This window comes from Acinetobacter sp. TY2 (assembly GCF_046269225.1).
Lineage (GTDB): Bacteria > Pseudomonadota > Gammaproteobacteria > Pseudomonadales > Moraxellaceae > Acinetobacter.
Genome location: NZ_JBJZOR010000006.1, coordinates 1 through 57671 on the forward strand (window position 1 = coordinate 1; position 57671 = coordinate 57671).

Here is a 57671-nt window from a genome sequence, read left to right on the forward strand (position 1 = left end):
CGCTCATAGCTCAGCTGGATAGAGCACTTGGCTACGAACTAAGGGGTCGGGAGTTCGAATCTCTCTGAGCGCACCAATTTAAGTATTCTAAAAGTAACGATGTCGTTTACGACACATAAGTATTGCGCTCATAGCTCAGCTGGATAGAGCACTTGGCTACGAACTAAGGGGTCGGGAGTTCGAATCTCTCTGAGCGCACCAACTTAAACATCTTCGGATGGTAATTAAACCACACTTGTTGTGGTTTTTTTGTGTTTGTAGCTTTATGAAAGATAAGAAAATAGAACTAAAAATAATGAAGTAACAACTCCATCAATCAAGCTTTATTGGAATGGATCATCTTTTATATCGGTATTTTTTTTGTGAGAAGCTTATAAAGTGAAAAAAAGGTAGTGATTGTATTTTCATATAAATTAAGTAGTTATTTTTAGATTTTTGAGGATCATAGTTTTATAACGATGATTTTAATTGTTCGATTTAGAAAATTAATTTTTTGATTCATTCTTTGTGCGTCAGTTATTGTCGTAAAGTCTGAAATCTATCAATTATTTATAAGTTAAAACTATTAAAATAAATACAATAACAGACGTATTGAAAAGAATATGAAAATCTATACAGACGGTTACTATACCTATTTCCATGCAAATTTTGTTTGTCATTTTAATTTGCAACATTGCGATGGCTGTAACCGCACAATGACGGGTTTTGTTTATGAATTAAAAATTCAAAGTTTAGAAAATGAAATCGTAATTTTTTGTGCAAACTGTATGGAACAATTAGAGATTTTGTTGATTGATGAGTTGTAACTTAAATTATTATGATTTGAAATAAGGTGATAAAAATAATAGGAGTATATTTTTTAGCATGGTACTACGTGAATTGTCCAATAACTATGCAGTTGAACTTTGATAAATACAAAAAGGCTTTTCAAGAAAATTAAAAGGCGTATAATGCACCCTATCAAGACGTCGCGCTCATAGCTCAGCTGGATAGAGCACTTGGCTACGAACTAAGGGGTCGGGAGTTCGAATCTCTCTGAGCGCACCAACTTGATGATGTAATGAAAAAAACCGCTTAGTTGCGGTTTTTTTGTGCCTAAAATTTGATGAAAAATAAACATAATGTTTTTAGTTGCTTTAAAGATAAAAATGAAAATATTCAATTAAAAAATCAGTTGTCATGTCTACAGTATTAAGATTCTGAATTTCTAATTTTTTGTACAAACACCGCATTTCCGCCAATAGCAGGAAGCATTTCGTGGTAGGGCAGACTACGTGCGGCTCGAAGTAAAAAAGGCGCTTTTTCATCAACTTTCATCGCTGTGGTCATTTTTAGTAAAGTACCATTTCCATTGGGATTAAATTGCGTCATGCCTTTTAAATAGCGTAAATCTCCACCATTGGCTGAGAAATTGTTTTCAGTGGATTTGGGATACGTGAAGTGCATTTTGAAATTAAAAGGAATACTGATTACACCCAAACCCACACTGACTTTAAATTCCGCATCTTGTCCTTGAGGGCTTACAGTAGCTGCTTTGATGTCTTTAATTTGTCGAGGAAATAAAGCTTTATAAGCACTCGGCACAGTCCATTTTTGTAGTTGCTGAGGTGTTTGGTTGTAATACTGATAGGTTGTAGTAAATCGCATATCTTCACGGCCATGTTGATAGGGCACAGTCGTTTGTGAATGAACAATACTCACAGGCTGTCTAGATACTTGACTGAGTTGGCTAATTTTTTGCAGTTGTGCTGCTGAAAAAGGTAGAGTGGGAAATTGACCAGGGATTAATGCGGTAACTTTTTTCGCATTAAAACGATTTTTTAGTGACTCCATAATAAAGGCATTGGTTCCACTTGGAATACCAAGTTTAGCTTCAGGTAAAGCATTTAAAATGCTTTTAAATAGAAAACCTTGAGGTTGATTCAGGTCACCCCATTGTGTCAGGGTAATTAAGGTTTTGTTATTGCCCAAATTAAACCATTCAAATTTGCCGACCGCATAGGGAATAGGAGCATCAATCACAAGGGTAGAAATACTGTTTTGTCCAATTTGGTGTTGCATGGTGACATCTTCATTGAAATTCAGTACAGGAATAGGCGTGGGAATAGAAACCTTATATTTAACCTGCTGAATTGTTCCCGAACTCTCAATGATTTTGGCAGATTTGAGCGTAGGAAATAATCCAACATATTGATTAAAATTGGATAATGTTTTCGCCACATCTTGTGGATTGGCAGAAACGATAATCGCTGAAGTCGTGAAGTTTGCATTCGGTTGAGGGTTATTTTTAAGTGTTGGAACAGTCGTTTTTGTTGTTGGGTGAGCAAATATGAAAATATTGTCTTGAGTATAGGCTGCAAGGTTCTGCGGATTATTTTGAAACGGCTGAACCGCACTTGGAATCTGATCGTTCCATTTAACGAGCTGAGCAAAACAATTCGTATTGATCAGTATTAAGCTTAATGTGGTAAAAATGGGTATACGCATTGTGGTGTCATCCGTGTCATTATCTTTGTGTCTGTATTTTTGATCGTTATGTGCGCCTTAATTGTGTGCTGATTTTTTAATTTTTCAAATTAAAAATCTATAATGAATATGTAAAGTACGATTAAATACAGCCATGTGATTGATTCGTGCCTGTATGACTGAAAGTGAAGCGAAAAGACACAAATGTGGTGTACTATTCGGACATTCAAAATATTTATTGTGTTGAAAAAAGCTATGTCAGACGTTCAGCCGACAATCTCTCTACGTTATTACTTGAATCTCGAAGAATCTCAGGATGGTTTTAAACTTGCGACTTTTGGGAAAAAACAACTCAGTCGTTTTTTGACACCCTTGGTGAGTGTAGGAATTATCGCTTGGGGGCTTTATCTTGGTTTTTCAGGGATTGGTAAATACTATGTGATGCTCGGCGGGTTTTTCCTATTGTTACAAGTTTTTATGCGTTATTGGTTTTTACCAATGATGTTTAAGCGTCAATTTATTAAGTACCAATTTGGAAAGAGTGAACAGGGTATTGAATTATTTCAAGATTACTTTGAATTGTTTACGAGTGGTCGTCCGAAGCAAAAGTTTAATTATGCCGAAGTTCAGTCTTTCTTAGTGGGTAAAATGACCTATATGATTGAGCTAAAAAATCGTACTGTGGTGATTGTACCGAAACGAGCATTTGCACAAGCGGCAGATCAAACTGCTTTTGAAAATACCTTTAAAAAATAGATTTATATCATCGCTTTGTTTGAATTATCGCAGTCTATAGAAGGGAATAAGATGAATACACGTCCATCAAAAATTGTCTGTGTTGGTCGAAGTTACGCCGAGCATGCTCAGGAATTAGGCAATGCGATTCCAGACAGCCCTGTGTTATTTATTAAACCACCAAGTAGCCTCATTTCACTTGAAGACGGGATTACTTGGAATAAAAACTTAGGTAATTTACATCATGAATGTGAATTGACTCTACGCCTTGATCAGCCTTTAAAAAATGAAACGGATCCACAAAAAGCTTTAGAAGCGATTGGTGCTGTGACACTTGGACTAGACCTTACTTTACGAGATTTACAAGATAGCTTGAAGAAAAAAGGTCATCCATGGGAACGTTCCAAAGCATTTGATGGTGCGTGTGTATTGGCAGATTGGGTCGAAGTCAGTGAAGTCAAGGCGTGGAATGCAGTGACATTTGATTTTCAGGTCAATGATCAGGTGCGTCAAAAGGGCGATACTGCATTGCTCCTTTTTAGTATTGCATATTTGCTCTGTGACATTAGCCAAGCGTTCAGCCTTGAAGTGGGTGATGTGGTGATGACGGGTACGCCTGCGGGTGTTGCAGCACTTGCATCAGGTGATCAATTGACCATGACTTTACATGGTCAAACGCAAGATTTTGTATGGAAAACCTTTGTAAAATAAAGCCTTTAAATTTTTTAAATAAATGGTAAGTTATTAGAATTAATGGATTGGAATGTAAATTTCAATCCATTTTTTATAAGTGTTTTCTTGAACTTATATGTGAATCATCATCAGCTTTGACACTGTTTACGAAACTGATCAGGCGTGATATTCATCCAACGCTTAAACATATTAATGAATGCAGAAGCATTGGCATAACCCAAATCATAGGCAATATGCTCGACACTTTGTCCTCGATTGAGCATCGACATAGCTTGAGTCACTTTTAAACGCTGTCGCCATTCATGTAAAGACATGTTTAATTCTTTTTGGCACAAGCGTGCCAACGTGCGTTCAGTCATATTCATTTTCTGAGATAAGACAGCCAAATTACTTTGATCGGCAGGATGCTGATGCAAATAATCTAAAATTTTTTTAAGCCCTACATGTTCTGTATGTGGTAAATAATTTCCAATCAGTTCCGCATGTTGAAGTTGATCATGTAGAACGTGTAAAAGTCGGATGTGTTCAGGATGAGTATCGGGCAGGCGATGTTGCTTTAAATGCAGAAAAATCGCTGACACCAATGCTGAGGACAACATAATACCGGCTTGGCTTGGAAGTGCATGACACAGGCTTTCATGGATATATAACGTTCCATGTGACACAGAAGTCCGATTGAGCCCGCTATGTTGTATGTGTGGCGGTAACCATAGTCCATGAGGTGGTGGAGTAATATAGTTAATTTGATCAATAGTGACCTGCATAACACCATTAAATGCATAGATAAATTCCCCCCAAGCATGACCATGAACTGGGTAAACAGACTGTGCAGGATCATCCCTAAAATCAATCCATAAGGGTGCAACTATTTCATCATTGGTTTCGAGTTTTAACAGTTGCTCAGTCGAATGTTTTGAAAATGACTTTTTGACCATAAGTGTGAAATTGCCTGAAAGAGATGATCTTTTGTCTGAAATGAAATATATATTTCAAAATTGACAGTTTTATAGTAATGCATTGTTTATCTTTTGAGAATGCCTTGTGGATCAACGTCAGGATCTCGATTCGAAAGCCTCTATACTCATGCTCATACTGTGCATTATTTTGGGTTTACAGCAAGTGGTCTTAAAATTGGCTGCGACAGATATTTCACCGATGATGCAATTGGCATTACGTTCGGGTCTGGCAGCAATTTTGGTCTTTCCATTGATTCGTTTACCCGAAGGGGCTGGTTTATTATCAAAAGAATATTTACGTCCTGGAATTTTGGTTGCACTTTTATTTACTGCTGAGTTTGTTTTAGTCGCTGAAGCGCTACGTTATACCTCTGCTTCACATACGGTTATGTTCTTGTATACCTCACCAATTTTTACTGCATTAGGGCTGCATTTTAAATTTCCATCTGAACGATTATCCAAATTTCAGTGGGGCGGAATTTTACTTGCTTTTATCGGCATCATTGTGACTTTTGTGGGGAGAGATGCGACACAGTCACAAAACTTGATGCAAGTGCTTTATGGTGACTTTTTAGCATTGATGGCAGGGCTATTTTGGGCATTGACGACCATTTCACTGCGTATGAGTAAATTGGGCGAAGCACATCCGACTCATACTATGTTCTATCAATTGATTGGAGCATTTGTGGTCATGTTTCCATTGGCATATTTTACAGGGCAATCGGAGATCCATTGGACATGGCTCACCTTGTCGACTTTGGCTTTCCAAACTTTGATTGTATCGTTTTTCTGTTTATTACTATGGTTTTGGTTACTTAGACATTATCTTGCTTCAAGAATCGGTGTATTTTCATTTTTAACTCCAATTTTTGGCATGTTATTTGGAGTATGGTTCTTGGATGAAAAAATTGAATTGAATTTTATTGTCGGAACAATATTGGTGATGTGTGGAATTATGGTCGTTAGTATTCGAGGTTGGTTCAGTAATTCAAGAGTATAAGTTAATCAAATCATTCGGCAGATTTTATGTATAAAAGCAAAAAGACCTCATTTGAGGTCTTTTTGCTTAAAATTTTTGATCATTATTTTTCATCTAAAATGGTCGAAAGCGGAATAGAAAGTTTAGCCGCTAGATATTCATCAGATTCGATGAGTGCAGGGGCAATACGTTGCATCCAATGATGATCTGCTGGAATGCCACCAATCTCACTACGCCGTGGTAATGGGTAGGGTAATGCTTTATAAAATGTCCAAAAATCAATCGTATCTAAATTACGTGCCAAGACATATTCATTATTATCTGTACGTCTAATTAAGTTTTGTTTTTCAAGCATAGATACATAAGTAGGCCAATGCCCAATTTCGCTACGTCCAATAATGTCTAAGGCTTCGGCATCTGTAACCACTTGACCATGCTTTTGTTTGTTATAAAACAGTTGTAATAACTCGAGCAGCATGAGAATAGGATGGCGATTTTGAGTTTGATGGGCGTGAAATGCAGTCAGAGCATAACTGATTTCTACACCAAGCAGTACGATATTCCATGATAAAAAAATCCATAATAAGAAAATAGGAATAGCCGCAAATGCGCCATACACAATGGTATAGCTTGTAAAATTGGTCATGACGAAACCAAATAGGTGTTTCAGTAACTCAAACACAACAGCACCAAATAATCCCGCAATCATCGCTGCCCGAATGGGTACAGTACGATTGGGAATAGTCCAATACAGAATGAAAAAGCCAAGAATGGTCAGACCGAAAGACAGCATTTTCAATAAAAATGCGCCATCGAGTTGATAACCGCCAAAGCTGTTGCTTAAAATGCTCATAGAGGCAAGCGTTGATGAAATTGCAAAAGCACTACCGAGTAGAATTGGACCGAGAGAAATAATCGTCCAATAGCGCATGAAACCTACTATTCCACTACGGGTATCAGTGACGCGCCAAATACGATTAAACACGGTTTCAATACTTGTGAGCATCATCACTGTAGTAATAAATAAAAATAGCACACCAATTACAGTCAAATTGCTCGAATTTTCTGTGAAGACATTAAATGCCTTATCGAATGCAATACTCGTTTTAGGTAGAAAGTTGCTATAAATCATTTGTTGTAATTGTTGACGGGCGGGTTCGAGTGCTTTAATGGATGAAATAATCACTAAAAAAACCGTCAACATCGGTACAACGGCAAATAGGGTTGTATAGGTAAGTGAGCCTGCTTGCTCTCGGCAACGGTCAGCTTCAAAACGTTTTAAAACAAAAAAAATAAATTGAAACCAAGTCTTGTCGTAAAAGGGTAGTTTCTTTAACAAATTCATCATAAAGCTTGGGTCTCTGTTTTTATTCATCATTCTTACAAGTTACATTACTAGCTTAACCAAAAAATGGTGAAAATATCGTATAGTTTTCTTTTTCTATAAATTTGAGTCAAAGATGCAAGCGTACGTATTGGTTTTATATTACAGCAAATATGGCTCAACCAGAGAAATGGCACACCTGATTGCCAATGGTATTGAGTCTGCAGGCGTGGCAGTAAAAATACGTACAGTACCCAATTTATCGACTGTGGTTCAGCAAGCTGAAGCAAGTATTCCTGAAGAAGGTGATATTTATTGCACTTTAGATGATTTACAAAACTGTTCGGGCTTGGCACTTGGTTCGCCAACACGCTTTGGTAATATGGCATCGGAAATGAAATATTTTTGGGATCAAACAACGAGCCTATGGCTGAATGGTGCGTTGCACAATAAGCCTGCTTGCGTATTTACATCATCAGGTTCAATGCATGGTGGGCAGGAAAGTACATTACTCACCATGCTTCCGCCCTTGTTTCATCATGGCATGATGATTATGGGGTTAAGCAATGCAACCCCCGCACTATCTAATACCAAAACGGGTGGAACACCTTATGGTGCAACGCATGTCAGTGGTCCACGCCATGATCAAAGCCTCAGCCAAGATGAGAAAATTTTGTGTGAAGTGCAAGGCAAACGCTTAGGTGAAGTGGTTAAAAAATTACAATCATCTTGATTGATTTTTGAATAAAAAGTCAGCTTAAATATGCTGACTTTTTAATGCTCACAATAAAACTTTACAACAAAGCAAAATTATTGATCTTTGTGATTGATTTGAGTTATTTGTTCAGAATCGGGCGCTTTAAAACGATGCTTGCATTTTAAACATTGATAATCAAGGTAAATATTTTGATCAACAATTTCACCTGCTTTTTTACCAAAACGATGTCCTAAAAAACCACCAGTAATGCCAATGCCGACTGCGCCAACAAGTGTACCAATGGTTCCACCCATGATGACACCGAGTGGTCCTGCAGCAACAGCACCAATAGCAGCACCTATGGTTGCGCCAGATGCTGCGCCACCGACTGTTCCTGCGGTTGTGCCTGCAGCAGATAATAAAACACCGCCAGTTTTTTGCAGTAATTGTTCATGATTACGTTTGGCAATTTCAGTTGAGCCACATTTTGGGCAACTTAAAGCTTGTTCATCAGTCATTGATTTTTACTCGCTCGGCAAAGTCCATTTGTCTTTATCGAGTTATGGTGAATCGATACGTTTCTGTCTGTTACGAATATCTATTTTACATGTATTGTCGGTAAGCGATGTAAAGCAGATATACCTGTTTAGTATAGCTTTGAATTGTAAATCAACAATGACTGAAATTTTGATATTTTATGTCAATAGATTGGTGTGATAAGTATCCATTATTGTGGTACTCGCATCAGGCTTTCTTGCGTGACGCTACAGACAAGCTGCCCATTTTGCCATAGACGTCCGAAATTAATTCCACGTGATTGACTCGTGCGTGTAGCGTCCATGTCATAAAGTAACCATTCATCGGCTTTGAATTTGTGATGAAAATGCAGACTATGATCAAGACTTGCGCTGCGGACACTGCCATTGGCATAGCTTACGCTATGTGGTCGTAAAGATGTCGTCAGTAAGTTGTAATCTGAATAATACGCAATAATCGCTTGATGGATCATGACTTGATCATGTTCGGGTGGAATAGGATCAAAGGTTTGCATATATTCGGCATACTTTGCTTCGGCTTTTTTTGGGCGAAATGGATTGAGCGGATTGATTGGATGCATGCGTAGGTTAAACTGTCGCATAATTGTTTTACGCATATATTCAGGAATATCATCAAAAATCATTTGTTTATATTCTTGCTCTGACATGAGTGTTTCTGGTGCAGGGTACTCAGGCTCAGGTAGTTGATAATTCAATCCTTCTTCAGGTTTAGCAAATGAAATCATTGCAGAAAAAATAACTTCACCATCTTGTATCGCATGTACTTGTCGTGTGGCAAGGCTTCGTCCATCTCTGAGATTTTTAACTTTAAATAAAATTGGCGCATCAGTTCGACCACTACGAATAAAATAAGCATGTAGTGAATGTGCAGGGCGATCTGTGGTTTTAGAGGCTGCAATCAGCGATTGCCCGAGAATTTGTCCACCAAATAAATGCGAGCCAAACAGTTGAGTACATTGTCCTTGAAAGAGATATTGATCGATTTGTTTTACATTGAGTAGATCAATTAAATTTTGCGTCAGTGATTGCATTGTACATCCGTGTCTAATTTTTATATGTAAACCAATATAGTAGAACAATGCACTGAAATGAATGATGAAAATGATCTTTTTATTTGAGATAAAGGTCAGGCATAAAAAAGCGCCACGAGGGATTCCTTGTAGCGCTTTTCGACAATAATTTGTTTAGCTTTTATTCTTGAACAAAAGTTACTGTACCATTTGCCAAAGACTCTACACGAGCCAAAGACTCTACACGGTAACCTTTATCGAGTAGAAGTTCACGACCTGGTTGGAATGATTTTTCAATCACGATACCAATACCTACGACTTCAGCATTGGCTTGATGAATAAGATCAGCAAGACCTAATGCAGCTTGACCATTGGCAAGAAAGTCATCAATTACAAGAGCTTTGTCATTTTCATTGATGTGTTTCTTTGAAATCGCAATGGTGCTTTCAATTTGTTTGGTAAAAGAAAATACTTTTGAACGATACAAATCATCTTTAAGGGTTAAAGATTGATATTTACGTGCAAAAATAACAGGAACACCAAGTTCAAGACCTGCCATGACTGCAGGAGCAATACCTGAAGCCTCAATGGTAATAATTTTAGTAATACCTGAATCTTTAAATAGACGAGCAAATTCCTGTCCAATTTGCTGCATCATCACAGGATCAATTTGGTGATTTAAGAATGAGTCGACTTTTAGTACTTCGTCAGATAAGACAATACCTTCAGCCAGGATTTTCTGTTCCAGAGCGTGCACGGGAGATTCCTCTAAGAGCAAGGTGCTATTTATAGCAAACGCATATTTTAGAAAGCACTAAAAAAAAAGCAAGCTGAAAATGATTAAATATTGAAAAGTTACTTATTTTTTGTAACCAGTCAACAGCAAGCTAAATGATGTTTTCTCATCTTGATGCGCCATTTTAACGGGTAAATAGTCCAAATTGGGTGCAAGCCAGAAGGTTGAACTTTTTGAGCCATTATCATGTGTTAAGACAACTTTAAGAGTGTTATATGTCCCATAAGGCGTTTTAACTGTTTCATTGCCTTGTTTCACAAAGCGACGTGCTTCAAGACTTTTTGCACCTGCAATCAGATAAGTTGCTTTTAATCCATTGTTTTTTAAATCTTCACGTAATTGGAGTTCAGCATTTAGTTCATCCAATGCACCTACTTTCCAAGCAAATGAGCGTGCTTTATTGCTTTTATTGGTGTTAATGACTTTAGCAGCAGGGTTAAATTTGATGCTCATCGTATCATTGTGGACTAAAACTTTACTTGTTCGAGTGAAGTTATTTGAAATGATTTGACCATTGTTGAACGTAAAATTGCTCGTTTCTGTTGCTGATGCAAGTCCTGCTGCTTTGGCTGCAAAGACATAATTCCAGTTGTTACCACTTTGGCTTAATGTACGGGTTGCTGTTCCGACATTTTTACCGTTGTAGGCAAATTGATAAGTTGCCTGAAATGGACTCATTGCATAGGCTTGTCCTGAAAAAGCTGACAGTAGCAGGACAGCAGTTGTTCCTGTAGCAAGACCTAATTTTTTAAAGACGGGTGTTTTAAATAGATATTGTGTCATTTGAAATAATCCTGTGCAAATTCAATTGCGATGGTTCATTCTCGCTATTATGCGACTCAATTAAGGAGAAGAAATCTGTTTTTAGCGCAAAAATGTAGAGTTGTGTATCTTTTGAATTTAACTTGTGTTCCGTATGCATAGGTTAAGTATTTTCTTTCTGTCGGATCGGCGTGACTGTTTCTTCAGGTAGATCCTCATCATCTTCAAAAGTAGAAGACATACGACTGACCGCAAGTTTGCTAAAGACCGCTGCTAAATTGACATTGCCCACAACAACAAGTTCGGTTTCTCTAAGTTCAGCATGGTTCACATGAACCTTGTTTAGTGTTTGCATGATTGAACGATTTTTTCCGAGCCAACGATTTAAGTCCAAATGCAGTAAATCATCTTTGACTTCAATGACATTAAATTTTTGTAAAATTGGACCTAAAGGGTCGCTATGTAAAAAATTATGATAGAAAAATACTGCGCATTTTACCGCCATTTTCATCCAAATACTTGGATAGCGTGCTTCAATAATTTCAGTATTGCTGATTTGTTCAAAGACGATTAGCTGCATATCTTTGTTAAATTCCATCTGAACCAATTTGAGGTTTACACCTAAAACCAAATGCATACCTTTGACGTTGATTGTCGCATATAGGCGTAACCAATCATCATGTAAATCGGCGTGTAAATCTTCAAGAATTTTGACATTATCGGTGACAAAACGCTTAAATGTCGCGTTCAGAAAAACTTGAGAAACAGGAAACTCTCGTTCTTCTTCTATGAATCCTTCCGCCTTTTGATATACTTGACGAATGCGATTCGCAATGTTGGTAAGCAACGTCGGCATAGATGTTTTCCTAAGTGAACGACATTTTATAGGGCTGTTATCTTGTCGATTTTTTAAAAATTTTCAAGTCTAGTGATTGCAGTTTAGCAAAATTCCATGCACCATTTTTCTTGATTTAAAATAACAGGTCGGAAATTTTTATCATCATCACGCTTTAGCATAATTGTGATAACTGTTTAAAACCACTGTAGGTTCGTACTGTTTTATACTCTTTTTGTTTTCAAGATCAGGTGTTTGATCGGTTTAAAATCATGATAAAAACGATAGTTCATTTCCCAAAGCCTGTTTCAACGTGGTGGCACGATCGCTTATTTTTAGGCGCTGTTTTAACAGCTATTCTTGTGCACGGTGGAGTTTTAGCAATACAGTTTGGTATGCCTACAGAATCAGACACACAGAGTAAAGATATTGCTGTGACATTGCGACCAAGTAGTGAAAAAATAAAAAATGCAGATTTTTTGGCACAAGAAGATCAGCAAGGTTCAGGAACATTTCGCGAAGCGCATAGAATGACCAGCGAAATGCCAGCACAGTCTGAAGATATCAGTGCAGGCGATCAGCAATTACAAGCGCTTGAACAAATTCAACAAAAACGTGAACTCAAATTTGAAGAAAAAGTGCTGATGACAGTGTTGAGTTGGCAGAAGCAAACCGAAGAGAGTGAACGTAAAAAAGCCTTAGATGAAATGCAAAGTCAGTTTCAGGCAAAAGCTGCTATGGTGGCGAGTCTAGAAGCCCAATATATGCAGAAACAGCAAAATTTTAGTCGCTTGCAACAAATTAAAACGCTTGATGGTATTCAAGCAAAACAGGATGCTTCGGCAGGCTATCTCGATAAATTTCGTGAAAAAGTAGAAGCGTACGGCAATCAATATTATCCTGATTTGGCTAAACAACAACGCTTATCGGGCGAAGTGCGTTTAATGGTAATTTTGAATCGGGAAGGTGGGATTCGTGCCATCCGTTTGATTGATAGTTCAGGACATAGTGTTTTGGATGAAGCTGCAAAAAACTCTGTTCGAAAGGGTGCGCCTTTTGGTCGTTTTGATGCCAAAATGAAAGATATTTCAGAACTACGTATTGTTCGAACTTGGCGATTTGACCCTGCAGATGCAGAATTTGAAGTCCATTAATTATTATTTTTAGATTAAAAAAACAACATTAACTCCATAATTTTACTTATAATTTATGGAGTTTTTTGATGTTTTTATTGAGTGATTTTTACCATAAAATCTATTTATTTATCTATTTTATTTGACCTTTTTCATAAAGGTTTGTGTAATATCTCTTTTCTGTTCTACACAATTATACTCTCCCATGTTAAAAAAAGTTGTTTTGCTTGACCTTGAAAATAATATGCCGACAGCAAAAATGTTAAGCGATATTGTTGAGCACTATCCTGTCATTTACTTTTTTAATTGTACAGGTCAGTTTGAGTTTGCACTTGAAGATATGACTGAGCTTTCAACATGGATCAGCAGTGGGCAGATTGTCATTTTAGAGACACCACCTGCACGTGAAAAAGAATTTGAATATGCCATGATTGTTGGACAGTTAATGGCGTTGCTTGAGCCTGAAACCCATACAGAAGTTATATCAGCCATGCCTGAAAGCACTTTGTTGGTCAAGATGATGGCTTCTTCCAATTTAGATTGTAGTTTGATTCAAATTGAACGTGAACCAGTCAAATTATCTAGTAAGAAAAAAGTATCTTTACCCGATATTGAAACGATTAGACAAAAGCCACAATTGAGCTTGGTTAAAAAATATTGTGATGCTTTGGGGCAAATGACAGGTCAGCCTAATACAGTAGAAAGTTTACGTAATTCAGTGAGTAATATTTTAAAAATTGTCCCAGAAAAAGCCCAAAATTTAGTGGGAATACTTATTAACCTAAATATTATTCGCCGTGAAGAACAGAAAGTATCTGTGCGGAAAAAGGTTTTGAAACAATGGGTCGATCTTGATCTCAATAAAGAAATTGAGCAGTCAAAATTGGAAAAAATTGATACGATTCTGGAGAATTTACAATCTGATACGCATCAATTGGTTCGCATGGATGATGCTTTAAGTGAAGATGTTCATGGTGTGCAACGCCCTTTATTTAAAAATTTTACACAAATTGATCCCATGCAAATGGAAGTGATTCGTAAGTTGCATGATCTAAAAACAGATAAACCTAAAGATATTTATGCTTTACGTGACATGCTTGAAGAGATGTTCCCACAATCTGACATTCGACTTTTACTGAAAGAGCTGATTGAAAAAGGGTATATTTATTGGAATGGTTATGAGGTGGTTTATAGCCATGAGATGTACTTGAATTAAGACCATGACTTAGTGTTTAAAGTCATTATTTTTTGATGAATATGGGTAATCCTTTTTATTGACCGAAAGTAACGGGTAATATTCAGAATTTATTACCTAATTTCAAAAATCATAATTATATGAATGTCCTATAAATAATTATTGTTGTATTTTTATCTACCAATGAGATTGTGAAACATTTAAAACTTGCCTTTGACCTATTGCTTATGCAAATCTAATAGGAGAATGAAAAGGTGAGTTATGGAACACACAGGTCTTTGGGTTGCGATTTTTATTGGTGTTTTTTTATTGGGATCAATTTTTGGACTACGTGTCAGCCCAAGAGAAAAAGCATTGGGAATGATGCGGGAAAAAGCCCGTAAAATGGGTTTAAATCCTCGGTTAATTGTTGCACCTGATTGGACGGGTGTACCAATGGCAACAGAAAACCGTGCGAGCATGGTCGCATATTATAGTGTAATAATGCCTGATACTCGCTTACCTTTAATGCGTGCCAAAGTCGAAGATCAAAAACTGAAACTGATTCAGGGTGATGAGAAATTTAATGATTTTCCCATTGCATTAAAAGGGATTTATGCTATTGATATGCAGGCTAACTATGTGGGCATTTATTGGGATGAAGAATCAGACCTAAAAGCATCCCAGCTAGAAGATATGAAAGCATATCTACTGCATTTGGCTGAAATTTAACTTTAAAAATAGGATTAACAGTTCACATGGCGAAAGCTCCTCGCTCTACAACAAGCAAAAGCACTACAGCAGACTCTCCTGATGCTGGAAAAAAACGTGCCCTAGTGATTGTGGAGTCGCCTGCAAAAGCGAAAACCATTAATAAATATCTTGGCTCAAATTACATTGTGAAATCATCGGTTGGTCATGTTCGTGATTTACCTACTGGTGGTTCAAGTAAGTCGACTGAAAAAAAACCAGTAACACGCACCAAATTGACGGATGAACAGAAAGCTGAAAAAGCTCAAAATGCCCTCGTTAATCGTATGGGCGTTGATCCAGAACATGATTGGAAAGCCAAATACGAAGTATTGCCAGGTAAAGAACATGTCGTTGCGGAACTGAAAAAGCTTGCTTCACAAGTTGACGAAGTTTATCTCGCAACGGATATGGATAGGGAAGGGGAAGCGATTGCTTGGCATTTAAAAGAAGTGATTGGTGGTGATGAGTCACGTTATCAACGTGTAGTCTTCAACGAAATCACTAAAAATGCGATTCAAGAAGCCTTCAAACAACCTTCTCGCCTTGATATTGATAAAGTTAATGCACAACAAGCACGTCGTTTCTTAGACCGTGTTGTGGGCTTTATGATTTCACCATTACTTTGGGAAAAAATTGCCCGTGGTTTATCGGCAGGTCGTGTTCAATCTGTTGCAACTAAACTTGTTGTTGAGCGTGAACGTGAAATTCGTGCTTTTATTCCTGAAGAATATTGGCAAGTTTTTGCAGATACGAAATCTAAAAAAGATCACATTCGTTTAGAAGCCGTCAAACAAGGTGGTAAAACTTTAAAATTGCAAAATAAAGCGCAAACAGATGCTTTATTAAAAATTTTAAATGATGCGGAATATAAAGTCGCTGTACGTGAAGATAAACCAACCAAGGTTAATCCAAGTTCGCCGTATATCACATCGACTTTGCAACAGGCAGCCAGTACCCGTCTGGGCTTCTCAGTGAAGAAAACTATGATGTTGGCACAACGCTTGTACGAAGCTGGTTTTATTACCTATATGCGTACTGACTCAACGTTCTTAAGTGATGATGCAGTCAATATGGTACGTACACATATTGAAACTGAATTTGGTCAAAAGTATGTTCCTGCAAAGCCAAATCGTTATGGTAATAAAGCAGGTGCGCAAGAAGCCCATGAAGCGATTCGTCCATCTGATGTGACTTTAAAAGGTGACAGCTTAGTAGGTGTGGAACGTGATGCACAGCGTTTATATGATCTGATTTGGCGTCAGTTTGTGGCATGTCAGATGACACCTGCGGAGTATTTGTCATCGACTATTCTGGTAGATGCTAATGGCGTTGAACTCAAAGCCAAAGGTCGTACTTTAGTTTTTGATGGTTTTACCCGTGTTCGTGGTCAAAACAAATCTGATGATGATGTATTATTGCCTGCTGTAAAAGTTGGTGAAGTTTTAAGTCTTGAAAAACTTGACCCTTCACAGCACTTTACTAAACCGCCTGCACGTTTTACTGAAGCATCATTGGTCAAAGAGTTAGAGAAAAAAGGCATTGGTCGTCCATCGACTTATGCTGCGATTATTTCGACTATTCAAGACCGTGGTTATGTGAAGCTTGATAACCGTCGCCTTTATGCAGAGAAGATGGGCGAGATTGTTACAGATCGTCTAGATGAAAACTTTAATAATCTGATGAATTATGCATTTACCGCAGATTTGGAAGCTCAACTCGATAAAGTTGCCGATGGTGAACGTAATTGGAAAGAACTACTCAATAGCTTCTATGGCGACTTTAAACAGCGTTTAACCAAAGCTCAGGGTGAAAATGGCATGCGCCGTAATTTACCTGTCGAAGTTGAAGCTGTGCATTGTAAAGAATGCGAACGGCCAATGCAGATTCGTACAGGTACAACAGGCGTATTCTTAGGATGTTCAGGTTATAACTTACCACCGAAAGAGCGTTGTAAAGGAACGTTGAACCTGACACCTGTAGAGTCACTTGCAATTTTATCTGATGATGACTCTGCTGAAACTGCAGATTTGATGTCGAAAAAACGTTGTCCAATCTGTGAAACAGCAATGGACAGTTATGTGATTGATGGTGGACGTAAATTACATATTTGTGGGAATAATCCAGATTGTGATGGTTATGAGCTTGAAGAAGGTGAGTTCAAGATCAAAGGCTATGATGGTCCAACTATTCCATGTGATAAGTGTGATGGCGAAATGCAGTTGAAAACGGGGCGTTTCGGTCCTTATTTTGCCTGTATGAGTTGTGATAATACGCGTAAAGTTTTAAAAAGCGGTCAGCCTGCACCACCTCGTGTAGATCCGATCAAAATGGAACATTTACGTTCAACTAAGCACGATGACTTCTTTGTTTTACGTGATGGTGCAGCAGGTTTATTCTTAGCTGCAAGTAAGTTCCCGAAAGTTCGTGAAACTCGTGCACCGAAGGTTGCAGAGTTACGTACCGTTGCTGATCAGCTTGATCCAAAATACCAATTTATTTTGCAAGCACCCGATCAAGATCCTGAAGGAAACCCAACTTTGGTAAAATTCAGTCGTAAAAATCAAGTGCAATATATTGGTTCTGAAACGCCTGAAGGAAAACAAACAAAATGGTCTTTGGTTTACCAAGATGGAAAATGGGTTGAAGCTTAAGTTTTAGCGCGCTTAAAAATACAAATAAAATGCTCACTTTAGTGGGCATTTTTTATATGATGTGAAATATATAATTGAATAAAGTGAAGTCACTTACTTATGATTCCAATTCGTTCAGTCGTCGTTTCAGCCGTTCTATTATCAGAAATAGAAGGTGAACTCAAAATTTTGCTAATGAACCGTGTTAAGGGTAATTTTTGGTGTCATGTTGCAGGTAAAGTTGAGCCTAACGAAACTGCGAGTCAAGCTATATTACGTGAAATTCTAGAGGAAACGGGTACTCATGTTCAGCAATTATTTAGTGCAGATTTTATTGAACAGTTTTATGAACCGAGCTTAAATGTGATTGAAATGATTCCTGTCTTTGTTGGCTATTGTGAGCCGAATCAGAGCATTGAATTGAATCATGAACATACAGAATATCAGTGGTGTAGTATACAAAAAGCAAAAAAATTAGCAGTATTTTCAAATCAGAGAAAGTTGTATGATTTTATTTGGGAAAATTTCGTACTACAAAAGCCATCATTACTCCTAAAAATTAAGTAAAACTGAAAGATTATTCAGCATAATGAAAAGATAGAATCAAGGAGTATATTGAAGTGTGGAAAAAAATTCGAGTTTCGATATTACTGCTGATTTTAGCATGGGCAGCATTTAGTACTTGGCAAGATATGAATCAAGATTGGAACAAATCAGTGATTGTATTGCTACATCCTATCAATGCTGATGGGGATCCAGTAACGGCAAAATATATTGAGCAAATTTCCATTGAAAACCTAGATCAAACACAGCATTTTCTAGCTGAAAATTCTAGACAGTTCCGTGGGCAAGCTATCTTTTTTGACTTTCAATTGGGGCGAACATTGACGGAACTTCCTCCGAAAGTACCGGTATCGAACAGTATGTTGGATAATATTTTATGGAGTTTAAAATTCCGTTATTATGCTTGGAAACAGCATCAAAGTGCAGATGGTTCTCCCGATGTAACACTTTATTTAAATTTTTATAATCCGCAAAAAACCAATGTACTTAAGCATTCTGTGGCATTACAACGTGGCCGCATTGGTACAGTCAATTTATTTGCATCCGAAAAATATCGTGGCTCGAATCAAGTGGTTGCGACACATGAGTTATTGCATGCCTTTGGTGCAACAGATAAATATGACATGCTAAGTGGACAGCCAATTTATCCTTTGGGATATGCAGAGCCTGATCGTAAACCTTTGTATCCACAAAGTATGGCGGAAATCATGGGCGGTTATATTCCGTTATCTGAAAATAAAAGTGTGACGCCTAAAAGCTTACAAGATACGATGATGAGTCCAACAACGGCACAGGAAATAGGTTGGATGAAATAGTGATAAGTATTTGTTGAAAACTTAAGAAGTTATAATGTGGATAAATATTGTTTTATCCACAATGATCATAAATCATAGAAAATATTTCAGCTCAATAGTTAAAAGTAATCGACAAAATGAAACAGACAGTTGGAAATATTTGAGCTAACAATAAAACTTCAATTAAAAAATGAATATAGAACAGAGGAGTACGTCAGATGAAAACTGTGGGAAATGATCTTGTTCGTCATCAATTACATGAAAATCGTAAATGGTATTTGTTATTGGGGGCATTGCTCGTCATCTTTGGTTTAGTTTTATTGGCATCTTTAGGTATGGCAACACTCACAGTTGTTACACTATTTGGTGTATTGATGATGATCGGCGGTGTACTTCATCTTATTGCTGCATTTAAAATCTTTGATGGCGGTTTTCGATGGTTATGGGCGCTATTTGGTATTTTGTATCTTGTGGCTGGATATTACGCATTTAAATCACCAATCACTACAGCCATAGTACTCACAAATTTATTGGCGGTTGCATTGTTAATTGCTGGTTTTATTCGAATATTTAATGCATTTATACTTAAACCAATGTCAGGTTGGGGGTGGACATTATTTTCGGGCTTACTCACACTCATTACAGGTATTATGATTTTAGCTTCACCAGATGCGCCATTTTGGGTGCTAGGTTTATTTTTAGCTGTTGATATCTTATTTCAAGGCGTGAATTATCTCACTTTTGCTGCAGCAATTAAACGGATTCCTCCCGCAAGTTATTAAATGTTAAATATTATTGATTTAAAGAAATGCCTGATGATTTAATCAGGCATTTTTATTTTGTAGTTATCGTTTATGAATGAAAATTTATCTAAGCTTAGATTTGTGTTAATAATATTTGAAACATCAAATATTCACAAATTATGAAAACTTTTCTCCTAGCACCTGATTCATTTAAAGAAAGTATGACGGCTGAGCAAGCTTGTGCTGCTATGCAACGAGGCATTGTAAAAGCTCTACCCGATGCACAATTTATTTATGTACCTATGGCAGACGGCGGTGAGGGAACGGTAGATGCCTTAGTTGCTGCCAGAAATGGTCGAAAAGTTGAGCTAGATGTTTCAGGTCCATTTATTCAGCAAAAAGTGCAAAGTTATTTTGGCTTAATTGAAAATGATCAAACCGCTGTGATTGAAATGGCGTTAGCAAATGGTATTCACCTGATTGAATCATCACAGCGAAATCCGTTACTGACATCGACTTTAGGTACAGGGGAAATAATTAAAGCGGCTTTAGAATTAGGTGTATCCAAAATCATTATTGGTTTAGGTGGCAGTGTGACTAATGATGCAGGAGCAGGCATGGCACAGGCGTTAGGTGCAAAATTTTTGGATGAAAATGGTCAGGCTGTTCAAGTGGGTGGTGGTCAACTGGATCAAATTCAAAGCATTGATCTTTCACAGCTTGATCCACGTTTGAAATCGACTGAAATTGTTATTGCCAGTGATGTAAATAATCCTTTATGTGGTGAAAATGGCGCATCTCATGTATTTGCTCCACAAAAAGGTGCAACATCTGAAATGGTAGAAGTTTTAGATCAAAATCTCAGCCATTTTGCCGATCTTGTTGCTCAGCATATTGGGCAAGATTTTCAAGATATTGCAGGAGCTGGGGCAGCAGGTGGTCTAGGTTTCGGCTTAATGGCTTTTGCAGGTGCAAAAATTCGCTCAGGTGTGGAAATTGTGATTGAGGAAACAGGATTGAGTGAAAAAATTGACCAGGCAGATTATGTCTTTACGGGTGAGGGAGGAATTGACTTTCAGACAAAATTTGGCAAAACACCATTTGGTGTAGCGCAAGTTGCCAAGCGATTCAATAAACCTGTGATTGCCTTTGCAGGATATGTGGGGAAAGGTATTGAGGAATTATATGATAAGGGATTTACTGCAATTTTCGGCATAGTAGATGGTGCATGTGATTTGCAAACGGCATTAAAAAATGGTGAAAAAAATTTGGAACGCTGTTGTGTTAATGTGGTTAAGGTATTGAAGTAATATAGAGATCAAAAATGAAAAAAATAATGGTTGGTATTTTAATGTTGAGTATTCAAAATTTTGGTTTTGCTCAATCTGATATGACAAATGAAGTCAAAAATTATTTACAACAAGGTAAGAAAATCTCTTTCCGATTCGAAGATAATTCAATCGGTACTGTGGCATATCTCATCCAACATGAAAAAGGGATAAAAGTCATTTTTGATAAAAATATAGATACGAAAAAAAGCTTTCCTATTAATTTACGAGGCCAAAATTTTCTCGTATATCTTGATGTAACAACGAAGAAATTGGGCTTGAATTATCAAGTAATTGATCGCCATACAATTCGAGTTTATAAGTGAAATTATAGCTTATGTTAAGAAGACATCATCTTAAAGTAGAAACCACCTCATTTACCTATAGCTCTGTTAAACTAGCATCATCCACAATGTGATGAGTACCCATGAGTTTAGCCAACCTGATTAACGAATTAAACCCTCAACAAAAACAAGCTGCTACGACTGAAACTAAGCACAGTCTAGTCCTTGCAGGGGCAGGTTGTGGTAAAACCAAAACCATCGTGGCACGAGCAGCCTATCTGATTGATCAAGGCGTGCCTGCCAATCAAATCCAAATTCTCACTTTTACTCGTCGTTCAGCAAGTGAAATAGTCGCTCGTGTTGAACTTGCTTTAGGTGATGATGCCAAAGGCTTACGTGCATCAACATTCCATACATTCTGCATGTATTTGTTGCGCCGTGTACCAAAAGCATTTGGCTTAGATCAATTTTCAATTATTGATCGTGATGATCAGCTCATGTTGTTTCGCCTGATTCGTGGCAAAGACGATAAAAAGAATCCAAATGCCTTACCAAAGCCGAAAGAACTCTGTGATCTGTATTCATTTGCACGAAATACTCGTCAAAAACTCAGCCTTGCTTTAGAAAAGCAGATGCCTGAATTTTTAGAATATAAAGATCAAATTGCCGAAGTAATGAAGGAGTACGAAGCTCGGAAACAGGCACGTTATTTTTTAGATTATGACGATATTTTGGCTGTGGTGGCTTCAGGTTTAGCGCAATCGGAAGGTCTAACTGACTATGTTGCATCACTTTGTAAGCATATGCTTGTCGATGAAATGCAGGATACAAACCCTTTGCAATGGGCAATTTTAGAACCTTTAAAAGACAAAACTTCATTGTTCTGTGTCGGTGATGATGCACAGTCGATTTACGGTTTTCGTGGTGCAGATTTTGAAAACATTCACCATTTTAAAGATCGTGTACCTGATGCTGAAATTTTCAAACTCGAAAAAAATTATCGTTCGACCCAAGAAATTTTAGATTTTTCCAATTGGTTGTTGGGTCAAAGCTCAATTGATTATGATAAAAAACTTGAGGCTTATCGCGGTGATGGCATTAAACCTCGTATGCACGTATTTCCGAATGAGTTTGATGAAGCCAAATGGATTGCCATTGACATTAAAGAGCGTCATTTGCTTGAAGGTTCTGCTTGGAACAATCATATGGTTTTGGTGCGTTCGGCCTTTGCTGCACGACATATTGAAGCTGCATTTATTCAAGCGAATGTGCCGTATCGTTTTATTGGTGGCATGAAACTACTTGAAACAGCGCATGTGAAGGATTTACTCAGCTTATTACGTGTGATTGCCAATCAGCTCGATGACATTGCGTGGATGCGTTTTCTGACGCTGTGGAATGGTGTGGGCGATGTGAGTGCAAGTAAACTCGCTCAACAATTACTAGCTGAGCCCGATTTCGATAAAATTACTGAAAAACTCGAAAAATTTGGGCGCATTCCTGAAAGTACATTGCTGATTATGAAACAAATGAATGTACTCAAAACGGAAGTGGAAGCTTGCGTAAAATTGGGTGTGGAAGCGATTCTTAACCAGCTTGAAGAAAATTATGCTAAGAAAGATTGGAACAAGCGTATAGGTGATTTTGATCTCGTCAAACAACTTGCATCTAAACATTCTCAGCTCAGTGAGTTTTTAGAAGAATATGTTTTAGATCCTGTGTCTATTTCAGAAATTGAACGTCAATCGCAAGATGATGTAGTCACACTTATTACCATCCACTCGGCAAAAGGTACAGAGCAAAAAGTCTGTTATGTGGCAAATGTGTCTGCAGGGCAGTACCCTCATGCTCGAGCGCAAGGAAATTTTGATGAAGTTGAAGAAGAACGCCGTGTGCTTTATGTGGCGATGACACGTGCGAAGAATGAACTAATATTAACCAAACAAAATTTAAATATGTGGGCAAGTAGTCAAGTTGATGAGCAAGGTCGTAAGGTTGAAAGCTATTTTCTCAATGATCTAACACGTCATTTATGTACCACGGAAACACATTATAAACAGCGTCAACAAACCGTTAAAAGTGCTTTACTTGAACGACAGGCGATTAATTTAGATTTTGGTATTGATCTCGATTAAACTATAGCAATCCCGTTTTCATTCAAAAAGTAGTGTAGGCGAGTGCTTTTTGATGTTTTTTGCCTATTTTAGATTGAAGGTTGTGAGATGAAAATTTTAGTTCGTAGTTTACAGCGTACTGTAACTGAAGCAGAACTGCTTGAATTGTTTAAACAATACGGCACTGTAGCCGCATGTGATTTGATTATGGATGCAGCAACAGGTAAGTCGAAAGGTTTTGCTTTTGTTGATATGCCAAATGCACGTGAAGGTGTTAAAGCAGTGAAAGGTTTAAATACTTTACGCTTACATGGTCATGGTATTCGTGTGAAAATTGCTGAAGAAAAGCCAGAAGCTTAATTTATCGTAAATATAGGCATAGAAATTTTGTAAATAAAAAAGAGCTTCAATTGAAGCTCTTTTTTATTTTTAATAGAAAATAACAAGCTTAAACAATAAAACTATTCAACTAACGGGAGTTGTTTTATTGGACTTCCACCCAAAGCTTGCATTAGTGTCACATAAGCATTGTATTGGCTTTGTTTGGTCTGTACTAAGGTCAGGCGTGCATTACGTGTAGTTTCTTGTGCATCCAAAAGATTTTTTAACGCAATTGCACCATTCTTATAACGTACTTGGGTCAGACGTTCAGTTTTATCTGCAAGTTCTAAATTACGTTGCTGTAAAGCCACTTGTTTGTCTAGCTCGCTACGATTAGACAATGCATTTTCAGTATCAGCAAAAGCTTGATATAAGGTTTGGCGATATTGAATAATGGTTTTTTCATAGTCCAATTCACTTATTTTTAAGTCCTTTTTCATATCGTTATATTGAAGAAAAGGCAGACTTAAATTTGCACCCAAAGACAGCGCGGGATTTTGTAAAAGCTGTGTCAGTGAGGTACTGCTTGAACCTAAATTTCCCGTTAAACTTATTGAAGGATAGTAGCTTGCTTTGGTCGCATCTTTAGATGCCAAAGCTTCACGTAAACGTAACTCAGCCGCTTTTAAATCGGGGCGACGTGAGAGTAATTCAGCAGGCAAACCAGCAGATACTTTAGGTAGACTAATACGTGGCAGTTGTTTTGGTTCTTGAATATTGAGCTGTTGTACAGGTATTTGCAGTAGCACAGCCAACGCTGTACGCGTTTCAACACGTTGCTGATCAATTTGGCTCAAGCTTGCTTTTTGGCTTTGTACAGCCTGTTCTGCTTGGGTTAAATCTAAGCCTGAAACTGCGCCTGCTTTATATTGTGAGCGTACTAATTCATAGGTTTTTTGCGTTGATGCTAAATTTTGCTGAACAGTATTATAGCGTTCATTTAAATAACCTAATTGCCAGTATAAATTGGCAGTTGTAGCAATCAGACTTTGACCTGTCGCTTGTAAATCTTGCTCAGTCGCTAAAGCTTCCCAACGACTTACTTCAGTTTGACGTGCAAGTTTACCAAATAAATCAACTTCATAACTCACGCCTGCACTGAGTGAAAGTCCAGATGATGTGTCATCGCCTGAATTTAAATCAAAGCGATGTCCTGTAGAAACACCAGAGTTGACCCGAATACCTTGCTGATTTGCTGCCAAGCCTGCACGTAAACGTGCTTGTTGTAACTGGATGCCTGCAACGGCTAAATCGGTATTTTGCGTTAAGACTTGATTGACTAGGGTATTGAGTTGCTGATCACCAAATAGCGTCCACCATTGGTCTGCATATACATCGGTATGCAGTTGTGCTTGATTGGCTTTGTTATAAGCAAAACCTTCAGGAATTTGTACGGCAGGGGCTTGATACGGTGTTTTCACCACAGCCGCACACCCAATGAGTGAGCTTCCTAGAACTAAGGCAGCTGCAAGTTTTGTCATATTCATTTGCATAAATGGAGTCCTTATTCTCTAGACAGTGCATCGACAGGATCGAGCTGTGCGGCGTTACGTGCGGGAATAAATCCAAACACTACACCAATAATGGTTGAACAAACAAAGGCTGCGATAATGGACGTTGTCGAATACGCCATTTGGAATGTACCTTTGGCAAAGTGTCCAATCACCTGCCCAATACCAAGCGATAACAACACACCTAAAATACCGCCCAAAATACAAACCAAAATCGCTTCGATGAGGAATTGTTGCAGAATGTCACTTTGACGTGCACCTACAGCCATTCGTACACCAATTTCCTGCGTGCGTTCGGTCACTGATACCAACATAATGTTCATGACACCAATACCACCCACAATGAGCGAGATCACAGCAATAGCAGACACAAGCAGGGTCATAGTTTGAGTGGTTTGCTCAATGGTTTCACGAATACTGTCGGAGTTTTGCGTAAAGACATCTTGTGCGCCATGACGTTGCTCAAGTAAAGTAAGAATGGCATTTTCAGCAATCGCACTTGGGTATTCATCTTTTACTCGAACAATAATATTACGGACGTTAGACTGCCCGAGCATACGGCTCATCACAGTAGAATAAGGTAAATACACATTCAAACTGTCAGAATTCCCCATCATGCTCTTTTGTGCATCGGTTACACCAATAATTCGACTTGGTAAATTACCCAATAAAATGACCTGTCCAACAGGATTTGTACCATCAGCAAAGAATGTATTTTTGGTATTGGAATCAATGACAACATCTTGCGCACGTTCAGTTACGCTTTGTTTGTCAAAGGCTTGTCCAGATTGGAAGGTGAGTCCTTTGACGTAAAAGAAGTCCTCGCCTACACCATTGACACTAATGGAGGCTTCTGTGTCTTTAAAACGTCCTGTGACACTTGAGCTGACCGATGGACTAACACCATCGACATAAGGTTGTTCTGAAAGTGCCTCTGCATCTGCAGGAATAAGGGTTTTGACTTGTGCTGTTTTGGAGTTATCGCCAAAACCTCGCCCTTGATACACGGTGATGGTGTTGGTGCCTAAACTGCTAATATTTTCTAAAATTTGTTTTTGTGATCCATTACCCAGTGCAACTACAGAAACCACAGAAGCAATACCAATAATGATCCCAAGCATAGTCAAAAATGTACGCATACGATGTGCATTCATCGCTAACAATGCCATATTAAAGGCTTCACTAAAGCGGTCTAAAGTGGCACGAAAAGTCGATGATTTTTTCTGTACTTTATTGATATTCGCATCAAAGCTGTGATCTTCTGCAACCTGAACTTCAGGTACATTAGGCTGATCGGAAATAATATTTCCATCACTAATCTCAATAATACGGGTTGCATTTTTTGCCACATTCATATCATGTGTGACAAGAATGATGGTGTGTCCTTTGGCATTCAATTCACGCAAAATACGCATGACTTCAACACCACTATTTTTGTCCAAGGCACCAGTAGGCTCATCGGCAAGAATTACATCACCGCCATTCATCAGCGCACGGGCAATGGAAACACGTTGCTGTTGCCCCCCCGATAATTGACTTGGACGGTTTTGAGTTTTGTCACTAAGTCCGAGTTCACTCAAAAGTTCATGTGAACGTTTTTGACGTTCTTCAGGATCAAGCCCTGCATAAATGGCAGGTACTTCGACATTTCCCGCAGCATTCAAATCACCAAGTAAATGATAGCGTTGGAAAATAAAGCCAAAATATTCTCGGCGCAGTTGTGCCAACTCATCGGGTTCAAGTTGTCCTGTTTCACGCCCACTGACTTTATAACTACCGGATGTCGGTTTATCTAAGCAACCGAGAATGTTCATTAGGGTCGATTTACCTGAACCTGATTGCCCAACAATGGCAACCAATTCTCCTGCAAAAATCTCTAAATTAATACGCTTTAGAATCTGAATGGTGGACTCACCCGCAGGGAATTCACGAATCAGATCACGAACCTCAAGCAGAGGTTGTTTCTTCTGATTGTTGTTCTGATCCATGCTTATAATCTCATTGGGCCGCTGTTTTTATTGCTACGTTTTGCTGAATCGTTAGACGTATCAGAACCATCAGCAATAACAACATTGTCGCCTTCATTTAAGCCACGTAAAACTTGTGCCGTGACTCGGTTGTTTAGTCCAATTAAAACTTGTTTACGTTTTACTGAACCATCAGCTTGTAAGACACGAACTGTTGCAACAGAAGCTTTGCCTTGTTCAATAAGTGCTTTTTCATCTGCTGTGAGTTCTAGGCGTTCAGGACGTTCGCCTTGTGGGCTATTTTTACTGTCTTTATTTGTACCCGTGGTATTTGTATTTTGACCTGATTTCAGATCTGCTGATGAAGCATCTTTACTGCTTGCTCGCTTTGAACGGTTTGATACTTGAAGTGCCGCTGAAGGTACAGTAAGGGTATTTTTTGCTTCATTTAAAATGATATAAACCTGTGCAGTCATATCAATACGCAATTTGCCATCATCATTTGGAACATCAAATAGGGCATTATAATAAATTGCTGTACTTGACGTAGATGTTGAATTATTACTTGTTTCTGTATTGATTGAATCTGGTGCAGGCTCGACTTGACGTAAAGTTGCATAGCGTTTTTTCTCGCTATCGCCCAATGTGGTGAAATAAACCGTTTGACCTTCTTGAACTTTCATAACATCGGCTTCAGAAATTTGAGCCTTAATGGTCATAGTGTCGAGTTTTGCAAGTTTAACAATGGTTGGTGCACTTTGATTCGCATTTACCGTTTGACCTTCTTCAGTCACAATCGCAACAACCGTACCATCAATAGGTGCAAGAATTTGCGTATAACCTAAATCTTCTTTTGCTGTTGCAAGGGTGAGGCGAGATTGCTCAATTTGTGCATTGACCGCAGCAATATCGGCTTGTGCCGTTTTAAAACTTGCCAAAGCAGATTCAAGTTCTGCTTTTGATGTCGCATCTTGTGCATACATCGTATTTTGACGGTTATATTCCGCTTCGACTTTGGTCAAGTTCGCTTGTTTGGTTGCAAGTTGTGCTTGTTGATTTTTAATACTTGCTTCAGCTGTTTTAAGATCATTGGTCTGACGTACAGAGTCAATTTGTGCAATCAATTGCCCTTGTTTGACTTGATCACCCAATTTTACATACATGCGTTTGACCTGACCCGATACCTGCGCACCCACACTGACCATTTTAGTCGCTTCAAGATCACCTGTTGCAAGGACTGAATCTTCAATATCACCCCGTGTGACCTCAGTGCTGATGTACTGTGGTTGGGTATTTTTTGGTTTGAAATATGCCCATGTGAGTCCAATAAGTAGGGCAATGCCCAATACAATGACAATGATTTTTGACGGTTTTATTTTTGGCATAGTTGCAAGTCTAGGCAAACTGAAAGATGGACAAATTATAGAGATGAAATAAGGATAAAGCGTGGATTTTTTGAAACTTAAATGAGAATTATTTACTTTTAATTGGTGATGAGTGCATTAAAAATCAATGAAATAGCATTGAGTGCAGTATATGGAAGTGACATTCCACCATTTTTAGCCACTTTTGCCTCACGTGGATTGATCCGAAGAAGATGAGGTGAAAACTGTTCACTAAACATGCGAACACTCGGAATAGCGGTGCCTGCGCCTATTTCAATGACTAAAGGTGAGCGGTATTGATTTAACCACTTTTTTAAGCGTTTATCTTGCTGATCTGACTGTGTTGAAATCCATGTTGCATCATTGAACATGAGAATATTGGGACGCATTAAGCCACCACATTCAAGACATTTAGGAAGATTGCCAAGCCATTGACAACTATCTGAGTTAATTTGAGGTTTAAGCGTGTCGGAAGTTTCAACTTCATTGGTACATGCATTGAGGCATTGGATATGATGAATAGAACCATGACATTCATAAATGAATTTTGGATCAAAACCCGCTTTTTGAAATTGACCATCGACATTAGAGGTAAATACAAAATAGGGTACATTCAATTGCTCTGCGAGTTGCTTTAGAAGTTGAAAGCCTTGATGAGGTTGGGTTTTACGGTATAAAGCCAAGCGATGTCCATAAAAGCCCCAAGCAAGGTGAGGCTGAGAACGAAATGCGGCAGGATTGGCAATTTGAGTAAAATCAAAGTTTTTTCGCCCAAGTTCAGGGTAGACTTTCCACATCCCTTGATTGCCCCGAAAATCAGGTAGACCTGAATCGACTCCCATGCCTGCACCAGCACTAAAAATTAGACTATCAGCCTTTGAAAATAGTGTTTTAAGCTGTTGAATTTGATCAGGTGTTAATGCTATAGACATAAATATTAAGCCTAAGATGTTTATTTGAGATTTCTGTAAATATATTTATAATACAATGACTTATGTTTCTATGTGGGTGTTGAAGAGTTTTGGGTTTTTATTAAATGGCATCATGAAAATGATCACTTAGCGGAATAGAGTTTTACCACAAAGTTCAGTAATACTTTGCAGAATTAAATGCTCAGGATTTTCTTTGCTCATCCCTTTAATGGCAGCATCAATGCGTAACAGAAGTTGTGGCCAATGTAAAAAAGCCTGTGGATTGAGTCGTCTTAAGGCTTGTTGGTAATTGGAAATTTTGGTTTTCCAAATACCAAGTTGTAGTGCATTTTGTGGTTGCTCAAAAAGTTGCATGAGAAGACGCATTTCTTTACTAATCGTCCATAAAACTAAACTTGCGGGCTCACCTGCAGATATTAAAAATTGAAAAATACGTGCAGATTGAGCTAAATTTCCTGCAATGAGGGCATCACTTAAATCAAATGTCGTATAGCGAGATTGATCTTGTAAACATTCATACAACTGTTCGATTTGAATCTGTTTTTGTTCAGGAAAGGTATCTGCGACACGCATTAAGCTATTACGAGCAGCCAATAAATTATGTTCATGGTGTTGTTCAAGCCAAGACCAAGCATCCTGATTCAGTTCAATGCCTAATTTTTCAGCTTCAATACTTAAAATTCGTTGACGATCTTGAGGGTAATTCGCAGTCAGTTGAACCACGACACCATTAGCTTCGACCATTTGAAAGAATGCAGATTTTAGGCTACTCGCATCCTGCTTCGGCATAATAATCAGTAGTAAATTATGTTCATTATGATGAATGTATTGTTTTAGAAGTTTAAGCGCATTGGCATCAGGTTTGATATTACCATGAACTTCAATCGCAAGATTTTGCGAAAATAGTGACAAACTATTGAGTGCATTAAAGACATTTTTCCACTCACTTACGCTACTAATGTCAAAGCGTTGGCGTTCAACTTCTTGGATGTTCCAACTCTTGCGAAAAGCATCTATCAAGTTTTGCTCAAGCAAAGGCTCTTGACCGTGCATAATCCAAGCACCACGGGCTTCATGTGTGCGTTTGAGTGCTTGAATATAATCGAATTTCATAAGAATGAGTACAACCGATTATTGAACAGCTTGTTGAGTTGGAAGCGTTGCGTTCACTTTTGCTTTTGGTAAGCGATTTGCCGAAATTTGGCGGGAAATTTGTTGAGCAATATCATCAACCATGATCTGACTTAAATAATGATATTGTTGATCGTCGGTATTGACCGTATTGATGTTGTATTGATAGCTACGAGATGACGTTAATGTACGAGGTTCTGTAATTGGATTACCTTGGCGATCTTCAATTTGGAAGGTGACACTCAGGCGGAGTAATGTTTCAACCAATGTACCGTTGAGCTCATGGCGATAAGGTGTGTAATTGAGTACACGTAAAACGTAAGCATCGTTTGCATTGCTGAGTTGTACGCCACTTGCAGCCAAATAAACGCTGAGTTTTTTCTCAAGGTCACTGGCATTTTTAGGCAAAGCCAATTCAAGTTTAGTATAGACCAAAGGTGTTGTTTGAGGGTTTGTCCCTTTTAAATGGAAGCCACAGCCGACTAAGCCCGCACTTAAGCCTAAAGTTAAAACAATTGCTGCCAAACGTTGTGCTAAGTGCATGTTTTGTCCTCTGTTCATCTTGTCTAAAAATTGATGGGAATATCTTCCCAATTGGAATCTTGATTGTAAAGTCAAAGCCCGTTGACTGACAACGGGCTTTGTTTGGGTTTTGTTTTAAATCCCTTCCGACCTCCTTTTAAAAAAGAGAGGAGAATCTCTCTTTTTATGTTTGGAGATGGAGTACCCCTCCTTTGTAAAAGAGGGGGACTTCGTGGGATTCATTTATTTAAAACTCTCCCTTGCGAAGCGATGTTCTCACCTTCAAAAAGGGAGGCTTAAAAGCATTAAACCACCAAATTGACTAATTTGTTTGGAACAACAATTTCTTTCTTGGTTGGACCTGTCAAGAATTGTTGAACTTCAGGCAATGCTTTCGCAAGTGCCAAAATATCATCTTTAGAAATATCAACTGCAACTTCTAATTTGCCGCGAAGTTTACCATTCACCTGAACCACAATTGTTTGCGTATTACGGGTTAAAGCTGATTTATCCACTTGAGGGAATAAAATAGATGTTAATTCAATATCAAACTTCGCCAATAACACTTGGCTTAAATGCGGTGCAAATGGCGCAAGTAAAGTTAAAAGCGTAGTGATTGATTCGCGAGCGACCGCAACATCATTATCATCTTTAGCTTCAAACTTATTATTTGCATTCAGCAATTCCATCATTGCTGCAATTGCTGTGTTAAATGCATGACGACGTTCGATGTCATCACCCACTTTTTGGATAGTTTCATGGGTTTTACGGCGTAAGTCTTGCGCTTCTGTTGATAATTTTGTGGTATCAATTGCAGATGCATTGTTGCTTTTTTCAAGGAAGCCTGCCGTTAAACGCCATACACGTTTTAAGAAGCGATTCGCGCCTTCAACACCAGCATCAGACCATTCAAGTGATTGATCAGGTGGCGCAGCAAACATCATAAATACACGTGCAGTATCTGCACCGTATTGGTCAATAATAGATTGTGGGTCGATACCGTTATTTTTCGATTTCGACATTTTCTCTTGACCACCAACCACAACGTCTTGGCCATCACCTTGATATTTTGCAGAAAGGATTCGACCTTTTTCATCACGTTCAAGGTCAATATCAGCAGGGTTAAACCATGTTTTTTTGCCTGAATCTGCTTCACGATAGTAAGTATCTGCAAGTACCATACCTTGGGTTAACAAATTGGTGAATGGTTCATTGCCTTGTACGACACCTTCATCACGCATTAATTTATGGAAGAAGCGTGCATATAGTAAATGAAGAATGGCATGTTCAACACCACCGATATATTGATTTACAGGTAACCAGGTTTGACCTGCAGCAGGATCAACAATACCGCCTGTAAATTCAGGTGATGCATAACGCGCATAGTACCAAGAAGATTCTACGAAAGTATCTAAAGTATCAGTTTCACGACGAGCTTCGCCACCACAGGTTGGACATGTCGTTTCATAGAACTCAGGCATTTTATTCAACGGATTACCTGAACCATCAGGAACGACATCGGTTGGTAAAACCACAGGAAGCTGGTCTTCAGGTACAGGTACTTGACCACACTTGGTACAGTTGATCATTGGAATTGGACAACCCCAATAACGTTGACGAGATACACCCCAGTCACGTAAACGGAATTGAACTTTAGAATTCGCAAGCTCTGTTGGTGCTAATTTTGCAAGGAAGGCATCATAAGCCGCTTGTAAATTTAGACCATCAAATTCGCCTGAATTGACCAATGTACCTTCTTTTGAACCGTACCATTCTTGCCAAGTGCTTGCATCAAAATCTGCATCTTCTGCACCTTTAGCATCAATCACTTGTTGGATATTTAAACCAAATTTATTGGCAAACTCAAAATCGCGTTCGTCATGTGCGGGAACAGCCATCACTGCGCCTGAGCCATAGGACATCAACACGTAGTTTGCAATCCAAACAGGAACTTCTTCGCCTGTGACTGGATGCTTAACAGATAAACCTGTTGCCATGCCTTTCTTTTCTGCAGTGGCAAGATCAGCCTCTGCTACTGAACCCATACGACATTCTTCAATGAATGCAGCCAATGTTGGATTTGTTTCAGCAGCTTTAAGCGCTATTGGATGTTCTGCTGCAACTGCAACATACGTTACACCCATTAAGGTGTCGGCACGTGTGGTAAATACTGTTAAACCATCTGCATAAGCATCAGGGTTTGCTGATGGAAAAGTAATGTCCATCCCTTGTGAACGACCAATCCAGTTACGCTGCATGGTCAATACTTGTTGTGGCCAACCGTCTTTAAGCGTATCTAAATCATCTAATAATTCTTGTGCATAGTCTGTAATACGGAAGTAATACATTGGAATATCACGTTTTTCAACCAATGCACCTGAACGCCAACCGCGACCATTTTCAACTTGTTCATTCGCCAATACAGTTTGATCGACAGGATCCCAGTTTACTGTTGAAAGTTTACGGTAAATTAAACCTTTTTTATAAAGCTGAACAAATAACCATTGTTCCCAACGATAATATTCAGGCGTACAGGTTGCAAATTCACGATCCCAATCGACAGCAAGACCTAATTTTTTCAGTTGGTCACGCATATACGCGATGTTTTCAAATGTCCATTTTGCAGGCGCAACTTGATGCGCAATTGCAGCATTTTCAGCGGGTAGACCAAAGGCATCCCAACCCATCGGTTGTAGTACGGTTTCACCTTTGAGGCGGTGGAAACGGCTGATCACATCACCAATGGTATAGTTACGCACATGACCCATATGCAGTTTGCCACTTGGGTAAGGGAACATCGAGAGAATATAACGACGTGGGCCTTCTACAATGTCGGCAACTTTGAATGATTTGCGAGTTTCCCAGTCCTGTTGGACAGTCGGTTCAATCGCACTTGCTTGATATTCAGGGTCAATGTGAGTAGTCATATACGTAATATAAGAGAACGGTTAGAAAATTTGAAATACAGCATAGCGCAAAACGCACTAAAAAGTGAGTTTTGCGCTGAAATTTATACAGCTAAAATGATGTGAAATATTTGAAAATTTTATTGTGGTGCATCTAGGCGATTTTCGACAGGCGCACTTTGAGATTGAGCAACAGGAATATGCTGAGCTTGTTCGGTATTATTCTGTGTTGCATTATTTTGAGGCTGTGATGTTGTATTATTTTGTACGGGTGCACTAGAAGAACTACGTGAAGCACCATAAGTATCGACTTTACCGTGTTTTTTTGCTTTTGCAGGTGGTGGTGTAGTGGTGTAGTGGGTTGAGCCATTTGCATCGACCCATTTATAATATTGCTTGGCAAAGCTTTGTGTTGCGGTGAAGGCTGTGATTGAAACCAAAGCAACAGAGAGCAAAGAAGTTTTGAACCATTGAAGCTTTTGCATGTGAATTACCTTATATATGCAGAAAAATATTTTGTGATTATTTTATCGGAAGAAATGGATGGATACATCAACAATAAGGGTTGTGATGAGATTTTTATTTCTGTCTGTATTTTATACGATTTTTAGAAAATGAAAAGGCTAGTTCTTTTTTTAGTACAAAAGTTAATAATAAAATTAATGATAAAAAATACAATTGATAAAAAAAAGTTATGTGTTGCTTAAAATATTAGACTGAAAATAATCCAGAAAAGCGTCTTTGAAACCTTGACTTTGGTCGCTGAACCTACAAAAATGCCTAAACAGTTTTATGTGTTTTTATTCGACCACCCTTTGAATAAATACATCGCTTGCAGTACCAATTTTTCTAAGCCGAAAAATTGAATATTACTTAAATATGCTTATCCCAGCGTATTTTAGGTTGACCAAACTTTTTAAAAGACAGTGCAGTCACATTTTTTTATATTGCAGCAAAAACTTATGAAATATGTGTGCTATAACAGTGCACACAAGTCAATCAATGAAGCACGCTGTATGTCTCCCATACAGGTCGTGGAATAAAGATTAGGGTGAATACGTTGGAACTTTTATCTGGTGGTGACATGCTTGTTCGCGCTTTAGCGGATGAAGGCGTAGAACATGTTTTTGGGTATCCAGGCGGCGCAGTTTTACATATTTATGATGCGCTATTTAGACAAGAAAAAATCAATCATTACCTTGTACGCCATGAGCAAGCTGCTGGTCATATGGCAGATGCATACTCGCGTGTAACGGGTAAAACAGGCGTTGTCCTTGTGACCTCAGGTCCAGGTGCCACCAACACTGTAACGCCAATTGCGACTGCTTACATGGACTCCATTCCAATGGTGATCTTATCAGGTCAGGTTCCGTCACATTTAATTGGCGAAGATGCATTCCAAGAAACCGATATGGTTGGCGTATCTCGACCAATCGTAAAACATAGTTTCCAAGTGCGTCATGCAAGTGAAATTCCAGGCATTATTAAAAAAGCATTTTATATTGCATCTTCAGGTCGTCCAGGTCCTGTGGTTGTTGATATTCCAAAAGATGTGACCAATCCTGTTGATAAATTTGCTTACGAATATCCTGAAAAAGTAAAAATGCGCTCTTATCAGCCGCCACATCGTGGGCATTCTGGTCAGATTCGTAAAGCAATTGATGAGTTATTGAATGCTAAACGTCCTGTGATTTATACGGGGGGCGGTGTGGTTCAGGGCAATGCATCTGCATTATTGACAGAGCTTGCACACTTATTAAATTACCCTGTAACCAATACATTGATGGGCTTGGGTGCGTTCCCGGGCAATGATCCTCAATTCATTGGTATGTTGGGTATGCACGGAACCTATGAAGCTAATATGACCATGCATAATGCAGATGTTATTTTGGCAATTGGTGCTCGTTTCGATGACCGTGTAACCAATAACCCTGCAAAGTTCTGTACCAATGCAAAAGTCATTCACATTGATATTGATCCTGCAACAATTTCAAAAACCATTATGGCGCACATTCCAATTGTGGGCGCGGTTGAGCCTGTGTTGCAGGAAATGTTGAGCCAGTTAAAACAACTCAATGTTTCTAAGCCAAACCCTGAAGATATTTCGGCTTGGTGGTCTCAAATTGATGAGTGGCGCAAAGTTCACGGCTTACGTTATGAAGCGGGTGAAAATGGGGTAATGAAGCCACAGCAAGTGGTTGAAGCGCTCGATAAAATCACCAATAGCCAAGCGATCATTACGTCTGATGTTGGCCAACATCAAATGTTTGGTGCGAACTACTACCGTTATACACGTCCACGTCAATGGATCAATTCAGGTGGTTTGGGCACAATGGGTGTAGGTTTGCCATACGCAATGGCAGCAAAACTTGCATTCCCAGAGCAAGATGTAGTTTGTATTACAGGTGAAGCATCAATTCAGATGTGTATCCAAGAGTTGTCTACCTGTAAACAGTATGACTTGAATGTCAAAATTCTTTGTTTGAATAACCAGGCTTTGGGTATGGTTAAACAATGGCAAGATATGAATTACGAAGGGCGTCATTCAAGTTCTTATATTGATTCATTGCCTGATTTTGCAAAATTGATGGAAGCTTACGGTCATGTGGGTATTCAAATTGATCATGCCGATGAACTTGAGTCAAAACTTGCTGAAGCAATGGCAATAAATGATAAGTGCGTATTTATCAACGTTATGGTAGATCGTGCAGAACACGTTTATCCAATGTTGATTGCAGGTCAATCGATGAAAGATATGTGGTTAGGCAAAGGGGAGCGCACTGAATGAGACATATAATTTCTGTACTCGTTGAAAACGAAGCTGGTGCGTTATCTCGTTTAGTTGGTTTGTTTTCTCAACGTGGTTATAACATTGAAACGCTAAACGTTGCGCCAACTGAAGATGCAACCATGTCACGTTTAACGCTGACGACTTATGGTGATGATCATAAAATTGAACAAATCACGAAGCAATTAAACAAATTAGTTGAAGTTGTGAAAGTTGTAGATCTGTCAGAAGGTGCACACATTGAACGTGAGTTGATGCTGATTAAAGTAAAAGCGCTTGGTTCTGCGCGTGCTGAAATTAAGCGTACAGCAGACATCTTTCGTGGTCAGGTGGTTGATGTAACACCAACGACTTACACGATTCAGATTGCAGGGACAACAGAGAAAATTGACGGTTTTATTGATGCACTTGCTGAAAACACGATCTTAGAAGTCGTGCGTTCAGGTGTATCTGGTATTGCCCGTGGCGAAAAAGTTTTATCGATTTAATTTTTTCAGATATTAAAAATTTAAGGTTTTAACCATTTGGTTAATTGATTTTTTATAACCTCATGTATAACCTCTCCTTACAAACAGGAGAGGGACTTAACCTGTAAATTGATCAAAACAAGATCCTCAGGTTAAGACGAGGAAACAAAGCATTTAAGCGGAGACAGCAATGCAAATTTTTTATGATAAAGACACAGACTTATCGATCATCCAAGGCAAAAAAGTAGCAATTATTGGTTACGGTTCACAAGGTCATGCACATGCGCTTAACCTTAAAGATTCTGGCGTTGACGTAACTGTTGGTCTACGTGCAGGTTCTACTTCTTGGAAAAAAGCTGAAAATTCTGGTCTTAAAGTTTCAGAAGTTCCTGCTGCTGTTGCTCAAGCTGACGTTGTTATGATTTTGACTCCAGATGAGTTCCAATCACAACTTTACCGTGACGTAATTGAACCGAATATTAAGCAAGGTGCAACTTTAGCATTTGCTCACGGCTTCTCTATTCTTTATAACCAAGTTGTTCCACGTGCTGACTTAGACGTAATCATGGTTGCTCCAAAAGCACCAGGTCACACAGTACGTTCAGAATACCAACGTGGTTCAGGTGTTCCTGACTTAATCGCTATTCACCAAGATGCTTCTGGTAATGCGCGCAACGTAGCACTTTCTTACGCTTCAGGCGTGGGTGGTGGTCGTACAGGTATCATTGAAACTTCATTCCGTGAAGAAACTGAAACTGACCTTTTTGGTGAGCAAGCAGTTCTTTGTGGTGGTGCGGTTGAATTGGTTAAAATGGGCTTCGAAACTTTGGTTGAAGCAGGTTATGCACCAGAAATGGCGTATTTTGAATGTCTACACGAACTTAAATTGATCGTTGACTTGATGTTCGAAGGCGGTATCGCAGACATGAACTATTCAGTATCGAATAATGCTGAATATGGTGAATATGTAACTGGTACTGAAGTTATCAATGAACAATCTCGTGAAGCAATGCGTAATGCACTTAAGCGTATCCAATCTGGCGAATATGCGAAAATGTTTATTAACGAAGGTGCTTTAAACTATCCTTCTATGACTGCTCGTCGTCGTCAAAATGCTGCACATGGCATCGAAGTAACAGGTAACAAGTTACGTTCTATGATGCCTTGGATTCAAGCGAATAAAATCGTAGATAAAGAAAAGAACTAAGTTTTAGTACTTTAAAAAACCCACTCAATTGAGTGGGTTTTTTTATTGTGGGACTGGTTTTCAATTCAATATGCAGATTTTTTGCTTGGGATAATGGGGGCTTTACAGTATTTATAATACTGCTTATAAAATTTAATTGTGATAGATTACGCATAATTTTAATACTTATTATGAATTTAATTTTTTGGGCTAACTCATGAAAAAGCAACTACTTATCACATTGACTGCATTGTCTATCTCATGCTTTAGCTTTGCTGAAACTGCACAAATCGTATCAACTGAGCTTAAACCTTTGTCAGGCGTACGTGTATCGATGCAACGAATGTTGAAATCGGGTGAAGGTCGTTATTTCATGAGCTTATATGCAGGTATTACCAATCCGCATGGCACTTTATATGACTTGATGAGCGTAAAAGAGATTGCATTTAAAGGTACTCAAAAAGCAGATCAGATCATTATGAAGTCGGTAGCGAGTGAGCGTGATGAGGCTGGGAAATATCAAATTAGCGGAACATTAAATGCCAACACGGGGAATTTCAAGGTTCTATTTTCTGAAAATGCAGAAACTACAGGTAAGTCGATGCAGTTTGAACCAGCATTTAAAGTTGTAAATAAACCAACATTTATTTTTAAATTTTATGGTCAAAATGATCCTAAGCAACCGCTTGGAAATGCGTTAAAGCGAGTTGATGTTTTGAATAAAGTTGATAACTCGATTGTCCAAAGCCTGACAGGTTTTACCGCCTATGCCGGTAGTATGGGTTATATGGATATTAACTTTGATGGTTATTATGATGTCATTTTATCTGACTTATCGGGTGGTAAAGATATTGCAGATAAACGTTATATCTATTGGATGTATAACCCAAAGACTAGTCAGTTTCAGCGTTCAGCACAAATGGAAAAAATTGTAGGTTTACCAGTATTACATGGTGAAAAACAACAAATTGATTTTGGTAATGGACAAATATATCAAGTAGAGAAAGGTCTGTTAAGGAAAATTGATCGTCAGTAAGAGGCATAGGTTGAATATATAAGGCAGTTAAAAACTGCCTTTTTTTTTGGTATTTTTTTTTTAATATCTAGCTGTTTTTTAATTTTTTTAACTCTACTGGTTGGTGGTTTTTGTTTGAGGTGATTCTATTCAATGGTCAATTTAGAAGTCCAGTCTGTATTCTTTGATAATGTGCAGGAACCGCTGAAATAATCTATTCACTTGTTATTATTATTTAACATTTCTATAGATTGGTTTTTACTTGATTTTTTAAACATCTGTTGGTTTAACTTATAAATACCATATATTTATTCGCACAAATTTGAGCAAAATGTGACGTAATTTGCGCATTATTAATCCATAATTTAATTAAGTGTTTAGATATTCTAAATAGTTTAATGGAATAGTAAAATAATCAAGAAGAAGTCTAAATATTTTTTTTTAATAATGATAAAAAAATAGGCGGTTTTTGTAACGTTATAATTCAAAATGAAAAGTCTAGAAATATTTTGTAAATTATAAAATCTTATAAAAATTATATATTTGTTGTGTTTAGTGATGTAAGTAATTGATTTTATGATTTTGCATTGTAATTTCGATGATATTTTTTTTATTCAATAAATAATTAAAACAGTAGTTTGGTTATAACTTTTATTAAAAATACGAGTAGGTGAAAAATCATGTGAATTGATTATATTTCAGTCAAGTTCAGAAAGATGGGAATAAGCTTTTAGTTGCAGTTACACGATAACTCAAAGAAGAGTTGAAAATATGTGTAGTTGTAGATTGTTTTATTTACTAAAACATTTTCTTGAATAAAGAAAAATGGGAGAAATAACATGAATAAAATGACACAGGCCGCATTAGCGACATTGGTATTGGGTGTTTGTTCAACAGGCGTTTATGCAGACGAACTTGCAGAAAAAGGTGGTGGTGGAGGTGGTGGTCCAGACTGGAATAGCTGTACAGAGCTAGGATGTAGTAAGGATATTCCAATTACACTCGAAGTTCCTAAAAAATGTGTAGTTACTGGGGGGAATCCGATTGTTTTAAGTGCGAATGGTGGTACTAAAACTTCGGCATATTCAATACAAAGTAATACAAACTATGTATTGGAGTTATCCACTGCTAACGCAGGCACAAGTTCAGCAACATTTGTACGTCATGTAACCGATCCATTGGCGAAAGTGAGTACAACAATTAAAACGAATGGTGGTGCAGTGGGTTGGGGTACTTCAAACCATGTAGGTTTTGGTACTGATAACTACACAGTGACCGTAGATAATCCTGCAACAACAGCAGCAAATAAAGCTGGCACTTATACTGATACATACAAAATCAGAGTGTTCTACTAAACACATATAAGCCCGATATGAACCTAACTTAATGACTTAATTGAGTTAGGTTTTATTTTTCAGAATAAGAGGGTGTAAAAATGAAAAAAAGAATCTCTTTTTTTACCATAAGCATGCTATTGGGTAGCATAACTTATGCGGGTGTGGCTGTTAATCCTGTTCAGCTTTATATTCGTGATACGGCAAAACAAAAATCAACAACATTAACTGTTGAATCTATTGATGAAACCGAAAAAAAAATATTTGAAATTAAGGCATTGAGTTGGACACAAGATGAATCTGGGAAAAATATTTTAAGTCCAGATGATAGTGTGATGATCAATCCAAAAAGTTTTATCCTAAATCCATATAAACAACAAACCATTAGAATTGGTTTTTCACGTCCTGTTGCTTCTATTGTTGAGAGTGGTCAAGAAAAAGCTTGGCGTATTATTCTTGAAGAAATGCCACAAGTGGTCAAAGATAATTCGGTTAACTTTTTATTTAATTTCAACTTACCGCTTTTTGTCGGTAAGCAAGATGATTTAAAGCTTATCTTTAAACATTCTGGAAGCCAGTTGAAAGTTATCAATGAAGCAAATTCACATGTTCAAATTACAAATTTAAAAATAGTTGATACTGCAAAAAAAGAAATCTTTAAAAGTAATGAAATGAATTATTTATTGGCTAAAAAGAGCTATAGCTATGATCTTGGAAATACTCGATTAAATAGTGCTCAAAAATATGCTGTCCAAGTCAATACAGATAAAGATGACAAGGTCGTTGAATTCCAAATTTCAGACTAGTATGTAGTTTGTAGGGGGTTATATGCCTATTAAAAATAAAATATTAATCATGATTAATATTTTCTGGGCCTTTAGTGCTCAGGCGAGTGAATCTAATGTAGATCCAATTCTTGCAAATTTGTGGGTCAATGAGTTGGATATGAATACGGATGTCACGCTCATTAAACAAAACAATCAATTTTATATTGAATGCAGTATTTTAAAAGAAAAGGGAATTGATATTGCACGATTTCAAATCTTACAGTCGAAACCCGAATTTTGTTCTATTTCAGATGGACAGGTTCAATCGCTTTTTGATGAAGGGTCACAAGCAATAAAAGTCACGGTACCTTCAGGTTTTTTTATTTCCAATACATTTGATCAAACTATTCAAATGCCAGAGAAAGCGAGTCTAGGTGGATTTTTTAATTATGAATTATTTTATGCCAATAGTGATGCTGGAAATCGCTATAGCGGCTTAACTGAACTTGGTGTTTTTAAAGATTTTTGGCTATTTAAAAATGCGATGCTTTATCAAAATCAGGATGAAATAAATAAGTTTATTCGTCTCAACAGTAGCATTGATTTTGAATTTCCAGAAAAAATGACAAGGCTGACATTGGGTGATACCACAACAGTTTACAATCCACTTATCAATTCACTGCGTTTTGGTGGGCTAAGTTGGGGAACTAATTTTACAGAAAGACCTAACTTTATTTATTGGAATGTACCTTCTTTGGAAGGTAGTGCTCGAGTACCATCGACAGTTGAACTGTATGTTAATGGCGTCAATATTTATAATCAAAAAGTTAGTCCTGGGGACTATAATTTACAGACGGGTGCACAAATTCAACAATCTGGTAATGCTCAAATTGTTGTTGAAGATATTCTGGGTAATCGGAGTGTTCAGAGTTTTCCAATTATGGTGACCAGTAAACTACTTCGTCCAGGCTTGAATGAATACAATGTTTCCCTCGGGAAGTTGCGTTATAACTACAATTTAGAAAGTAGTGATTACCGTGATTTTTTTGCGAACACATTTTTCAGAAGAGGTATATCAAATAGTACATCATTAGGTATTAATGCGTTATATAGTCAAGATATTCAAAATTTTGGATTAATGTGGACACAAGCGGTAAGCAATTGGTTTTTATTTGAAAGTGTTGCTCAAGCTTCACATGATGATCGAAATGATACCAATTTTTCATATGGTTTATCATTAAGTAAAGACATTGGTCGTTTCTCCTTTGGTGCAAATAGTAAATATACCGAACAACATTTTAAGTTTTTAGGAGATGAGCTAAATAATGAAAGTAGCTATCCAAAATTTGAGAATCTTGTCTATTTGGGCATAAGTGGTGTTCCATTGGTGCAAAATATTAATTTGAATTTTGCAGAACAAAAATATTATAAAAATGAAACTTTTGAACGAGATGATAGGCGAATATTCCGTGCTGGTTTTAGTCGTCAAATTGGGCGAAAAATGATTCTCGGTTTAAATTATTTTAATGAAACAGGAGATCGTTCTGACTCAGGTGCGACACTATCGTTAAGTTATAGTTTTGATAGTCAAAAAACTTTATATATGAGTCATTCGACCGCTGAAGATAGTAATGTTCAATTTGTTAAAAATGATACGAATCAAGTTGGTTTTGACTATGCTTTCGGTGCAAATCGGAGAAATGGCGAGATTTTATATAATGTAGATGGTCGTTTAAAAACTGAAGTCGGTGATTTAGAGTTGAGTCATCAACAAAGTGATTCTTATCGAGAGTCGCAGGTTTACTATCGTGGTGCAGTTGTTATGTTGAATAAAAAGTTCAACTTTACCAAAGCAGTAGATAACGCATTTGCGTTGGTGAAAGTTGACTCTTATCCAGACATTGATATTTATCGAGCTTTAAATCATGTCGATAAAACCAATAAAGAAGGTTATGCCTTTGTACATGACATTATTCCTTATGTGAAATATGACATCGCTTTTGATGAAAATCAGCTACCTGTTGAAGATAAAATTTTATATTCTAATAAGCAAATTACAGCATTGAATCAGCGTGGTTATGCAATTGATTTTCCAATATATCATGCCAAACAAGTGACTGTTCGTCCTGTTAATGCTCAAGGAAAAACCTTCGATGCTGCTTCGGAAGTTTATGTCAATAATAGTGATGGAGATGTCTATCCTTTATCTTCGGATGGAACAGTCACTTTGTATGGTTTGATACCACAAACATATCATTTAACAATCAAGTCAAAGGAGGAGCAGGATTGTAAGGCTGAGTTAGTCGTTAAGGATAAACAGACTGAGCAAAATAATCAGCCTGTTGATATAAGTTGTAAATAGAAGGAGTAGGATATGAAACTTCAAGTTTGTATCATCATTGCATCATTCTTTTATGTGGCTTCTGTGGATGCGAAACCATGTCAGATTGATCGATTTACATCAAATCAATTAAGATTAAGTTCATCTTATTTGAGTCAGGCGGCAACCTCTTTTACGGTTTCATGTGATACGAGATATGCCATTCAGTTTAATGCTCGAAACTTAACAAATACGAATGGAGCAAGCTATTTGGTTAACCAGCGCAACAACAAGCTGAGAACTCAAATGAATATTACAGGTGCTTCTAGTTCACGCTGGAATGTTCCTTTGGTGCAACCAGCAGGTATAAATGAAAAATTTGTCGTGTTGGTTCAATTGTTGGAGCGACCAACAGCTTTTACACCAGCAGGTACTTATCAAGATCATTTATATGTCAGTCTTGAGTTTTAAAGATAGGGTTAAATATGATGACAGATTTAATTTATGTCAAAATATCAATATTTTATGATCATAAATGTATAAATATACTGTCTAGTCTTGACTAAGATGAATAGATTAGACAGTAGTGTAAATAAATCTTTTTTAATAGGTTTATTTGGTTGTTAGTCATTCAGTTTAAAGTTATTTAAAGGTTTTTTATGATTAAAGTAATCATTATATTCTAAGGGCAATTGTGTATAAGCTCAGCACAAAAATAAGTATGAGTAGTCAATAATCAAATATGTGGGCTGTTTTTTGTAGAGTAAAATATAAAAATAGGGCAGAAATATATTATTGCAGTGCAATTAGGGTATCAGGCTTTTATTCGTATGTAGGCAGAAAAGTATTACGATGTGGTTTGCTCCAATGTGATGTTTTTGGGTGAGTCAAAAAACGGTCATATAATTATCATAAAACTGTCAATAATGCAGATTAAACTCTAGAAAATAAAACAGATCAGGTGACGTATGACTAGACCGTACGCAGAAGCCTTGTATTACAAACAACAAAATTTTCCTGAATATTTTAAAATTTACTTTCGTAAAAATAATCAGTATTCGCAGGTAAATCATAAGACATCTTTGGAGAAGTTGACTCGCCCACGCCTTAAAATTGCGATTGTGACTGAAACTTGGGCACCTGAAATTAATGGTGTAGCCTTGTCTTTATTACAACTCTGTAAAGGTCTGCAAAAGCAGGGACATAAAATTTTATTAATTCGTCCTACGCAAAAACAAAAATGTAAGGAATTTTCACCAAATAAAGAATGCTTGGTTATGCCACAAGGTATTCCGCGTTATCCAAGTATGCAATTTGGTTGGCCACAATATGGCAAGGTTACACAGGCGATAGACAGTTTTGAACCTGATGTGGTGCATATTGTGACGGAAGGACCTTTGGGTTTTGCTGCTTTACATGTCGCTAAAATTCGAAAAATTGTGGTATCTAGTGGCTTTCATTCGCCCTTTCAAGAATTTAGTCGTTTCTTTGATTTAGCATTTTTGGTTAAGCCAATCCAACATTATTTACGATGGTTTCATAATCACACTCAACTGACCTGTGTCCCGAGTAAGCATACAGAGCAAGGACTGAGAGCTTTTGGTGTAACTTGTCCGTTGGCAGTGGTTGGGCGAGGTGTCGATACGCAGCGTTTTTCCTCGAAGTATCGATCAGCAATTTTACGTAAGCGTTGGGGTGCCGATGAAAATACACGTGTCATGCTGTATGTGGGACGTTTATCGCCTGAAAAAGAAATCCATGTGTTGATAGGCGCTTATCAACTCATGCTTAGACAACAACAGAAAGTTAAATTAGTGATTGTTGGTGATGGTCCTGATCTTTCACGCTTACAGAAAATGCCCATAGCATCTGAAGTTATTTTTACAGGTAGTCTTGTCGGCATGGAACTTGCTGAAGCTTATGCAAGTGCAGATGTTTTTGTATTTGCGAGCCAAGTTGAAACCTTTGGTAATGTTGTGCTTGAGGCAATGGCGAGTGGTTTACCCGTAGTTGCTTATGATTACGCCTGTGCACAGCAACAAATTCAACATCAGCAATCGGGTTGGTTGTGCCCATTAGGGCGAACGGAAGTCTTTACTCAAACAATGTTACAACTTCCTGAACAAGCAATATTACACCAAATGGGACAAGTTGCGATGCAACAAGTACAAAAAACAGGTTGGCAACATGCGGTACAGCAATTTGAAACAGCACTGTATCAAGTTGTACAGGATCATCGAATGGTCACATAAATTTATCAATTTTATATTGCACAAATGTTGTGCTTCACTCCGCTGAGAAAGAGGAGCATCATTATGAATTTAAAAGCTACAAAAATTAAAATACTTGATCTCGATTTGAAAGGCTGTATTTACCTAAACCATTTATCCAATGTTCAGCGTATAGCACTATTTTTTAAAATTATTAGTCGGTTAGGTGATGGGGCTTTTTGGTATGCCATGGTGTTATTGGTCTGGCTACAAAAGGGTTTTGCTTACGGTTTTCAATTGCTTTATATTTTGTTGGGCGGAAGCATTGGTACAGCAATTTACAAAGTATTGAAAAAAACCACAGTACGTCCTCGACCTTACCAAGTACATCAGGTGATTGTGATGGGTGAGCGTCCACTCGATCATTTCAGCTTTCCCTCTGGTCATACATTGCATGCAGTCATGGCAACAACGGTGCTTGGTTATATTGCACCTATCCTGTTATTTTTAATGTTGCCTTTCACGATATTGGTTGCCTTATCTCGTATGGTTTTAGGTTTACATTATCCTAGTGATGTGATTGTCGGTGCGTTGATTGGGATAACTGTCGCAAGTTTAACTATTCTCTGTGCGCCATTATTGAATATCATGTTGTAAATATGCGTTATTGATGTGCATAAATTACTTGGTAAATTCTCTTCAATGGACCATAAATTTGCTAAAGTAGTAGCGCTTAAAACTACAGGAAATTGCTATGGGCTTACGTTGGACAGATACGCTTGATATCGCCATTGAACTTTTAGAAGCACACCCCGATGTCGATCCACAATGGGTACGTTTTACCGATATGCATGCTTGGATTTGCGCATTGCCTAATTTCACCGATGATCCGACTAAATCGACTGAAGGTTTGCTTGAAGGCATTCAAATGGCATGGATTGACGAAGCAAATTAATCAATCTGTCTAAAAAAACTTATTTTTTACACATCAAACGCAGAAAAAAGCATTTTATACCGTTATAATGCGCAAAATTTTCGTGTCAATTTGACTTAAGGAGCCTATCAATGGCTATTGAACGTACTTTATCTATCGTAAAACCAGATGCTGTTGGCAATAACAACATTGGTGACATTTTCTCTCGTTTCGAAAAAGCGGGTCTTAAAATTGTTGCAACTAAAATGAAACAGCTTTCTAAAGCTGAAGCTGAAGGTTTTTATGCTGAACACAAAGAACGTGGTTTCTTTGGTGATTTAGTTGCGTTCATGACTTCTGGTCCAGTTGTTGTTTCAGTTCTTGAAGGCGAGAACGCAGTTCTTGCTCACCGTGAAATTTTAGGCGCTACAAACCCTAAAGAAGCTGCTCCTGGTACTATCCGTGCAGATTTCGCTGTAAGCATCGATGAAAATGCTGCTCACGGTTCTGACTCTGTAGCTTCTGCTGATCGTGAAGTTAACTACTTCTTCGCTCAAACTGAAGTTTGCCCACGTACTCGTTAATTCGAACTGCGTTAGGTCTGCTGAACGTCAAAATCGTGTTTCACGATTTATAAATTGTTAACAGACCAAGAACCAGATAAGTGATATAATACTTGTCTGGTTTTTTTATTCCTTTAAAATATTATCCGCTTATATATTGAGCATCTTTCATCTCCCAGCATGGTTTAGGTACTACACATGAATTCTGAAGTTGTCGCTTCATCATCAACATTTGATGAACAACAGCAAGCACCATTAAAGTCTGCACAGATCAATCCTGTTCAGAAAGTGAATTTATTGGGAATGTCCCGTGCGCAGCTGGAAAAGTTTTTTGAAGATATGGGTGAGAAAAAATTCCGCGCAGGTCAGGTGATGAAATGGGTACATCAGTTCTTTGTGACTGATTTTGCTGAAATGAGTAATATTTCAGGAAAGTTGCGTGAGAAATTAGAAAAAATTGCTGAAATTAAAGCACCCGAAGTTGTTCATAAAAATTATTCTAAAGATGGTACTCGTAAGTGGGTCTTTCGTGTCGGAGAGGGTGCGGGCTCTCTTGTAGAAACTGTATTGATTCCTGCGGAACACCGCTCAGGATTGCGTCGTACTTTGTGTATTTCTTCACAAGTAGGTTGTGCACTTGACTGTTCATTTTGCTCGACAGGTAAGCAGGGTTTTCAACGTGATTTAACGCCAGATGAAATTATTGGACAGTTATGGGTTGCAAACTATTCTTATATGGAAGATGTTCCTGTTGCAGATCGTGAACGTTCGGTGACCAATGTCGTGATGATGGGTATGGGCGAGCCTTTGCTCAACTATGATGCTGTGCTCAGTTCAATGCATATTATGCTTGATGACTTTGCTTATGGTATGTCTAAGCGCCGTGTAACACTTTCAACGTCTGGCGTTGTGCCTAAAATTGATCAATTGGTGAAAGATATTGATGTTGCTTTGGCAATTTCATTGCATGCACCAAATGATGAACTTCGTAATGAATTGGTTCCAATCAATAAAAAATATCCATTAGAAAAACTTATTGCAGCATGTCAGCGTTATATTGCCAAAGATGGTAATGAAAGTTCCCGTAAGCATGTGACGATCGAATATGTGATGTTAGAAGGCGTTAATGATCAGCCTGAACATGCACAGCAAATGATTAAGTTACTGAAAAACTTACCAAGTAAAATTAACCTCATTCCATTTAATCCATTTCCGCATGCACCTTATGGTCGTTCAAGCCGAAATCGTATTATTTCTTTCCAAAAAACTTTGTCTGATGCTGGTTTTGTGTGTACGATTCGTCAGACGCGCGGTGATGATATTGATGCAGCATGTGGGCAACTTGTTGGACAGGTTGCGGATCGTACCCGCCGTGCAGAACAATGGAAGAAAAAAGTTGAAGAACAGAATGTAATTATACGATCACAAGGTTAAATTTTTTGGGGGCTGATTTTGCATATATTTGGATATAAAAAAACAGGTTTAATGATTGCAATATGTGTTGCTGCAATGCATATGCAGGGTTGTCAAACCACAACATCCGGTACGATTGTTAAAAAAGATCCCGAAAAAGCAGCCAAAGTTAGAACGCAACTTGCAGCAGAATATATTCGTACAGGCGATTTAGATGCTGCTAAACGCGCTTTAGATCAGGCACTTGAAGCGGAATCACGAGATGCAACAGCCAACATGATGATGGGGGTGTTGTTGCAACAAGAAGGTAGTAAGGAAAATATGGAAAAGGCTGATGCTTATTTTAAGCGAGCCCTTTCGATAGATCCTAAAGATGCCCAAGCGCGTAATAATTATGGTACGTACTTGTATCAGATGGGGCGCTATAATGAAGCTATTGAACAATTAAGTATTGCGGGAACAACTTTAGGGTATGAACAACGTTATCGTGCGTTAGAAAACTTAGGGCGGATCTATTTAAAAGTTGGTGATGTTGCAAATGCTGAAAAAACATTCAAGCAAGCACTGACTGTAAATCGCGATTCTGTTGTATCAATGTTAGAGTTATCCGAAATTTTCTATTTACAGCGTAATATACCGTCTGCCACTCAGCTTTACGAACAATATGTTCGTGTGATGGGGCAGAAAAACCTAAGCCCTCGGGCACTTTGGATTGGGCTGCGTATTGCGCGGGCCAATAATGACACGATGGGAATGCAGGTGCTAGTGAATCAGCTCCGTGCATTATTTCCAGAAAGTCAGGAATTTAAACGCTATTTGCAATTACAGTACAGTACTGAGGCCGTATGGAAGTAAATCCGAATTCACAGCAACCTACTGGTTCAAATGCAGTACAGAACTCTTTGGGCAATGTTCAACGTCCTGGAGAATATCTGCGCCAGATCAGAGTTTCACAGATTCGTGATATTAATGATGTTGCTGCTGATTTAAAGATGCCATTAAAAACGTTACAGGCATTAGAACAGGACGATTATAAGAGTTTGCCAGAAGCGACCTTTATTAAAGGTTACTATCGTGCTTATGCAAAATATTTAAAAGTCGATGCTTCAACTATTATTCAACGTTTTGATGATATTTATCAGAATGATACGGGTTTGTTACCGAATCATGCTTTAAATAATTCACCTATTAAAATTATGGGTAAATTGCCAGGTTCAAACAGTGACCGTAATAGAAAATGGCTCAAACGTAGTTTAATTGCAATTATTGCAATTGCTGTGATTTGGGGCGTGATTGCGGCTGTTCAAAATTGGTCATCATCAAAATCTGATGATACCGAGGTAAAACCACAGCAAGAATCTGAAGTTGAAGTGTTGAACTTGAATAATGCGACTTCAGCAACAGGTGAACAGATGGTGTTGAATTTTAGCCATCCGACATCTATACATATTGTGGATAGTACGGGTAAAGTTTTAGCATCAGGTCGTCAGTCATCGACATTGACTTTAAATGGTAACTCACCATTCCAAATTCGTCTTGATGATGCGACAGCTGTATCATTGACTCTAAATAACGAGCAGATTTCATTGTCTCCATATACAGTGAACGGAAAGGCAGAATTCCGTTTGTCTCGTTAATGGACAAAGCGTAGAGCATTATCATGATTGTAAATCCGATCAAACGCCGTCCGACACGTAAAATCCGAGTTGGTTCAGTGTATGTGGGTGGCGATGCCCCAATCAGCATCCAAAGTATGACCAATACTGAAACGTGTGATGTAGATGCAACGGTTGCACAGATTGAACGCTGTGCCGATGTTGGTGCAGACATCATGCGGGTGTCAGTGCCAAGTATGGAAGCTGCGGAAGCGTTTGGTGAAATTCGTAAGCGTTCGCCAGTTCCTTTGGTTGCCGATATTCATTTTGATTATAAAATTGCATTACGTGTTGCCGATTTAGGTGCAGATTGTTTGCGTATTAACCCTGGAAATATTGGCTCAGAAGCCAAAATTCGTGAGGTTGTTGCAGCAGCGCGCCACAATGATATTTCTATGCGTATTGGTGTCAATGCCGGTTCGCTAGAAAAAGACATTCAGAAGAAGTATGGCGAACCGACAGGTCAGGCTTTACTTGAATCTGCTATGCGTCATATTGATATTTTAGACCGTTTGGATTTCCAAGAGTTTAAAATTTCAGTTAAAGCATCTAATGTGTTTTTGACCATGGATGCGTATCGTTTATTGTCGGCACAAATTGATAATCCGCTACATTTGGGTGTAACTGAGGCAGGTGTTTACCGTACAGGTTCAGTCAAGTCTGCGATTGCTTTAGGTGGTCTGCTTATGGAAGGCATTGGTGACACTATGCGTATTTCATTGGCAGCAGAGCCGGAAGAAGAAATTAAGATTGGTTTTGATATTCTAAAATCACTCAGTTTGCGTTCAAACGGGATTAATTTTATTGCTTGTCCAAGTTGTTCACGTCAAGAATTTAACGTGATTCAAGTGATGCAAGCTTTAGAAGAACGTCTTGAAGATGTTCGTACTCCGATGGATGTTTCGGTGATTGGTTGTAAGGTCAATGGACCAGGCGAAGCCAAAGAAGCAGACATTGGTGTGGTGGGTGCAGCGCCACGTTCATTGGTATATCGTAATGGTGAAAAGAGCCATTTGATTGATACCAATCAGTTGGTTGATGAAATTGAGGCGATGGTTCGTCAACGTGTTATCGAGCTTGAAGAAGCTAAAGCTAAAGAAATTATTCGTACAAGTTTTTGAGTAAGTCATGAGTTCAATAGTTGCAATTAAAGGTTTTAATGATGTTCTTCCATCTCAGACTGCTGCATGGAGACGTTTAGAACAACATCTCGCATCGTTGATGGATGCTTATGGTTATCAACAAATTCGTTTGCCGATTGTTGAACAAACCAATTTATTCAAACGTTCTATTGGTGATGCAACCGATATTGTTGAAAAGGAAATGTATACATTCCTAGACAAAGGTAATCCACCTGAATCTTTGACTTTGCGTCCTGAAGGTACCGCAGGTTGCGTACGTGCAATGTTGGAACACAACTTACTTCGTGGCGCAAACCCGCGTGTTTGGTATGTGGGTCCAATGTTCCGTTACGAAAAACCGCAAAAAGGTCGTTATCGTCAGTTTCATCAGTTTGGTGTAGAAACTTTTGGTATTGCAACACCAGATCAAGAAGCAGAATTGATTTTGATGACTGCACGTTTGTGGAAACGTATGGGCATTGCGGACAAAGTACAACTTGAATTAAATACACTTGGTGAATCTGCTGAACGTGCTGAATTCCGTGCTGCTTTGGTTGAGTTTTTAACGTCGCATAAAGCTGATCTTGATGAAGATTCTCAGCGCCGTTTAGAGACCAATCCACTGCGTATTTTAGATTCTAAGGATGTGAAAACGCAGCAGATTCTTGAAAATGCACCAAAATTGCATGATTTCATGGGTGAAGAAACACTGGCTCATTTTGAGCAACTCAAACAGTATTTAACTGATGCTGGCGTAGAATTTGTTATTAACCAAAAATTGGTTCGTGGCCTAGATTACTACAATAAAACAGTTTTTGAATGGACAACCACACATTTAGGTTCGCAAGGCACTGTATGTGCAGGCGGACGTTATGACGGTTTGGTTGGTCAACTCAAAGGTAAACCAGATCAATCTGTACCGGCTGTTGGTTTTGCGATGGGCATGGAGCGTTTATTACTTCTTCTTGAGCAACTTGAAGATAATACACCCGTACGTGAATGTGAACTGTTCCTTGTTGCAGATCCAGCATCACAAGGTAAAGCCTTGGTTCTTGCAGAACAAATTCGTGATCAACTCGAAACTGCGAATAGTTCAATCCGCTTGAAAGTGGGCTCTTATGGCTCAATGAAAAGTCAGATGAAAAAAGCAGACCAATCGGGTGCAGTTTATGCTTTAATTCTCGGTGAACGTGAATGGGAAGCACAACAATTTACGGTAAAACAATTGGCTACGGCCGAACAGTTTGACGTTGCCGTAACTGAAGTGGTATCCGTTTTTACAGAAAAATTTTCTTCACAATAAGTCAACCATAAAGGAAAGGGTAGTCACATGAACGCGATGACTGAAGATGAACAACTTGATGGTTTAAAGTCATTTTTCAAAAAATATGGCTCAGCAATGTTGAGTGGAATTTTAATTGCGTTGATTGCCTTTTTCGGTTGGGAATATTGGCAGAAGAAAACGCTAGCAGAAAATCAAGTTCGTACAGCAAAAATCCAACAATTAATTGAAGATGCTAAAGTTGCAGCAACAAATCCTGCGGCTTATAGTGCGTTGGTTGCATCAGCAGATAAATTGGTTAAAGAAAATCCTGATTCAATTCATGCGATTGAGTCACAATTTATTATGGCGCGTATTGCTTATGATAAAGGTGATTATGCAACAGCAGAACGTGAGCTGAAAAAAGTTGAAAATTCAAAGTTAAAAGATGCAGGTATTTTGCAGATTGTAAAATTACGCCTTGCCAATGCACAGCTTGCACAAAAGAAATATGATGAAGCTTTGAAAACCCTTGCAAGTGTCACAGAGCCAGCATTTAAAGCGACAGCCGAAGAAGAAAAAGGTGATATTTATGTTGCTAAAAATGATATTGAAAATGCAAAAAAATCGTATCAAGCTGCATGGAACAGTTTACTTGAACGTAAACAAGAACGTCAGATTTTACAAATTAAACTCGAAAGTGTTGGAATATTAGTAGATGATCCTGAACTTGAACGCCCGGTTCTGGAAACACAAGTGGATGAGTCTTGATGGATATAAAATATAAAATACCGTTTGCATTGGCAATTTTATCGGTTGCAATGGTTGGATGTTCAAGTAACAAAGTTAAAGTTGAAAAAGTAAAACCGAATCCGTTACCAAAATTAGTGCAAGCAACCAGTTTAACTGAAGTATTTTCACATAAGGTTTCCGCATCTTCTGAGCAAGACCCATTACGTTTACGTTTAGATGTCGATAATGGCGTAATTTTCGCGATGAATCCTAAAGGTGAAGTTACAGCATATAAAGGTAAACAACGTCTTTGGGAAACCAAAGTGACTAAACAGGAGTTGACTTCTGGTGTTGAAGCAGCTGATGGCTTAGTTGTTGTCGCAAGCCGTAAAGGTCAAGTTTTTGCTTTAGATCAACAAACGGGTGAGCAAAAATGGACTGCACAATTGTCTGGTGCAGTGATTAGTCCAGCTTTGATTCAAACAGGACGTGTGATTTTAGTGGCCAATGATGGTACTGTTTTTGCACTGGATGAAGCAACAGGTCAACAAGCTTGGACCTATAAAATGGCAAATGCAGCATTTAGCTTACGTGGTCAAGCATCACCTGTTAGTCTAGATCCTCGTACCATTGCTGTAGCATCATCAAATGGTTATTTATATGCCATTGATAGTTTAACTGGTGCTCCACGTATGCAGCGCCGTGTTGCAGTGTCTGATGGTCGCTCTGATATTCAGCGCTTGGTCGATATTGATGCTGAGCCTGTTGTTGTAGGTCAGTATGTTGTGACCAATAGCTTCCAAGGACAAGTGACTGTACTTGATTTGGCAGCACAGCGTGTGGCTTGGAGTGTTGATGCAAGTAGTATTAACCGTCCGGAAGTTGCAGAAAATAAAGTTTTTGTTGCACAACGTGATGGCAAATTAAAAGCTTTTGATTTAGCAACAGGTCAAGAGTTGTGGGAAAATGAGCAATTGTTAAACCGTAATTTAAGTAACCCAGTGTTACTCGGACAACAATTGGTGGTTGGGGATTTAGATGGAGTTTTACATCTGATTGATCCAAATACTGGAACTCTTGTAGGGCGTGCGAAAACCAGTGGCGAAGTGCGTACACTACGTGTGCTTGACAACCAATTATTTGTTGCGACACGCAAAGGTGAATTAAGCATTTGGCAGAGTCGTTAATTTTTTAACGGTCTTGTGTTAAACTAAAGACACTATATTCTAAAACTCGGGGTGATTGAAAAATCGATACCCCGTGTTTTTATTTTAGGCATATGCCTGTTTTCTTCCGATACATTTCTGATGTTCAGACCAGTCATACTGGCTGATCTTGAATAAAGGTTATTTTATGAAACCCGTAATTGCGCTCATTGGTCGTCCAAACGTCGGCAAATCAACGTTATTTAACCAGATTACCAAGAGCCGTGATGCCCTCGTTGCTGACTTTGCAGGTCTTACTCGTGACCGTAAATATGGCGACGCTAAGTATGAAAATAAATCTTTCATTGTCGTTGATACTGGGGGTATTGGTGAAAATGAAGGGGGAATTGACTCATATATGGCTGAGCAATCAAAGACTGCCATTAATGAAGCCGATATTATTGTTTTTGTCGTAGATGCACGTGCTGGATTGTTAGCATCGGATGAGCAAATTGCGCGTGAACTTCGTACGCTAGGTAAAAAAGTTTATTTAGTTGCAAACAAAGTTGACGGCGTACATGCAGAAGCGGCGCTTGTTGAGTTTTACAAACTCGGTATGGGCGAGCCAATGCAAGTGGCGGCTAGTCATGGTCGTGGCGTTCAGCAAATGCTTGAAGAAGTACTTTCTGAAGTTCCTGACGATGAAGATGAAGCGGAACACGATAAAGCAACAGGTTTACGTTTAGCAATCATTGGTCGCCCTAACGTAGGGAAATCTACACTTGTAAACCGTTTGTTGGGTGAAGAGCGTGTTGTTGCGTTTGATGAGCCAGGTACAACACGTGACTCGATTTACATTCCTTATGAGCGTGATGGTCGCCAATACACATTAATTGATACTGCAGGTGTACGCCGTAAAGGTAAAGTAGATGAGATGATTGAGAAATTCTCAATTGTGAAAACGCTACAAGCTATTAAAGATGCACATGTCATTGTGGTTGTTTTAGATGCCCGTGAAGGTGTGGTTGAGCAAGATTTACATTTGATTGGTTATGCACTTGAGGCTGGTCGTGCCATGGTTGTTGCCATCAACAAATGGGATAACATGACTGAATACGATCGCAAACAATGTAAATTGGATGTAGATCGTCGTTTCGATTTTATTCCGTGGGCGAAAGTACACTTAATTTCTGCATTGCACGGTACAGGTGTGGGGGATTTATATCCGTCAATTCATCGTGCCTATGACTCATCGCATTTGAAAGTTTCACCTGCGAAAATTACACAAATTTTGAATGATGCAACTGAAGCACACCAGCCACCAATGGTTGGTGGTCGTCGTATTAAAATGCGTTATGCGCATATGGGCGGGCAAAATCCACCAACGATTGTGGTACATGGTAATAAGGTTGATAAAACCCCTGCAGATTATCGTCGTTATTTAGAAAATGTATTCCGTAAAGTATATAAGCTTGAAGGTACGCCAGTACGTATCGAATTTAAAACGTCTGAAAATCCATTTGAAGGGCGTAAATCAATGATTGATGAGCGTGTTGCAGCACGTAAGCGTCGTTATGTTCAGAAATTTAAGAAAGCTGAAAAGAAATTTAAGCGTTAATTTCATCTTATAGTTGATAAATATAAAAAGCCTGCAAATGCAGGCTTTTTTTATATTTATCATGTATTAAAGATTACATTTTTTAGCATTTTGATAAATAGCAATATTTTCAATATTCGCACGTGCAGTCTCTATAGATACTTGTCCAGATGCAACGTTAGCTTGCGCTTGAGCATTGTTGTTCTGACCCGAGAATGAATTTGCTATTTGTCCCATTTTACCTAAGGTTTCAGATTGACCTGAAAATGCATTGAGTGCTGTTCCAGCAACACCTGCCCATTTAGATAGACCAATCGTACTATTTTGACTAACTGATGTTTCAGATGCTTCTAGTGTGCGTTCGAAAGTTCTTTTTTCCACAGCTAAATCTGTGCAGTCTAGAGACTTTAAGTATCCTGTCGAATAAACACCATTATTCTGATTAGATGTTTGATTATAATGAGAAGCATAGCCTTGATCCGCACGTGCTATAGCAGCATTTGCTTGCGTTTGGCTTTGATTCATTCTTGCTTCAGCTTGATCCATCACGACTGCATTTTGTGCTCCCATGACTGAAGTTGCAACATCAAGCCACCCCTTAGCATATGTACCAATAGATACTAAGCTCATTCCAATAATTAAAATTGTTTTTATCAACATAATAAACTCCCCATGTTGTTGATGTTTTTTTGTACGCTAATGAAATATAATATAAAGCAGAATAATTTGAAATAAATATTTATTATTATCAGTAGGTTGGTTAATTTTCTTAAAGCTAAGGTGTGTATTGGTTATTAATTTTTAATAAAAATACTGTATAGGAATAATTTGTGGTTTTTAGTCAAGCTCGATTGAGCTAAATATATTGGAGGTTAAAGTACAGCGATAGTGATATTGAAAAGATAATCTTTGTAAATTCTCAGGTAGAATTTAACCCAATATAGAAGGGTAGTCGAATGTATGACAAAGCGAATGATACATATTTATTTTCAAACATTGGCTCAACTGTATCCTTTAAAAAAAGAAGATTTTTTAGATTTAAAGAAGTTTATACAATATAAAAATGCACATATTGCACAAATACGTAATCGGCTTTTATCGGTCCAGCTCAATCAAAATATT

The 57671-nt window shown here is 38.1% G+C and carries 54 protein-coding genes and 2 tRNA genes (1 of these 56 running past the window's edge); 39 read left to right on the forward strand and 17 right to left on the reverse strand.

The annotated features are described in order from the left end of the window. Window positions 1-124 precede the first annotated feature (124 nt). The 3 genes from ACK1JC_RS04975 (at window position 125) to ACK1JC_RS04985 (ending at window position 1047) form a co-directional block, all read left to right on the forward strand. Window positions 125-201 (forward strand) — tRNA-Arg (locus tag ACK1JC_RS04975). Between the two features lie 401 nt (window positions 202-602). After that, window positions 603-806, forward strand: coding sequence for a hypothetical protein (locus ACK1JC_RS04980; protein ID WP_409510762.1), 204 nt, complete (start codon window positions 603-605; stop codon window positions 804-806). A gap of 164 nt (window positions 807-970) precedes the next feature. Next, window positions 971-1047 (forward strand) — tRNA-Arg (locus tag ACK1JC_RS04985). Between the two features lie 144 nt (window positions 1048-1191). Here ACK1JC_RS04985 and ACK1JC_RS04990 read toward each other — a convergent pair. Next, window positions 1192-2487: an SRPBCC family protein gene (locus tag ACK1JC_RS04990; protein ID WP_409510763.1), complete on the reverse strand. Its 1296-nt coding sequence runs from the start codon at window positions 2485-2487 to the stop codon at window positions 1192-1194. Window positions 2488-2721: 234 nt separating this feature from the next. Here ACK1JC_RS04990 and ACK1JC_RS04995 point away from each other — a divergent pair, with 234 nt between their 5' ends. Both ACK1JC_RS04995 and ACK1JC_RS05000 read left to right on the forward strand, forming a co-directional pair. Next, window positions 2722-3222 (forward strand): YcxB family protein, encoded by a 501-nt coding sequence (locus ACK1JC_RS04995; RefSeq protein ID WP_409510764.1) that lies wholly within the window; start codon window positions 2722-2724, stop codon window positions 3220-3222. A 51-nt stretch (window positions 3223-3273) separates the two neighbouring features. Next, on the forward strand, window positions 3274-3912 hold the full coding sequence (locus ACK1JC_RS05000; RefSeq protein ID WP_409510765.1) for a fumarylacetoacetate hydrolase family protein: 639 nt from the start codon (window positions 3274-3276) through the stop codon (window positions 3910-3912). Between the two features lie 110 nt (window positions 3913-4022). On the opposite strand, the gene ACK1JC_RS05005 is transcribed toward ACK1JC_RS05000, so the two are convergent. Beyond that, window positions 4023-4829, reverse strand: a complete 807-nt coding sequence (locus tag ACK1JC_RS05005) for an AraC family transcriptional regulator (RefSeq protein ID WP_409510766.1) — start codon at window positions 4827-4829, stop codon at window positions 4023-4025. Between the two features lie 106 nt (window positions 4830-4935). On the opposite strand from ACK1JC_RS05005, the gene ACK1JC_RS05010 reads away from it, so the two are divergent. After that, a complete protein-coding gene (locus ACK1JC_RS05010; RefSeq protein WP_409510767.1) occupies window positions 4936-5850 on the forward strand; it encodes a DMT family transporter in 915 nt (304 codons plus the stop codon). A gap of 82 nt (window positions 5851-5932) precedes the next feature. On the opposite strand, the gene ACK1JC_RS05015 is transcribed toward ACK1JC_RS05010, so the two are convergent. Beyond that, complete coding sequence (locus tag ACK1JC_RS05015) at window positions 5933-7177, reverse strand: YihY family inner membrane protein (RefSeq protein ID WP_409510925.1); 1245 nt, start codon at window positions 7175-7177, stop codon at window positions 5933-5935. Window positions 7178-7289: 112 nt separating this feature from the next. On the opposite strand from ACK1JC_RS05015, the gene wrbA reads away from it, so the two are divergent. Further along, window positions 7290-7886 (forward strand): NAD(P)H:quinone oxidoreductase, encoded by a 597-nt coding sequence (wrbA, locus tag ACK1JC_RS05020; RefSeq protein WP_409510768.1) that lies wholly within the window; start codon window positions 7290-7292, stop codon window positions 7884-7886. Window positions 7887-7963: 77 nt separating this feature from the next. On the opposite strand, the gene ACK1JC_RS05025 is transcribed toward wrbA, so the two are convergent. The 5 genes from ACK1JC_RS05025 to ACK1JC_RS05045 all read right to left on the reverse strand — a co-directional run bounded on the left by ACK1JC_RS05025 (window position 7964) and on the right by ACK1JC_RS05045 (window position 11831). Next, window positions 7964-8368 (reverse strand): hypothetical protein, encoded by a 405-nt coding sequence (locus ACK1JC_RS05025; protein WP_409510769.1) that lies wholly within the window; start codon window positions 8366-8368, stop codon window positions 7964-7966. Between the two features lie 209 nt (window positions 8369-8577). Then, on the reverse strand, window positions 8578-9438 hold the full coding sequence (locus tag ACK1JC_RS05030; protein ID WP_409510770.1) for an acyl-CoA thioesterase: 861 nt from the start codon (window positions 9436-9438) through the stop codon (window positions 8578-8580). A 160-nt stretch (window positions 9439-9598) separates the two neighbouring features. After that, window positions 9599-10174: a xanthine phosphoribosyltransferase gene (locus ACK1JC_RS05035; protein WP_409510771.1), complete on the reverse strand. Its 576-nt coding sequence runs from the start codon at window positions 10172-10174 to the stop codon at window positions 9599-9601. 102 nt (window positions 10175-10276) lie between these two features. Further along, a complete protein-coding gene (locus tag ACK1JC_RS05040) occupies window positions 10277-10996 on the reverse strand; it encodes a DUF3108 domain-containing protein (RefSeq protein ID WP_409510772.1) in 720 nt (239 codons plus the stop codon). Between the two features lie 142 nt (window positions 10997-11138). Next, window positions 11139-11831 (reverse strand): hypothetical protein, encoded by a 693-nt coding sequence (locus ACK1JC_RS05045; protein ID WP_409510773.1) that lies wholly within the window; start codon window positions 11829-11831, stop codon window positions 11139-11141. A gap of 251 nt (window positions 11832-12082) precedes the next feature. Here ACK1JC_RS05045 and ACK1JC_RS05050 point away from each other — a divergent pair, with 251 nt between their 5' ends. From ACK1JC_RS05050 to ACK1JC_RS05100, 11 genes are all read left to right on the forward strand, one after another. Then, window positions 12083-12964: a TonB family protein gene (locus ACK1JC_RS05050; RefSeq protein ID WP_409510774.1), complete on the forward strand. Its 882-nt coding sequence runs from the start codon at window positions 12083-12085 to the stop codon at window positions 12962-12964. A gap of 184 nt (window positions 12965-13148) precedes the next feature. Then, a complete protein-coding gene (locus tag ACK1JC_RS05055; protein WP_409510775.1) occupies window positions 13149-14159 on the forward strand; it encodes a hypothetical protein in 1011 nt (336 codons plus the stop codon). A gap of 240 nt (window positions 14160-14399) precedes the next feature. Beyond that, window positions 14400-14849, forward strand: coding sequence for an ammonium transporter (locus ACK1JC_RS05060; protein ID WP_409510776.1), 450 nt, complete (start codon window positions 14400-14402; stop codon window positions 14847-14849). A gap of 26 nt (window positions 14850-14875) precedes the next feature. Beyond that, entirely contained in the window at window positions 14876-17521 is a 2646-nt protein-coding gene (topA, locus tag ACK1JC_RS05065; protein ID WP_409510777.1) for a type I DNA topoisomerase, read from the forward strand. A 99-nt stretch (window positions 17522-17620) separates the two neighbouring features. After that, window positions 17621-18067 carry an NUDIX hydrolase gene (locus ACK1JC_RS05070; protein WP_409510778.1) on the forward strand — a complete coding sequence of 149 codons (447 nt, stop codon included), beginning with the start codon at window positions 17621-17623 and terminating at the stop codon, window positions 18065-18067. Window positions 18068-18120: 53 nt separating this feature from the next. Further along, window positions 18121-18879, forward strand: a complete 759-nt coding sequence (locus ACK1JC_RS05075) for a hypothetical protein (protein WP_409510779.1) — start codon at window positions 18121-18123, stop codon at window positions 18877-18879. Between the two features lie 197 nt (window positions 18880-19076). After that, entirely contained in the window at window positions 19077-19640 is a 564-nt protein-coding gene (locus tag ACK1JC_RS05080; protein WP_409510780.1) for an HdeD family acid-resistance protein, read from the forward strand. 137 nt (window positions 19641-19777) lie between these two features. Beyond that, a complete protein-coding gene (locus ACK1JC_RS05085) occupies window positions 19778-20911 on the forward strand; it encodes a glycerate kinase (protein ID WP_409510926.1) in 1134 nt (377 codons plus the stop codon). Window positions 20912-20925: 14 nt separating this feature from the next. Then, window positions 20926-21255 carry a hypothetical protein gene (locus ACK1JC_RS05090; protein ID WP_409510781.1) on the forward strand — a complete coding sequence of 110 codons (330 nt, stop codon included), beginning with the start codon at window positions 20926-20928 and terminating at the stop codon, window positions 21253-21255. A gap of 101 nt (window positions 21256-21356) precedes the next feature. Further along, window positions 21357-23348 (forward strand): ATP-dependent helicase, encoded by a 1992-nt coding sequence (locus tag ACK1JC_RS05095; RefSeq protein WP_409510782.1) that lies wholly within the window; start codon window positions 21357-21359, stop codon window positions 23346-23348. Window positions 23349-23435: 87 nt separating this feature from the next. Then, entirely contained in the window at window positions 23436-23687 is a 252-nt protein-coding gene (locus ACK1JC_RS05100) for an RNA recognition motif domain-containing protein (protein ID WP_409510783.1), read from the forward strand. Window positions 23688-23788: 101 nt separating this feature from the next. Here ACK1JC_RS05100 and ACK1JC_RS05105 read toward each other — a convergent pair whose 3' ends face one another. From ACK1JC_RS05105 to ACK1JC_RS05140, 8 genes are all read right to left on the reverse strand, one after another. Further along, window positions 23789-25189: an efflux transporter outer membrane subunit gene (locus ACK1JC_RS05105; protein ID WP_409510927.1), complete on the reverse strand. Its 1401-nt coding sequence runs from the start codon at window positions 25187-25189 to the stop codon at window positions 23789-23791. Between the two features lie 23 nt (window positions 25190-25212). Then, a complete protein-coding gene (locus tag ACK1JC_RS05110; protein WP_409510784.1) occupies window positions 25213-27207 on the reverse strand; it encodes a MacB family efflux pump subunit in 1995 nt (664 codons plus the stop codon). Window positions 27208-27209: 2 nt separating this feature from the next. Beyond that, the gene (locus ACK1JC_RS05115; protein WP_409510785.1) at window positions 27210-28571 is read right to left on the reverse strand and encodes a MacA family efflux pump subunit; all 1362 of its coding nucleotides are present in this window, start codon (window positions 28569-28571) and stop codon (window positions 27210-27212) included. Between the two features lie 98 nt (window positions 28572-28669). After that, window positions 28670-29503 carry an SIR2 family NAD-dependent protein deacylase gene (locus tag ACK1JC_RS05120; RefSeq protein ID WP_409510786.1) on the reverse strand — a complete coding sequence of 278 codons (834 nt, stop codon included), beginning with the start codon at window positions 29501-29503 and terminating at the stop codon, window positions 28670-28672. Window positions 29504-29629: 126 nt separating this feature from the next. Continuing rightward, the gene (gene holA, locus ACK1JC_RS05125) at window positions 29630-30616 is read right to left on the reverse strand and encodes a DNA polymerase III subunit delta (RefSeq protein ID WP_409510787.1); all 987 of its coding nucleotides are present in this window, start codon (window positions 30614-30616) and stop codon (window positions 29630-29632) included. 18 nt (window positions 30617-30634) lie between these two features. Further along, window positions 30635-31177, reverse strand: coding sequence for an LPS assembly lipoprotein LptE (gene lptE / locus ACK1JC_RS05130; protein ID WP_409510788.1), 543 nt, complete (start codon window positions 31175-31177; stop codon window positions 30635-30637). A gap of 284 nt (window positions 31178-31461) precedes the next feature. Next, on the reverse strand, window positions 31462-34083 hold the full coding sequence (gene leuS, locus ACK1JC_RS05135) for a leucine--tRNA ligase (protein WP_409510789.1): 2622 nt from the start codon (window positions 34081-34083) through the stop codon (window positions 31462-31464). Window positions 34084-34202: 119 nt separating this feature from the next. Beyond that, the gene (locus ACK1JC_RS05140; protein ID WP_409510790.1) at window positions 34203-34547 is read right to left on the reverse strand and encodes a DUF4124 domain-containing protein; all 345 of its coding nucleotides are present in this window, start codon (window positions 34545-34547) and stop codon (window positions 34203-34205) included. 575 nt (window positions 34548-35122) lie between these two features. On the opposite strand from ACK1JC_RS05140, the gene ACK1JC_RS05145 reads away from it, so the two are divergent. From ACK1JC_RS05145 to der, 20 genes are all read left to right on the forward strand, one after another. Further along, window positions 35123-36850: an acetolactate synthase 3 large subunit gene (locus tag ACK1JC_RS05145; protein WP_409510791.1), complete on the forward strand. Its 1728-nt coding sequence runs from the start codon at window positions 35123-35125 to the stop codon at window positions 36848-36850. Further along, window positions 36847-37338 (forward strand): acetolactate synthase small subunit, encoded by a 492-nt coding sequence (gene ilvN / locus ACK1JC_RS05150; protein ID WP_409510792.1) that lies wholly within the window; start codon window positions 36847-36849, stop codon window positions 37336-37338. The genes ACK1JC_RS05145 and ilvN overlap by 4 nt, the downstream gene beginning before the upstream one ends. Window positions 37339-37507: 169 nt before the next feature. After that, entirely contained in the window at window positions 37508-38524 is a 1017-nt protein-coding gene (gene ilvC / locus ACK1JC_RS05155) for a ketol-acid reductoisomerase (RefSeq protein WP_409510793.1), read from the forward strand. Between the two features lie 196 nt (window positions 38525-38720). After that, window positions 38721-39539, forward strand: coding sequence for an XAC2610-related protein (locus ACK1JC_RS05160; RefSeq protein WP_409510794.1), 819 nt, complete (start codon window positions 38721-38723; stop codon window positions 39537-39539). Between the two features lie 818 nt (window positions 39540-40357). Beyond that, on the forward strand, window positions 40358-40873 hold the full coding sequence (locus ACK1JC_RS05165; protein WP_409510795.1) for a hypothetical protein: 516 nt from the start codon (window positions 40358-40360) through the stop codon (window positions 40871-40873). Window positions 40874-40953: 80 nt separating this feature from the next. Next, window positions 40954-41658, forward strand: a complete 705-nt coding sequence (locus ACK1JC_RS05170; protein WP_409510796.1) for a molecular chaperone — start codon at window positions 40954-40956, stop codon at window positions 41656-41658. A 22-nt stretch (window positions 41659-41680) separates the two neighbouring features. Next, the gene (locus ACK1JC_RS05175; RefSeq protein ID WP_409510797.1) at window positions 41681-43981 is read left to right on the forward strand and encodes a fimbria/pilus outer membrane usher protein; all 2301 of its coding nucleotides are present in this window, start codon (window positions 41681-41683) and stop codon (window positions 43979-43981) included. A 12-nt stretch (window positions 43982-43993) separates the two neighbouring features. Further along, window positions 43994-44410 carry a hypothetical protein gene (locus ACK1JC_RS05180; RefSeq protein WP_409510798.1) on the forward strand — a complete coding sequence of 139 codons (417 nt, stop codon included), beginning with the start codon at window positions 43994-43996 and terminating at the stop codon, window positions 44408-44410. 497 nt (window positions 44411-44907) lie between these two features. Beyond that, the gene (locus tag ACK1JC_RS05185) at window positions 44908-46191 is read left to right on the forward strand and encodes a glycosyltransferase family 4 protein (protein WP_409510799.1); all 1284 of its coding nucleotides are present in this window, start codon (window positions 44908-44910) and stop codon (window positions 46189-46191) included. A gap of 63 nt (window positions 46192-46254) precedes the next feature. Further along, window positions 46255-46806 (forward strand): phosphatase PAP2 family protein, encoded by a 552-nt coding sequence (locus tag ACK1JC_RS05190; protein ID WP_409510800.1) that lies wholly within the window; start codon window positions 46255-46257, stop codon window positions 46804-46806. 97 nt (window positions 46807-46903) lie between these two features. Further along, window positions 46904-47104, forward strand: coding sequence for a Fe-S cluster assembly protein IscX (gene iscX, locus ACK1JC_RS05195; RefSeq protein WP_409510801.1), 201 nt, complete (start codon window positions 46904-46906; stop codon window positions 47102-47104). Between the two features lie 110 nt (window positions 47105-47214). Then, window positions 47215-47646 (forward strand): nucleoside-diphosphate kinase, encoded by a 432-nt coding sequence (ndk, locus tag ACK1JC_RS05200; protein ID WP_409510802.1) that lies wholly within the window; start codon window positions 47215-47217, stop codon window positions 47644-47646. A 177-nt stretch (window positions 47647-47823) separates the two neighbouring features. Next, a complete protein-coding gene (gene rlmN / locus ACK1JC_RS05205; RefSeq protein ID WP_409510803.1) occupies window positions 47824-49059 on the forward strand; it encodes a 23S rRNA (adenine(2503)-C(2))-methyltransferase RlmN in 1236 nt (411 codons plus the stop codon). A 51-nt stretch (window positions 49060-49110) separates the two neighbouring features. Next, window positions 49111-49893: a type IV pilus biogenesis/stability protein PilW gene (gene pilW, locus ACK1JC_RS05210; RefSeq protein ID WP_409510804.1), complete on the forward strand. Its 783-nt coding sequence runs from the start codon at window positions 49111-49113 to the stop codon at window positions 49891-49893. Beyond that, the gene (locus tag ACK1JC_RS05215) at window positions 49884-50675 is read left to right on the forward strand and encodes a helix-turn-helix domain-containing protein (protein WP_409510805.1); all 792 of its coding nucleotides are present in this window, start codon (window positions 49884-49886) and stop codon (window positions 50673-50675) included. The genes pilW and ACK1JC_RS05215 overlap by 10 nt, the downstream gene beginning before the upstream one ends. Window positions 50676-50698: 23 nt before the next feature. Next, entirely contained in the window at window positions 50699-51814 is a 1116-nt protein-coding gene (gene ispG, locus ACK1JC_RS05220) for a flavodoxin-dependent (E)-4-hydroxy-3-methylbut-2-enyl-diphosphate synthase (protein ID WP_409510806.1), read from the forward strand. A gap of 7 nt (window positions 51815-51821) precedes the next feature. After that, window positions 51822-53117 carry a histidine--tRNA ligase gene (hisS, locus tag ACK1JC_RS05225; protein ID WP_409510807.1) on the forward strand — a complete coding sequence of 432 codons (1296 nt, stop codon included), beginning with the start codon at window positions 51822-51824 and terminating at the stop codon, window positions 53115-53117. Window positions 53118-53144: 27 nt separating this feature from the next. Beyond that, complete coding sequence (locus tag ACK1JC_RS05230) at window positions 53145-53846, forward strand: YfgM family protein (protein WP_409510808.1); 702 nt, start codon at window positions 53145-53147, stop codon at window positions 53844-53846. Beyond that, on the forward strand, window positions 53846-54994 hold the full coding sequence (gene bamB, locus ACK1JC_RS05235; protein ID WP_409510809.1) for an outer membrane protein assembly factor BamB: 1149 nt from the start codon (window positions 53846-53848) through the stop codon (window positions 54992-54994). Before ACK1JC_RS05230 ends, bamB begins: the two co-directional genes overlap by 1 nt. A 166-nt stretch (window positions 54995-55160) precedes the next feature. Continuing rightward, window positions 55161-56570, forward strand: a complete 1410-nt coding sequence (gene der, locus ACK1JC_RS05240) for a ribosome biogenesis GTPase Der (RefSeq protein WP_409510810.1) — start codon at window positions 55161-55163, stop codon at window positions 56568-56570. A gap of 66 nt (window positions 56571-56636) precedes the next feature. Here the strand turns inward: der and ACK1JC_RS05245 are convergent, their stop codons facing one another. Then, complete coding sequence (locus ACK1JC_RS05245; protein WP_409510811.1) at window positions 56637-57209, reverse strand: hypothetical protein; 573 nt, start codon at window positions 57207-57209, stop codon at window positions 56637-56639. Window positions 57210-57509: 300 nt separating this feature from the next. Between ACK1JC_RS05245 and ACK1JC_RS05250 the strand changes: the two genes are divergently transcribed. Further along, window positions 57510-57671, forward strand: the start of a protein-coding gene (locus ACK1JC_RS05250; protein ID WP_409510812.1) for a 4'-phosphopantetheinyl transferase family protein. The gene runs 495 nt beyond the window's last position; the window shows 162 of its 657 coding nt (coding positions 1-162); it begins with the start codon at window positions 57510-57512; its stop codon lies off the right edge, out of view.

Bases quoted from the DNA above. Each gene is read 5' to 3' on its own strand.
- ACK1JC_RS05070 (WP_409510778.1), top strand. From the start codon at position 17,621: ATGATTCCAATTCGTTCAGTCGTCGTTTCAGCCGTTCTATTATCAGAA.
- hisS (WP_409510807.1), top strand. From the start codon at position 51,822: ATGAGTTCAATAGTTGCAATTAAAGGTTTTAATGATGTTCTTCCATCT.
- wrbA (WP_409510768.1), top strand. From the start codon at position 7,290: ATGCAAGCGTACGTATTGGTTTTATATTACAGCAAATATGGCTCAACC.
- ACK1JC_RS04990 (WP_409510763.1), bottom strand. From the start codon at position 2,487: ATGCGTATACCCATTTTTACCACATTAAGCTTAATACTGATCAATACG.
- ACK1JC_RS04995 (WP_409510764.1), top strand. From the start codon at position 2,722: ATGTCAGACGTTCAGCCGACAATCTCTCTACGTTATTACTTGAATCTC.
- ACK1JC_RS05045 (WP_409510773.1), bottom strand. From the start codon at position 11,831: ATGCCGACGTTGCTTACCAACATTGCGAATCGCATTCGTCAAGTATAT.
- ACK1JC_RS05110 (WP_409510784.1), bottom strand. From the start codon at position 27,207: ATGGATCAGAACAACAATCAGAAGAAACAACCTCTGCTTGAGGTTCGT.
- ACK1JC_RS05140 (WP_409510790.1), bottom strand. From the start codon at position 34,547: ATGCAAAAGCTTCAATGGTTCAAAACTTCTTTGCTCTCTGTTGCTTTG.
- ACK1JC_RS05040 (WP_409510772.1), bottom strand. From the start codon at position 10,996: ATGACACAATATCTATTTAAAACACCCGTCTTTAAAAAATTAGGTCTT.
- ACK1JC_RS05005 (WP_409510766.1), bottom strand. From the start codon at position 4,829: ATGGTCAAAAAGTCATTTTCAAAACATTCGACTGAGCAACTGTTAAAA.
- ilvC (WP_409510793.1), top strand. From the start codon at position 37,508: ATGCAAATTTTTTATGATAAAGACACAGACTTATCGATCATCCAAGGC.
- ACK1JC_RS05080 (WP_409510780.1), top strand. From the start codon at position 19,077: ATGAAAACTGTGGGAAATGATCTTGTTCGTCATCAATTACATGAAAAT.
- leuS (WP_409510789.1), bottom strand. From the start codon at position 34,083: ATGACTACTCACATTGACCCTGAATATCAAGCAAGTGCGATTGAACCG.
- iscX (WP_409510801.1), top strand. From the start codon at position 46,904: ATGGGCTTACGTTGGACAGATACGCTTGATATCGCCATTGAACTTTTA.
- ACK1JC_RS05015 (WP_409510925.1), bottom strand. From the start codon at position 7,177: ATGATGAATTTGTTAAAGAAACTACCCTTTTACGACAAGACTTGGTTT.
- ACK1JC_RS05165 (WP_409510795.1), top strand. From the start codon at position 40,358: ATGAATAAAATGACACAGGCCGCATTAGCGACATTGGTATTGGGTGTT.
- ACK1JC_RS05120 (WP_409510786.1), bottom strand. From the start codon at position 29,503: ATGTCTATAGCATTAACACCTGATCAAATTCAACAGCTTAAAACACTA.
- ACK1JC_RS05115 (WP_409510785.1), bottom strand. From the start codon at position 28,571: ATGCCAAAAATAAAACCGTCAAAAATCATTGTCATTGTATTGGGCATT.
- ACK1JC_RS05215 (WP_409510805.1), top strand. From the start codon at position 49,884: ATGGAAGTAAATCCGAATTCACAGCAACCTACTGGTTCAAATGCAGTA.
- ACK1JC_RS05160 (WP_409510794.1), top strand. From the start codon at position 38,721: ATGAAAAAGCAACTACTTATCACATTGACTGCATTGTCTATCTCATGC.
- ACK1JC_RS05030 (WP_409510770.1), bottom strand. From the start codon at position 9,438: ATGCAATCACTGACGCAAAATTTAATTGATCTACTCAATGTAAAACAA.
- ilvN (WP_409510792.1), top strand. From the start codon at position 36,847: ATGAGACATATAATTTCTGTACTCGTTGAAAACGAAGCTGGTGCGTTA.
- ndk (WP_409510802.1), top strand. From the start codon at position 47,215: ATGGCTATTGAACGTACTTTATCTATCGTAAAACCAGATGCTGTTGGC.
- ACK1JC_RS05180 (WP_409510798.1), top strand. From the start codon at position 43,994: ATGAAACTTCAAGTTTGTATCATCATTGCATCATTCTTTTATGTGGCT.
- ACK1JC_RS05170 (WP_409510796.1), top strand. From the start codon at position 40,954: ATGAAAAAAAGAATCTCTTTTTTTACCATAAGCATGCTATTGGGTAGC.
- ACK1JC_RS05175 (WP_409510797.1), top strand. From the start codon at position 41,681: ATGCCTATTAAAAATAAAATATTAATCATGATTAATATTTTCTGGGCC.
- bamB (WP_409510809.1), top strand. From the start codon at position 53,846: ATGGATATAAAATATAAAATACCGTTTGCATTGGCAATTTTATCGGTT.
- ACK1JC_RS04980 (WP_409510762.1), top strand. From the start codon at position 603: ATGAAAATCTATACAGACGGTTACTATACCTATTTCCATGCAAATTTT.
- ACK1JC_RS05185 (WP_409510799.1), top strand. From the start codon at position 44,908: ATGACTAGACCGTACGCAGAAGCCTTGTATTACAAACAACAAAATTTT.
- ACK1JC_RS05245 (WP_409510811.1), bottom strand. From the start codon at position 57,209: ATGTTGATAAAAACAATTTTAATTATTGGAATGAGCTTAGTATCTATT.
- topA (WP_409510777.1), top strand. From the start codon at position 14,876: ATGGCGAAAGCTCCTCGCTCTACAACAAGCAAAAGCACTACAGCAGAC.
- ispG (WP_409510806.1), top strand. From the start codon at position 50,699: ATGATTGTAAATCCGATCAAACGCCGTCCGACACGTAAAATCCGAGTT.
- ACK1JC_RS05025 (WP_409510769.1), bottom strand. From the start codon at position 8,368: ATGACTGATGAACAAGCTTTAAGTTGCCCAAAATGTGGCTCAACTGAA.
- pilW (WP_409510804.1), top strand. From the start codon at position 49,111: ATGATTGCAATATGTGTTGCTGCAATGCATATGCAGGGTTGTCAAACC.
- ACK1JC_RS05190 (WP_409510800.1), top strand. From the start codon at position 46,255: ATGAATTTAAAAGCTACAAAAATTAAAATACTTGATCTCGATTTGAAA.
- ACK1JC_RS05100 (WP_409510783.1), top strand. From the start codon at position 23,436: ATGAAAATTTTAGTTCGTAGTTTACAGCGTACTGTAACTGAAGCAGAA.
- ACK1JC_RS05055 (WP_409510775.1), top strand. From the start codon at position 13,149: ATGTTAAAAAAAGTTGTTTTGCTTGACCTTGAAAATAATATGCCGACA.
- ACK1JC_RS05050 (WP_409510774.1), top strand. From the start codon at position 12,083: ATGATAAAAACGATAGTTCATTTCCCAAAGCCTGTTTCAACGTGGTGG.
- rlmN (WP_409510803.1), top strand. From the start codon at position 47,824: ATGAATTCTGAAGTTGTCGCTTCATCATCAACATTTGATGAACAACAG.
- holA (WP_409510787.1), bottom strand. From the start codon at position 30,616: ATGAAATTCGATTATATTCAAGCACTCAAACGCACACATGAAGCCCGT.
- lptE (WP_409510788.1), bottom strand. From the start codon at position 31,177: ATGCACTTAGCACAACGTTTGGCAGCAATTGTTTTAACTTTAGGCTTA.
- der (WP_409510810.1), top strand. From the start codon at position 55,161: ATGAAACCCGTAATTGCGCTCATTGGTCGTCCAAACGTCGGCAAATCA.
- ACK1JC_RS05105 (WP_409510927.1), bottom strand. From the start codon at position 25,189: ATGACAAAACTTGCAGCTGCCTTAGTTCTAGGAAGCTCACTCATTGGG.
- ACK1JC_RS05095 (WP_409510782.1), top strand. From the start codon at position 21,357: ATGAGTTTAGCCAACCTGATTAACGAATTAAACCCTCAACAAAAACAA.
- ACK1JC_RS05230 (WP_409510808.1), top strand. From the start codon at position 53,145: ATGAACGCGATGACTGAAGATGAACAACTTGATGGTTTAAAGTCATTT.
- ACK1JC_RS05090 (WP_409510781.1), top strand. From the start codon at position 20,926: ATGAAAAAAATAATGGTTGGTATTTTAATGTTGAGTATTCAAAATTTT.
- ACK1JC_RS05060 (WP_409510776.1), top strand. From the start codon at position 14,400: ATGGAACACACAGGTCTTTGGGTTGCGATTTTTATTGGTGTTTTTTTA.
- ACK1JC_RS05000 (WP_409510765.1), top strand. From the start codon at position 3,274: ATGAATACACGTCCATCAAAAATTGTCTGTGTTGGTCGAAGTTACGCC.